Origin of the sequence: uncultured Ilumatobacter sp. (genome assembly GCF_963980585.1) — a bacterium.
In the GTDB taxonomy this organism is placed as follows: domain Bacteria; phylum Actinomycetota; class Acidimicrobiia; order Acidimicrobiales; family Ilumatobacteraceae; genus Ilumatobacter_A.
Genome location: NZ_CAXCAM010000016.1, coordinates 1 through 55,836 on the forward strand (window position 1 = coordinate 1; position 55,836 = coordinate 55,836).

Consider the following 55,836-nt stretch of genomic DNA (forward strand, 5'->3'; position numbering starts at 1 on the left):
AACGCATCATCCGGATTTTGCCGGTGGTGCGCTTTTTTCGTTTTCACCCCAAATCACCCCAACCAACACGAATGGGTGTGGGCGGACGTAGCATGTTCGGCCATGCCTGGTGACCGATCCTCAAGTTCTTCGCGCCGCAACGACGACGGTCGCCGCGACGGCAAGCCCGGTTCTGGGGGTTCTTCCGGTGGTTCGCGGAGCGGCGGCAGCCGTGATGACCGCGGCGCAAATGATCGCGGTGCAAATCGCTCCGACCGACGTGGCGGCAAGGGCTCCGGTCGCGACGATCGGTTCAAACAGGATCGCCCGCAGTTGACCGAGGCCGACCGCCGGTCGATGGACGTGAAGCGTCGACGTGGCCCCAAGCCAGAAGTCGACCCTGCGGTGGCGAAGGAACAAGAACGCGCCAAGATCGAGGCACGTACGACCGAGCAGTGGATCGATCAGGGCTCGGTTCGTGGTGCAGCCAAAGCGGCAACACAGCGGGCGGGCTCTCCCGACCGAGCGTCGCGTGACGCGCCCGAACTCGACCCCGAAATTGCCGCGCAGCTCAACGACGCGCTGGGTGCCCAACGTGGTGCCAGGTTGTCCGAACGACTGGCACAGGCGAGCGAAGCACTCGATCGCGAGCGTTTCGACGAAGCCAAACGGATCGCGACCTCCATCGCCAAAGAGGCGCCCGGCGTCGCTGCTGCGCACGAAGTCGCCGGCCTGGCGAATTACCGCCTCGGCAGGTACAAGCAGGCGGCCGCTTCGCTGGAGATTGCGCACGACCTGCACGAGAACCAAGAGATCTTGCCGCCGCTCGCAGACTGCTACCGGGCGCTTGAGCGCTGGTCGGCAGTCGAGCGCGTGTGGTTGCTCATCCGTGAATCATCACCGCGCCACGACATTCTGGCCGAGGGCCGGATCGTCGCCGCTGGCGCACTTGCGGACCGTGGCGACCTCCCGGCTGCAATCGAGACGATGATGCCAGCGACAAAGAACACCAAGTCGGTCAAGGAGCACCATCTCCGCCAGTGGTACGTGCTGGCCGACTTCTACGACCGACTGAACGACCCGATCAAGGCGCGCCGCTGGTTTGCGACAATTGCTGAAATTGACCCCGATTACGTCGACGTGCAGACCCGCTTGCGCCATATCGGGCGCTGACGATCAGGGCCGCGCAGTACGATGCACTTCTGATGGGGAGTCTGCAATTCCGAGCTGGAACTGTCGCGGTGGTGTCGAATTCGAAGGGTCGCGTCCTGGCATTTCAGCGCACCGATTTTCCCGGCCAATGGCAATTGCCCCAGGGCGGCATCGACGTTGGTGAGTCGCCGGTCGAGGGTGCCTGGCGAGAGTTGGAAGAGGAAACGGGGCTCGGCCCCACAGACGTCCGCCTCGTCGACGAATATCCCGACTGGACGGTGTACGAGTGGCCTGATGGCGTCAAACGAGGGGCACGTTTAGGGCAGGCGCAACGGTGGTTCTTTTTTGAGGCTCGCAACGACGAGGTTGAGCCGACCCCTGACGGTGACGAGTTCGACGACTGGAAGTGGGTGAAGGTGCCGTGGCTGGTCGACCAGGTGGTCGAGTTCCGCAAGCCTTCGTACCAGCGCGTGCTCGGTGCACGTTCATGACCGACCTGTTCGCAGCGGCTGCCGAGGAGACTCGCCGTGCTCGAGCGCCGCTAGCGGCCCGGCTTCGGCCCAAATCGATTGACGATGTCGTCGGCCAGGAGCACCTGGTCGGCCCGGGTCGTCCGCTGCGTTGCCTGGTCGAAAGCGACCGCTTGAGCTCAGCGCTGTTGTGGGGTCCGCCGGGCACGGGTAAGACCACGCTTGCTCTGGCCGTTGCGGGCTCGACAGCGCGTGCCTTCGAGCAACTCTCCGCCGTAACCGCCGGCGTGAAGGATGTGCGTGAAACCATCGAGCGTGCTCGCCAACGTTTGGGAGAACGTGGCCAAGGCACCATCTTGTTTCTCGATGAGATTCATCGTTTCTCGAAGGCCCAGCAGGACGCTCTCCTGCCGGCGGTGGAGGACGGCACCCTCACCTTGATTGGCGCAACGACCGAGAACCCGTTCTTCGAGGTCAACGCTCCGCTGCGCAGTCGTTCGACGCTTTTTCGCCTCGAACCGCTCGATCGTCCAGCTATCGAGCAGCTCGTGGCGCGAGGTCTCGAAGCCGAGGCGACGACGGCTGACGCCGATGCCCTCGAGCTACTCGTCGATCGGGCAGGCGGAGACGGTCGCCAGGTGTTGACCTCGCTCGACGTTGCATGTGCGTTGTCGGATTACACCCATGTCGTGCTCGCTCACGTCGAAGCAGCACTCGGGACCAGCGCGTTGCGCTACGGACGTGATGACCACTACGACGTCGTGAGCGCCTTCATCAAGTCGATGCGGGGGAGCGACCCCGATGCTGCGGTGTATTGGCTCGCGCGCATGCTCGAAGCAGGCGAGGACGCCCGATTCATCGCTCGGCGCATGGTGATTTTCGCCAGCGAAGACGTGGGGCTGGCCGACAGCCGAGGGCTGGATGTGGCAGTGGCAGCAGCCCACGCGCTCGAGCACGTCGGGTTGCCCGAAGCGCAGCTCAACTTGGCTCAGGCGGCGATCTACCTGGCCGCCGCCCCGAAGAGTAACCGAGCGGCGCTCGCGATTTGGAATGCACGTGCGGCTGTTCGCGACGGGGCGACAGGTGAAGTGCCTCCCCATCTTCGTGATAGCCACTATCAGGGTGCAGCAGCGCTGGGCCACGGAGTCGGGTACGAGTATCCTCACGACAGTCCAACTGGCTGGGTCGATCAGGAATACCTGCCCGAAGCCCAGCGCGGGCAGCGCTGGTACGAACCGAGCCAGCACGGCGAGGAACAAGAGATAGAGCAGCGAATGGCCACACGTACAACTGAGCAGTCTCCACATGGAGCATCAACATGAGCGCGGGCGACCTGGTGGTGGTGATCGCGGCGTTTGTCCTCATCTGCGGGTTCACGGCATTGATCGTCGTCCTGCTGCGGGTCCATGACACACTGCGCGATTTGCGTGAAGACGTCGTCGACCTGCGCGCCGAGACCACACCGCTCCTCCTCGAGATGCGGAGCACCACCGATGCGGCACGGTTGACCGTCGATGAGGCACGCAACGACCTTGAGCGGTTTGACAAGGTGCTCGGTTCCGCCGAAGCGATCGGCGATGCCGTCGGTAGCCGAGTGGCCCGCACGGCGTTCTCGTCGCCGGCGATCAAGGCTGCAGGGCTGGCCAAGGGAACGTCTCGAGCCTGGAGCCGTTTGCGCGGCAAGCCAATTGAGCGGTCGCTCATCGGACCGGACCCCAGCACAGCAGGAAACGTGATCGATGTGCGCAATCGCGGCGAACAGGCCCCAGAACGACGGAGACGACGAGCATGATGAAGCGAGTGACGTGGTTCGTCGGTGGCGTGGCCGCCGGCGTGGCCGGTGCCGGCTACGCGAAAACGAAGGTCAAGGAAGCAGCCTCGAATGTCGCACCCGCACAGGTGGCGAAGTCAGCGGTGACCAAGGCCAGAGCAAAGACACGCGACATCGCTGACGCGGTTCGTGAAGGGCGAGCGGTGATGAACCAGCATGAAGACGAACTCCATGCAAAACGCGAAGGCCGGCTCGAATCGCTCGAAGATCACGTGGAGCCCGGCGACAAGGTCTTCGTCGACGGTCAACCCGTCGACAGTGGCCGAGTCATCGTGATGCGTCAACGAGGCCGCTGAGCGCTGTGACGGTGATCGACACGGCAATCGACCTTGATGCCGTCGCGCGGGCGCTGCGCACGCGGCTCCGCCACGATCAGGTCAGGGATTCGCCGACATTGCGCAACCTCTACCGTCACGACGCGTCGAACATGACTGGTAGCGCCGGCATCGTCTGCTTTGCCGAGTCGACCGAAGACGTGCAGGCGTGCGTCCAGGTGGCAGCTGACATGGGGGTTCCGTTCATGGCCCGCGGGTCCGGAACCGGGCTCGCTGGCGGGGCGGTGCCGCCTCCAGACGCCATTGTCATCTCGACCACGAAGATGAACAAGATTCTTTCGGTCGACGAAGTAAATCGCATTGCTTGGGTCGAGCCCGGCGTGCTCAACCTCGATTTATCCAAACAGATCGCCCATCTCGGCGTGCACTTCGCGCCTGATCCGAGCAGCCAGCAGACCTGTTCGATCGGTGGCAACGTCGCCAACAATTCAGGTGGGCCGCACTGTCTTGCCGACGGTGTCACCAACGCACACATCCACGGCATGGAAGTCGTGCTGCCCGACGGGTCGATCAGCGTTCTCGGTGGCGAAGAGCCTGAGCCCGACGGACTGGATCTGCGCGGCGTCTTCGTCGGCAGCGAGGGCATGTTCGGCGTCGCAACGAAGATCTGCGTCCGGTTGATGCAGAACCCGCCAGACGTGGCAACGATGCTGATGGACTTCGGGTCGGTCGCCGAGGGGGCCAACCTGGTCAGCGACATCATTGCGTCGGGCATCGTGCCCGCTGCGGTCGAGATGATGGACCAGCTGTGTTTGATCGCGGTCGAGGAGTTCATCCACGCTGGGCTGCCTGTTGATCAGGCTGCCGCACTACTGATCGAAGTCGTTGGACCGCCTGCAGGGGTTGCGGCGGACGTGGAGCGCATCTTCGAGCTTGCGTCCGCACGAGGCGTCGGCACGATTCGAGTGGCCGCAGATGACGAGGAACGGGCGCTGCTGTGGAAAGGGCGGAAGTCGGCGTTCGGCGCCATCGCGAACATCATGCCCAACTACTACCTGCACGACACCGTGGTGCCGCGTCACAAGCTCGCAGAGGTGCTGGACCAAATCTACGAGATTGTCGAACGCCACGACTTGCGGGTGTTGAACGTGTTCCACGCCGGTGATGGCAACCTCCATCCGTTGATTCTGTTTGACGGTTCAGTCGAAGGAGTGTCCGAACGTGTTCACGCCGCGGGCAGGGAAATCGTGAAGGCATCCGTCGATGCAGGCGGCGTGCTGAGCGGCGAACACGGCATTGGGCTTGAGAAGAGGGACCTCATGCCGCTGATGTTCTCCGAGACCGATCTCAGTGCGCAAGCCGATCTGCGTCGAGCGTTCGACCCGCAACTGATTTCGAACCCCGACAAGGTCTTGCCGAACCCTGCCACATGTGGCGAAATCCACAGTGCCCCGGAAGGCGCATGGATCTAACACTCGAGGACTTCGCGGCAGCAGTCGGCTCCACCGGTCCGGTTGCAATTGCCGGGCTCGGGACACGGTCGCGCCCGCTGTCGGATGTCCGAGTCGTCCACGCTCCAATCGGCATCGAGTGGATCGAGCCCGCCGAGATGACGATTCGCTGCGGGGCAGGGACCCCAGTCGACGAGGTCGACGCGGCCCTCGCCGAACATGGACAGCAGGTCGCCGTGCACTCAGGGGGGACCGTCGGGGGCGCGCTGGCCGTCGGCCAGAGCGGGATTCGCCGGTTGGCTTACGGAGCGATGCGCGACGCGTTGCTGCAGGCCAACTACGTCAACGCTGCCGGCAAGCTCGTCAAAGCCGGCGGACCGACCGTGAAGAACGTCAGCGGATTCGATCTCTGTCGATTGTTGGTTGGGTCCCACGGAACGCTTGGGTTCATCGGTGACGTCATTCTTCGCACACGGCCGAAGGCGTCCTTCGAGCAATGGTTCACGTCCGATCGCGATCCGTGGGAACTGTTGACCGGACTGTTCCGCCCGACGTCAGTGCTGTGGGACGGAGCGACGACCTGGGTTCTGCTCGAAGGTGATGATCGCGACGTGGCGGAGATGGCCGAACGGTTTTTACTGACGGCCGTTTCGAGCGGCCCGGAGCTCCCGACGGGCGGCCGTTGGTCGATGGCGCCATCGGAATTGGTATCGCTGCGGGTGGCCTCGCCAGGTTCGTTCGTCGCCGAGATCGGTGTCGGCGTGGTCCACCACACGCGCCCCCGGCCGGAGCGATCGCCTGATCCCGTTCAGGCCGATCTGCACGCACGGATCAAGCAGGAGTTCGATCCAACCGGTCGCCTGAACCCTGGTATCGACGCGCTGTCGGTCCGTTGAGTCGAATCCGACGTGCTGCGCCCGTTCGTCGATCGCCCGGTCGCTGATCTCGACGCCGCCGGGCTGGTGGCGTCCCAGGCGGCTGCGCATTGGGGACTCGATGAGCCCATCTTGCTGCGCGCCAGCATGAATGCGATCTACCGGTCTGGCGACGTCGTGCTCCGCGTCAGCGCGCCGAGTGCACCAGCAGTTGCATCGATCGAACTCGCCGAGATGCTGCTCGATCGTGGGTTGGCTGTCACCCGTCCAATGCGTGCTGATGTCGTCGAGTCGAACGGGCTGAGCGCAACAGCGTGGGAGTATGTACCGAAGTCGAATGCTGCGATCGATTGGCAGTCCGTCGGGAAGTTGGTGCGGCGCACCCACGACATTGCTGTCGCTGACTTGCCTGCCAGGTATCCACTCCCACGCCCGATCGACTTCCCCTGGTGGGACTTCGCTGCGCTGCTCGACGATGTCGGTGCGGTACTCGACGAGTCGGCGCGAGCGGGGATCGTCGCAGCGATTCATCGTTGGCCGCATTGGACCGATGACGCTGGTTCGGTTGTCTGCCATGGCGACGTTCACCCAGGCAACGTGATCATGGCCGAGCGGGGACCCGTGCTGATCGACTGGGACCTCCTCTGCTGGGCGCCGCCTGGCTGGGATCACGCGCCGATGATGACCTGGCAGACACGGTGGGGTGGTGAAGCGTCCTGGTATGCCGGTTTCGCCGCCGGCTACGGGCGATCAATGGCCGGTGATCAGTCCGCCGAGGCCTTTGCAGAACTCCGCCTGGTTGCGGCGACCTTGATGCGACTGAAAGCAGCGATACGCAATGAGGCCGCCATGCCAGAGGCGCAGCGCCGGCTGGCGCACTGGCGCGGAGAATCCGACGCACCGATGTGGCAAGCCCAGTAGCGCCCGGTTGACTTGTCCACCATGTCAAGCGGCAGCACATCTGACCTGCGTGTGGCGGAATCACCGACGGGAGCGGGCCGCGGCGTGTTTGCCCGTCGGGTCATCACAGCCGGTGAGGAGATCGAACGGTGCCCCATGCTCATCGTCGATGGCGAGCGGGCCGAGGCGCTGTCGCTGGGAGCCGACGGATATGTGTTCGGCTGGGGAACTGAATCCACCGCGCTGGCATTGGGTTATGGATCGCTCTACAACCACAGCTACGCCCCGAACGCCGAGACCCTCGAAACTCAACATGAGCTGGTGATCACGGCATTGCGGACCATTCGCGAGGGTGATGAGATCTTCATCAACTACATGGGGACTGCTCAAGAAGGCGTCTGGTTCGACCTGCTCTAGAGCCTGAGGGCCAAGAGTTGGCGCATGGTTGTCAATCGGGCCGCACAGTCGCCCAGCCATGTTCGAAATCCCGTTCAGGGTGCACTGCGCTGAGCGGACCCTCGCTGTCGCGCCGATAGCCCAGGCCGTTGCCGGCCTTCGCGTATCCGATGAACCGTAAGAGATCGTCGGGCCAGTCAGCGACGATTGCTGGCGGGCATTCAAGAAATTGGTTGCTTGATTGCGTCAGCCAACTCGCCGCGTGCTGCAACGAGAGTCCAAGACGCCATCCGTCGCTCGTATTGGCCCCGCCGCCGTGATACAGCCTGCCCGTGTACAGCAAGAGTGACCCGGCCGCCATCTCGGCAGGGACGGCGGCATCAGCGTCGCGCGGCTCTGGGTTGCCGTCGCGATGACTGCCAGGAAAGATCCGGGTGGCACCGTTCGATGCGGTGAATTCGCTGATCGCCCACATTCCGTTCAACTCGATTTCGTTCGGAAAATCGACCATGTTGTACTTCCACTGGTCGCGGTGCAGCCGTTGGGCCGTCTCACCGGGCTCGATCTGGATGAACTCTGATGCAGAGAATCTCCATCCAGTCGTTGGCCCGAGTACGTGGCTCCCGCGCACATCACCGCCGGGTGCATCGCGATCGAGCGGAAGGTCGCCGAGCGGGGGAGCGGCGCTCCGGTCCGACGCGTGGCGTGCCCTTCGAAGGCACTGGCACCGATCGAGCCGGCACTGTCGAATGCGACCAACTCGCGCCGGTCAGCCTAAGCGGTCTCGTTTTGGATGGCATCCTCGACGACGCAGCATCCGGCCTGGTCGATTGCTGCGGTGATCGTGTGCAGCGTGGTCGGGTTGTCGTTCCACCGGACTCGAGGAATGGCCATGACTCCCAACGTAGACAGCGAGTCAGCCAGGTTGGCAGGTGGGGCAGTGGTAGCTCGTCCGGTTCTGGATGGCGAGCAGTTGGATCTCGGTACCGCATCGCAGGCAGTGGTCCCGTTTGTATGCGTAGGTGGCTTCGCCGCGTTTGATGCGGACGCCATTCGGAATGTCGAGTTCCGACCGTTCGACGGTGACGATGCGACCGTCCTTGACTCCCTTGCGCAGCATCGCCGTGATCGTGACCCAGAGCGCCTCCAGCTCGGCGATATCCAAATTGATGCCCGGCTGGAGTGGGTGGATGCCGCAGACGAAGAGTGCCTCGGCGCGATACACGTTGCCGACCCCAGCGACCACTGATTGATCCATGAGGAGATCGCCGATGCCGCGTTTGGACCGTGAGATCTTGTCGAACATCTTCTGTTTGCTCTGGCGCGGTTTGATGGGGTCGGGTCCGAGGCGACCCAGGATCTCGGTTCGCACCGACGGGTCGTCGATGGAACAAGCGGTGGGGCCCGCCAAGTCGATCGTTGCTGAGTCGGCGACAAGACGCATTCGGACGGCGCCGCGTGGTTCTGGACGATCGTCGCCGGTGTGCACTTTGAACTTGCCGAACAGCCCGAGGTGGACATGGCCAACTTCGCCGGTCGACCAGTGGTAAAAGAGATGCTTGCCGTGGGGCTCAATCTTGTCGAGAACGGCACCATCGACACGCTCGGCGTCACCAGCAAAACGTCCTTGCGGACTGGTGACGCGCACGGTTCGACCAGTGAGAAGCTTTCCGTGGTCCCTGGCAATCTTGTGAATGGTGTGTCCTTCTGGCACGAGGGCAGCGTACGGGTGGACCGGTCCGCGTACGCTGTTGTCGTGCTCGATGGCGTGTTGAACCTTGATCCCGGCAAGTTGTCGACGTGTGTCTCATGCGGGCTCTGCCTGCCGCACTGTCCAACATTTAGAGTGTCGGGTGAGGAGGCGTATTCGCCGCGAGGGCGCATCGACGCGATGCGCGCGGTTGAGTCCGGCGAACTTCCGATCGACAAGACCTTCGTGGACTTCATGGAGACATGCGTGCAGTGCCGAGGGTGTGAGCCGGCCTGTCCGAGCGGTGTGCAGTTCGGCGACTTGATGGAGGGCACGAGGTCAGCGCTGGCGTCGTCGAAGCGAATCACTCCGTGGTGGCAACGCATGGGATTTCAAGTGTTGCCGCGACATCGGCTGCTGCTTGCTGGGTCGTCGCTCCTCGCTGTTGCGCAGCGGCTGCGGCTCGTGCCCAAACGGCTGGGTCTCGCAACGTTGCCCATTCGGAGGCCAGCCCGCTTGGCGGCCACCGGGAGCGACGTGTGGCTGTTCACCGGTTGTGTGATGGATGCCTGGCAACGTCAGACGCATGTCAATACGGCGAAGCTCATCACTGCAGTCGGGGAGAGCTATGCGATTCCATCTGCCGGGGGTGGATGTTGCGGGGCGCTCCACGTGCACGCCGGACTTGAGGACGAGACGCGCCGGTTGGCAGCCGACGTGATGGCCTCCATGCCAGGCGATGCTCCGATCGTCGTCAATTCGGCGGGTTGCGGGGCGGCGATGAAGGACTACGGGCACCTCATCGGGACCCCGGATGCGGTGGCTTTCAGCATGCGGGTGCTCGACGTGAACGAGTACCTGGCCGAGCGCGTCGATCGTCTTCCATCGATGGCGAGTCCTCGACCGACAGTGATCGTGCAAGACCCGTGCCACTTGCGTCACGTGCAACGCGTGGTTGATCCGGTCCGCACCCTGTTGGGGCATGTGGCGTCGGTCGTCGAACTCGATGACGATGGATTGTGCTGCGGTGCAGGTGGGGCATACTCAGCGTTGCAGCCCGACCTCGCCGGCCAGATTCGGGAACGCAAGGTTGCTTCGATCGCCCGCGCTACCAGCCGCAGTGATGCCTCGCTGGTTGCGAGCGCCAACCCCGGCTGCTCGATGCACTTGAGCGCAGTGCTCGGCGACGACCTGGAGGTTCGTCACCCCGTCGACATCGTGGCCGACGCGCTGGGACTCTGAGGTGGCGAACTATGGCGATCTCGTACACCGGCTGACGGCGATTGGCGCCGACATCGATGAGATCGCCTTCGACGCGCTGCGTGAAGCCGTGGCTGACGGCGAGATGCAACGGCCCGTCGACGACAAGAAGCTGATGCAGGCACGTCGCGCGATCGAAAAGGCTGCAGGGATTCTGCGTCAACTCGACGGTGACGACTCAGACAACTGGTGACCGGAGAGCGACAACTGGTCGGATCGCTTTGTGGCTACGTGACGTAGGAGTTGATGTCGCCGATGAGGCGGATGATGTCGCCGTATCCGTGTCGCGTGAAGTGGAACGCGATCCGCTCGAGGTCGAGCTTGTCGTCGTCGCGCACTTCGATCTTGTACGGCTCGGCCCGGTGAATCGTGCCGTCGACGACGAGGTGGCCGTACCGCTCGTTGAGATCGGCAAGCTGGGCGTTCGTTGGCGCACGCTGCATGCGCATCACCATGTGGTCACCGACGAAGCGGATCGAGTCGTAGTTCGCGTAAAACTCGTCGATGATCCGACACGCCTCATCGCAGGAGTCGGTGATTGTGTACAGCGCCGTATCGCCGGCGGACACCAATCCACGGCGAACGAGCTGCTGCATGAGGCCGTCGACGGCCTCCCAGTAGGGGTCGCCCGGCTCATCGAGCAACACGATTGGAACGGGGATGCCTTTGCCGGTCTGCGTGAGCGTGAGCAACTCGAACGTCTCGTCAAGCGTGCCGACTCCGCCGGGCAGGCAGACGAAGCCTTGTGATTCTTTGATGAGCATGAGCTTGCGGGTGAAGAAGTACTTCATCGACACGTGCTTGTCGTCGTCGGCGATGATCGAGTTCGCGCCGGATTCGAAGGGAAGCCGGATCGAGACGCCGATTGAGTTCTCGACACCCGCGCCTTCCATGCCTGCCTGCATAATTCCTGGGCCCGCCCCTGTGACGGTCATCCAGCCTCGGTCAGCCAACGCTGCGGCCAGGTTCCGGGCTTGCGCGTAGAGCGGATCATCGGGCTTGATCCGAGCCGAACCGAAGATCGAGACCTTGCGCTCGTTCTTGTAGGGCTTGAACATCTCGTAGGCATCGCGCATCTCCGCGAGCGCAGCGGTGGCAATTTTCAGGTCAAGCATGTCAGGCTCGTCAGTGATGAGACCGAGTGCTTCGGAAACCAACTCTGTCGCGAGTCGAACCGATCCGGAAACTCCGAGTTCTTCGACGATGACCCGGGCGCGAGCCGCGGCAGATTCAGATACACCTGATGCCATGAACAACGGATCCTACGGCTCGAAGAAGCTGGGTGCAGTCCTCGGCTTGCTGGCGACCGCTGTGGGCCTGGCCGCCGCCGAGTTGGTCGTCGGCCTCGTTCAGGGGTCCTCGTCACCGGTGGTGCCCGTCGGTCAGGAATTCATCGACTGGACGCCGAAGTGGTTGAAGAACTGGGCGATCGAGCAGTTCGGAACCAGCGACAAGGCCGTTCTCGTATCGGGCGCGCTGATCGTGGTGCTCGGACTCGGCGTGGTCGTCGGCATCTTGATGATGCGTGGGGAGCGGGCGGGTGCGTTTGCGCTGACCGGAGCCATCGGGGTTGTCGGCGCCTGGGCCGTGCTGATTCGGCCTGACCCGACGATTGCCAAGCTCTTGCCGACCATTGTCGGCACAGGTGTCTCGATCGCTGTGCTCTGGTGGCTCGGCCCGAAACCCCAGGTGTTGGAGGAAGACGGTCATCGCGTGATGATGGGCGTCGACCGGCGCCAGTTCCTCACCGGAGCGGTCACCGTTGGGTCTGCAGCTGCCGTCACGGGCGGCGTCGGACGAGTACTGCAGCAACGCTTCGAGGTGAACGAGGAGCGCGCAAACCTGGCGATTCCTGACGTGGACAACGCGGCCCAAGCCGTCCCCGGCGATTTCGAGTTGGGGGTCGAAGGCATCGAATCCTTTGTCGTGCCCAATGACAACTTCTATCGGATTGATACAGCGCTCGTGGTGCCACAGGTCCGAGTCGACACGTGGAAGCTGCAGATCAGCGGTCTTGTGGACAACCCCATCGAGCTGACATTTGATGACCTGCTCGCTCGTCCGCAGATCGAGCGCCACATCACGCTGTCATGTGTGTCGAATCCAGTCGGTGGTGATCTGGTCGGTAATGCGCTCTGGCAGGGCGTGTTACTCAAAGACATCCTCGACGAGGCCGGTGTGCAGCCTGATGCCGAACAAGTGGTCAGTCGCTCGATCGACGGTTGGACCTGCGGGAGTCCCCTCGAATCAATCATGGACGGCCGCGACGCCATGTTGGCGATTGCCATGAACGGCGAGCCGCTCCCGGCGCAGCACGGTTACCCCGTCCGGATTGTTGTACCCGGCTTGTTTGGCTACGTGTCAGCGACCAAGTGGGTGACGGACATCCGCCTGACCCGCTGGGACGAGTTCGATGCCTACTGGATCCCGCGCGGCTGGTCGAAGCTCGGACCGGTCAAGACCATGGCGCGGATCGACACGCCCCGCAGCGGTTCGAAAAGGACTGGCGAGGTCGCGATCGGCGGTGTCGCGTGGGCAGTGCACCGCGGTGTATCGAAGGTGCAGATCCGCGTCGACGAAGGCGAGTGGCGCGACGCCGAGATGGCCTCGGTGCCCTCGAATGACACCTGGGTGCAGTGGGTGTATCGCTTGAACGATGTCGAGCCGCGCAAGCACACGATCGAAGCGCGGGCCTTCGACGGGATGGGTGAACCGCAGCCGTCAGAGCCGGCAGCCGTCGCCCCGAACGGCGCCCAGGGCTATCACCGCATCTCGCTGACCATCGACGGCTGAGCGAACGCAGCCTCGAAATCAGCTGCGGAGTTCGGCGGCCTTGTCTTCGAGGGCTTCGATCAACTCATCGAATGCACCGATGAAGCTCGCAACGCCCTCGCGCTCGAGTTGATCGGCGACGTCGTCCATGTCGACGCCCACTGAGGGGAGTGCCGCCCAGACTGCTGCAGACTCGTCCACGTCAGCATCGACGCGACGAGCGACGGTGCCGTGATCGGCAAACGCTTCGAGGGTCGGCTCGGGCAGTGTGTTGACGGTGTCGGGGCCGATGAGTTCGTCGACGTAGAGCACGTCGGAATAGGCAGGGTTCTTGGCGCCGGTCGAAGCCCACAGCGGACGCTGGACGTGGGCGCCACGTGCTGCCAGCGCTTCCCAACGGGGACCGCTAAACCGCTCGGCGAACAACTTGTAGGCAAGCTTGCCCTGAGCAACCGCAGCCTGACCGCGCAGCGCAAGGGCGGCGTCGGATCCGTTTGCCTCAAGACGCTTGTCGACCTCGACGTCGACACGGCTGATAAAGAAGCTCGCAACACTGGCAACTTGTGACAGGTCGGCGTCGGGATCTTTGGCAAAGCGCTCGAGCCCGGTGAGGTACGCGTCGATTACTTCGGCATAGCGCGGCAGGCTGAAGATCAACGTGACGTTGATCGAACGGCCTTCGGCAATCATCTGCTCGATAGGAGCGATGCCCTCGGCTGTACCCGGGATCTTGACCATCAGGTTGCGGCGCTGGATTCGTTCGTGCAACTCACGGGCAGCAGCCTCCGTGCCCGGGCCATCGTGGGCGAGGCTCGGTGCCACTTCGACACTGACGAAGCCATCGGTGCCGTTCGACTGGTCGTAGACCTTCGAGAACACGTCGCAAGCGCCGTGAATGTCACGGATAACGAGCGACCAGTAGTCGTCAACGATCGACCCGCCGTCGGCAGCGATCTCGTTGAACTGCTCGTCGTAGTCCGCCGAACCCTGAATTGCCTTCTGGAAGATCGACGGATTCGAGGTCAGTCCACGGACACCGCTGTCGCGCACTTCCACGAGCTTGCCGGATGTGATGTAGTCACGCTTCAAGTTGTCCAGCCAAGGGCTCTGGCCCTGCTGGACGAAGAGATCCTGCAAACGGTCACTCATGTCGTTGCTCCAGTTTGATCGTTGGTTCGAGTTCAGTTCGCCAGCGTTGTGGCCTGGGCCACCACGTTGTCGACATTGATGCCAAGCTTGTCGAGCACGAGGCCACCCGGGGCGCTGGCTCCGAATCGGTCGATGCCGATCGAGGCATCGGCGTACTTGGCCCATCCGAACGTGACGCCGGCCTCGACGGAGAGCACCGGAACGCCCGTGGGGAACACGCCAGCCTTGAAGTCGTCGCTCTGCTCGTCGAAGCGGTCCCAGCTCGGCATGGAGACAACCTGTGCTGCGATGCCTGTTGCTGCGAGTTGCTCGGCTGCCTGGGTGCACAGTGCCACCTCGCTACCGGTTGCGGCCAGGACGACTTGGGGCGTGTCGGCGGGATACACGACAGCCGCGCCCGTGCAGACGGCTTCGCCGTCGGTGGTGACTGTGATGTTCTGACGGCTGAGGACGATGACGGTGGGTCCATCGTGCAGGACCGCGTCTGCCCAGGCCTGAATGGTCTCGTTGGCGTCGGCTGGCCGAATCACATGCAGGCCAGGGATGGCTCGGAGCGAGGCCAGTTGCTCGACAGGTTGATGGGTCGGGCCGTCTTCGCCGACGCCGACCGAGTCGTGCGTGAACACGAAGCAGACCTTGGCGCCAGTGAGAGCAGCCAAACGGATCGGCGGCCGCATGTAGTCCGCGAACACGAAGAACGTTGCGGTGACCGGGAGAACACCACCATGTGCTGACATGCCGACGGCTGCAGCACCCATCGCGTGCTCGCGCACGCCGAAGTGCAGGTAGCGGCCGGCTTCGTTGTCGGTGGCGAAGGGTGTGGATCCGCCGAGCGCGACGCCATTGCTGCCCTTGAGGTCCGCTGATCCGCTCATCAGCCCGGGGAGGAGTGCGAAGGTGGCGTCGAGCGCCTTCTGAATGGCCTTTCGGGTGGCCACCGAATCGCCTTGCTCGTACACCGGGAGGTCGGCGTTCCAGCCGTCGAGTCCGCTTTGGGCCCAGGCGGCCTGCCAGTCGGGTGACTCGGTTGCCGTTTTCGCTGCCGCTTGCCAAGCAGCGTTGGACGCTGCGCCGCGTCCACCGACATGTGAGCGATATGCGCCAACGAGTTCAGGCGGGGCCCAGAACGCCTCGTCTGGGATCCCCATGACCGCCTTCGTTCGGGTGACGTCTTCGGGGGTGAACGGGTTGCCGTGGGCGTGATTCGTATCGACGTGATCCGGTGAGGGATAGCCGATGTGCGTCCGCAACATGATCAGGGTTGGTTGCGCCGTGTCTTTTGCAGCGTTGAGTACTGCCTCAAGTGCATCGACATCGTTGCTGATGTCGCCGACTTCTTGGACATCCCACCCATACGACCGGAACCTGGCGGCGGTGTCCTCGTTGACGGTGAGGTCGGTTGGGCCATCGATGGTGATCTTGTTGTCGTCGAAGATGCAGACGAGGTGTCCCAAGCCGAGATGGCCTGCCCACGAGGCGGCCTCGTGGCTGACGCCTTCCATGAGGCAGCCGTCGCCGGCGACCACAAATGTGTGGTGGTTCACTGCGTCGGCTCCGAATCGGGCGCGCAGGTTGGCCTCGGCGATGGCCATGCCGACGGCATTGGCGAAGCCTTGGCCAAGCGGACCGGTGGTGACCTCGACGCCGGCGGTGTGGCCGACTTCAGGATGACCAGGTGTGAGCGAGCCCCACTGGCGGAACTGTTTGAGGTCCTCGAGTTCGAGGCCGTAGCCACTGAGAAACAGCATCGAATACTGGAGGATCGAGACATGGCCACCGGACAGAACGAACCGGTCGCGATCGGTCCAGTGCGGGTCCGCTGGGTCGTGCTTCATCACCCTGCTGTACAGAGTGTGAGCAAGCGGCGCGAGAGCCATCCCGGTGCCTTGGTGGCCGCTGTTTGCGGCGAGCGGGCCATCCATCGACATACCTCTCACCAGAGAGATGGCGGCGGCGTCTTGTTCAGCAGTCAGCGACACGCGTCCGAGGGTAGTTGAGGCCGGCCCCGAACCGAACAACCGTCAGTCCGCGACGGGTGGAAGCAGCGTAAACGGAACGAGGTGCCACGGGTTCTTGTCCACCCGGCAGTGGGCAAAGATCTGCTTGTAACTGTCGAAGTCGAGCTCACCCTTGACCAGCCGATAGGTGAACTTGCCCGGTTCAACGGTGAACGGGCTGACATTGCGCGCGAGCTGCTCGCTGTCCTCCTCCACGCCGTTGCGGAAGATCACTTCGAAGACACCGTTGCCGGAGGCTCCCTCAGGACAGAAGATCAAGGCCACCAGGTGGGGGTCGATCGTGACGGGCGCGGGAGATGGAGCGGCCTGGCTGAACATCACGCCGGTCATGTCGATGCGGGTCGACGGGCCTGGGGCCTGACGCATCTCGAAGTTCTCGACGAACAGTGCGGAAACGATCTGCATGACGATGGATCGTACCGAGCAAGAATCTCAGCTGAGGATTGCGACCAGGAACTCAGACGTCGCGTCATAGGGGCGGCCATCCCAAGAGCTGAGGCGGACGTCAACGGTCAATCCGACTGCGTTGACATCCTCAAAGAACTCGTCGAAGGGATAGTCGCGCCCGGCTCCGAATCCGATGACCAGGCGACCCTCTGGCCGCAGGCTGTGGCGCAGGTTCGTCAGCACCGCCCGGCGAGTGCTCGGGGCAAGGAATGTCACGACGTTGCCTGCCGAGACGATGACATCGAAGCCATCCCCGGCGACGTCCGGTGCCAGGCTCAGTTCAGCGAGATCCGCGACGATCCAGGTTGGGCCCGGGTGATCAGCATTCGCGGCAACGATCAACACCGGATCGACATCGACGCCGACCACGGTGTGACCGAGCGAGTGGAGAAATGCTCCGACGCGACCTGGGCCGCATCCAGCGTCGAGGACTCGAGCGGCGCGGGGCGCCAGTGCATCGATCAACCGTGCCTCGCCGGCGAGGTCGCGGCCTTCGGCTTCCATCGTGCGAAATCGTTCGACGTATCGGTGCGAGTGAGTGGGGTCTTCCCGCACGATCTCGGTCCACTTGCTTGGCTCAACCTGCGGCTCAGTCACGGTCAGGCTCCCAACGTGAAACGGACGCGGCGATTGCGTTTGCCCTTATTTTCGATTTTCCCGATCTTGAACGGAGGACTCTCGGCGGTATTCGAGAGATGCGTGCCGCCGCAGGCTTGGCGGTCAAGACCGGCGACATCGATGAGTCGGAGGCGGCCGTCGTCGGTGGGCGGGGGAGCAACGGACAGCGAGCGCACCAACCCGTTGGTTGCCGCTGCCTCGGCGGCGTCGACGTAGACCGCGTCAACTGCGTGACTGCGTTCGATCACGTCGTTGACAGGGGCCTCGAGCGCCCGAAGGCGATCGTTGTCGATCTGGCTCAGATCGAAATCCATGCGCCCAGTGCCATCGCCGTTGATCTGGGCCCCGGTGACGAGGGAGCCTTCGAACTCTTGGTACACGAAGGCATTCAGGACGTGGCTCATCGTATGAAGCGAGGCAACACGATGGCGGTGATCGGTATCGATCCGCACCTCGACGTCACCGTCGATGAGCGCTGACTCATCGTCCAGCATGTGCCACCACGTGTCGCCGTCCACCTCGATGCGGGCCACGGTGACCGGCCCATCTGACGTCACCAATGTCCCGATGTCGCTGACCTGACCACCGCCACCCGGATGAAACGCGGAGCGCGAAAGAGCAACGGCGCCAGGTCGCGCATCGACGACTGACGCGTCGTGCGCAGTGAGGTCCGGGTGCTCGTGACACAGGTAGATCGCCATGAGAACGAGCGTAGGTCCGCACGTCCGACGCGCTACATCCAGCGCCGAGGGATTCTGAGCACGATGCGATACGAGCCGGTCGTGTCGACGGGTCCGAACGAATGTGAGTCCTCCGTACGAATGTCTCGATTGTCCGATTCGACGATCATCGACCCGCCATCGGTGGCACTGACCCGCTTCACCATCCAGAACCCCGGTCGATCCGGATGTTCGAAGGTCCGGATCTGACCGACGCGCACTCGACCAAAGGTGACGCCGATCAGACCCTGGCCATCGACGATTGTTGGTTCCATCGATCGATCACGGCTCAGAAATCGGCGAGGCAGGAGTCGGCGCGGGGCACGTCGAAGGGGATCCAGCTGTTGGGGTTCGAAGGACATGAGAATTGTGGTGCTGAATTGTGGTGCTGATCGGTGCCCGATCGCGTTCGATGAGTGTATGTTTCGAGGGATTGTCCGGGGGCCCACCAGACGTGCGCCCCATCCGAATCTCAAGGAGATATCTATGTTCGCCAAGCTTTTCGCCAACGCCACTGTTGCCCACGCACACTGCGACCTCTACTGCGGCGTCTATGACCCCGCACAGGCCAAGATCGAGGCGCTCTCGGTCCTCAAGACCGCCAAGAAGTACGCAGAGTCTGACGACGAGGTCTTCCGCGCCCGCTGTATCTCGATCAAGGAAGCTCGCGCCGAGGAGACCAAGCATCACCTGATGGTGCTCTGGGCAGACTTCTTCGCTCCTGACCATTTCGCAGCGCACCCCAACTTGCACCAGCTCTTCTGGGATGCCATCCATCAGGCCGGCGAGGCAAAGAAGACCATGGATCCCGCGGCTGGCGAGAAGCTCGTGTCGCTGATCGACGAAATCGCGGTCATCTTCTGGAGCACCGAGAAGTCCAAGGCAATGGGTGTCTACCCGCCGGCCTGATCCCATGCCGAAAGCGGCGAGATAGCGTTCGCAACGCATGTCGAGCCAGATCATCAACGAGCGCGTCACCGACGCAAGCAGTGGTGATCGATCGACGCGCGACCAAATTCTTGATGCGTCGCTGATCTGCTTTGCCCACGCGGGCTACAGCGGCACGTCATTGAACGACATTGCCGCCGAAGTCGGCATCCGGCGACCCAGCCTGTTGCACCACTTCCTGTCGAAGGAAGCGCTGTACGGCGAGGTGTTCGAGCGGCTGCTCAGCGACTGGTTTGCTCGGCTGGTCGGGGCGATTGACGCCCCGGCCTCCGGGTGGCTGAAGGTCGAGGGTGTGTTGCGGGCCGGATTCGGCTTCTTCGCCGACAATCCGAACTATGTGATCCTGATGCGCCGTGAGGCCATCGATGGTGGGGCACACCTGGGTATTGACCTCGCTGCCGTGTTGAGGCCGATGTTCGACCAGGCCGCTGACTATTTTCGACGCGAGATGGACGCTGGCACGTTTCGCGAACAGAACGCCGAGCAGTTGCTGCTCACCGGCTACGGCGCACTCCTCAGTTACTTTTCCGATGCTCCGTTCCTCGAGGGGCTGCTCGACGAGAATCCGCTGTCAGCAGCGGCGCTCGAACGCCGGAGCGCACACATCATCGAATTCTTTCGCGCTGCACTCGTGCCGTCCTGAACTCCGGAGGCCTGGAAAGTAGATTGGCGGGCTGATGGGCCATGACACGACCAATTCCACGACGCTCTCCGAACGAGACAGCAAGGCGCTGCTCGCCGACTACAGCGTGCCCATTGCCGGTGAACGTTTCGCCGGCACACCAGCTGCAGCGGTCGAGGCGGCGAATGAGCTTGGCTACCCGGTGGTGGCAAAGCTGAACGGCGATGCCATTGCGCATAAGACGGAACGCGGCCTGGTCAAGCTCCGGCTCGGCGATGCTGCAGCCGTCGAGCAAGCGGCGACCGACCTGCTGGCGGCTGCCCATCCGGACGACGGTGAGGTCGACGTCCTCATTGCGCCAATGATCAGCGGCAATCGTGAGTTGATCGCCGGCATTGTTCGGGATCCGCAATTCGGACCCACCGTGATGCTCGGCGTCGGCGGCATTCTTGCCGAGGCGGTCGCTGATGTGGTGTTCCGTCCGGCACCGGTTGACGCGATCACGGCCCTCGAGATGATCGACGACTTGGCAACACAGAAGCTGCTCGGCGAATTCCGTGGCGAGGCGGCGGTCGATCGCTCCCAACTGGTCGAGGTCCTGACCGGCCTCGGTCGCCTGGCTGCAGAACGCAGCGACGTCGCGAGCGTCGACATCAACCCACTCATCGTCGAGGCCAGCGGGCGCGTGGTGGCCGTTGACGGCCTGGTCGAGCTCGCGGCGGTGGCCACGGATCGCGCTGTGCTGCGTGCCCGGCCCAGCGACGAGCAATTTCAGGCATTGTTCGAACCTCGAGGCGTTGTGGTGTCCGGAGCGTCCACACACCCCGGCAAGTTCGGATTCGTTTCGCTTCACAACATCTTGGCGAGCGGGTTCGCTGGTGCGGTGTTCGGAACGAACCTCAAGGGCGAGGAGGTGCTCGGCATTCAGACCGTTGCCGACATCGCCGAAATTCCCGATGGCGCTGCCGACCTCGTTTTCGTGTGCACTCCGGCGGCCGGCAATCCCGATCTGTTGCGAGCCTGCGCAGCGAAAGGCATCCGAGCCGCATTTCTCACATCCGCCGGCTACGGCGAGGCCGACGAGGCCGGTCAGCGGGCCGAGGACGAGTTGGTGGCCCTCGCCGACGAACTGGGCATCTTGCTGGCAGGCCCGAACGGACAGGGCGTGGTCAGCACGCCCGTCGATCTCTGCGCCCAGATCGTTGCGCCTAATCCGCCGGCCGGGGGCATTGGCGTTGCGAGTCAGAGCGGCAACTTCGTCTCGACGTTCTTGAACATGTCGCGTGCGTCGGGGGTTGGAATCAGCCGTGCGATCTCAGCCGGCAATGCCGCAGCGGTCAGCGTTGCCGACTATCTCGACTGGTATGCCGACGACGATGCCACCAACGTGGGGCTTGCGTACATCGAAGGGATCACCGATGGACAGGGTCTGATCAACCGCCTGGCTGGAGCGGCCGATCGTAAACCGCTCGTCTTGGTCAAGGGTGGAGCGACCGAAGGCGGTGCGCAGGCGGCAGCGAGTCATACCGGAGCGTTGGCAGCCAACGACAAGATTTTCGATGGCGCCTGCCGCTCGGTCGGTATTTCGCGGGCACCGAGTGTCTCGGCGGCGTTCGACGCTGCTGCCACATTTGCGACCCAGCCGCTTCCCGCTGGGCCCAATGTCATGGTGCTCACCACGGTCGGTGGGTGGGGCGTGGTCACCGCTGATGCCATCACGAGCGCCGACGACTTGGTGCTGATGGACATCCCGTCGGATCTGGAAGCATCGATCGACGAACTCCTGCCGCCGCGGTGGAGTAAGAACAACCCAATCGACTGTGCCGGCGGGGAAACGCGCGACACCGTGCCTGACGTCATGGCGCTGTGTGCCGCGCACCCCGAGGTGCACTCGATCATCTATCTCGGCCTTGGTATCCAGTCGAACCAGGCGCGAATGATGCGTGAAGGACGTTTCTTTCCCGATCACGGGTTGGAACGAATTGTGGGCTACCACGAACGACAGGACGCTCGATTTGCCGAAGCGGCCCATGAGCTCAGCGTGTCGACGGGCAAGCCGATCCTGACGTGCACCGAACTTGCCGTCGCCGACCCCGACAATGCTGGGCCGGCGGCGGTGCGGGCGACTGGCCGACTCTGCTACTCGAGCGGCGGGCAAGCGGTTGCCGCACTGAGCCATCTCGTACGACGACAGATGTATCGGTCTGCGCGAGGTCTGTGAATCAGCCGGTGAGTCGACCTGAAGATCGAGTGCAGCGAGGGGACCGCCAACAGCGCCGGGGTCGCCCGCGGCGCAGCGCTGGGCCGCTCCTCGTCCTTGGCGCGTTCGCAGTCATCCCGGCAATCGCGCTCTTTGCGTTGTTCAGCTGGGCTGACGGATCGATCGAGGAGAACGAGCCAGCGCCGCCGCCGCCGAGCACCGTCGTGGCCCCACCCGCGTTCGCTGACCCGTTGAGTACGTCGATGCTGTCGATGCGGCGTGTACCAGCAGTGCTCTCGCGGCAGCTCAACGTGTCTGACTTCCAGCAGGAGCTGACACCATTTCTCGGCACGCTCAATGACCGGTCATGCGCAGCGGCCTCGGTCGATGGCATCCTGGTCGGTGCCAAAAACCTCGACCTGCCCGTCATTCCGGCCAGTAATGAGAAGCTCGTGGTCGCAGCAGTCGCACTCGATGTCGTCGGTCCCGAAACCGTGTTGACGACCTCGGTCGTCAGCGCCACGGCGCCGGTCGACGGCGTGATCGGCGGCGACCTGACGCTGGTTGGCGGCGGCGATCCACTGCTGTCGTCGGATTGGTATCCGACGTCGAACCTCGAGCGGTATGCAGTGCTTTCGCCGACGTCGCTCGACACGCTGGCAGACCGAGTACGTGATGCCGGCATCACGGCGATCACCGGCAACGTCGTTGGCGATGGCTCCCGGTACGACGACGAATTCTTTGCGCCGGGATGGGGCGACGGTGTGGCCGGGCTTGAGGCGGGCCCCTATGACGCTTTGATGGCAAACGACAGCCGAGTGCTCGGCGAACAGCAACGTGCGAACGACCCAAACACCGGCGCGGCCCGAGAATTCATCCGGCTGCTGAACGAACGCGGCATCACCGTTGCAGGTTCGGCTGCAAGTGGTATCGCTCCGACCGGGGGGAACGTCATCGCCACAATCGACTCCGCGCCCGTTTCAGATGTCGTCGGAGAAATGCTGGCCAACAGTGACAACAACACCGCCGAACTCCTGATGAAGGAGATCGGACTTGTCGGTGAAGGAATCGGCTCGCGCGAAGCCGGCGCTCGCGTCATGACCGCCAAGCTGGTGGAGTGGGGGATCGACACCACCTCGGTCGTGCTGTCCGATGGGTCCGGTCTCAGCCTCGACAACCGAATCACCTGCTCCGCCTTGCTGTCCGTCATGCAACGGTTCACTCCCGACAGTGCCTTCGGATCTGGTTTGCCGATTGCCGGCCAGACCGGAACTCTGACCGGCATCTTCACCGATCATCCGCTGGCCGGTCGCCTCACGGGGAAGACAGGCACGCTCAACAATCCGCCCTTCAATGCCGACCCGCCGGCGGTGAAGGCGCTGTCGGGATACGTCGCCGTCGACGGCGGGACTGCTGTCGAATATGTCTTGGTGCTCAACGGGCCGACGATCTCGGACCAGAGCGAGTACCGGCCGGTGTGGACTGCGCTCGCCGATGTACTGAACACGTATCCGGCCGGAGCGACCCCTGCCGAACTCGGACCGCGTTGATGGGGTGTCATGACTTCACCGCCTCAGCCGGGTAGACAACCACTGTGAACATGCGGGTCGACGTGGTCGCATCGCCGGTCAGGTACCGGAAGATGCCGCTCTTCCTGCTGTGCGCTCTTGCGTTGCTGCCGGCGATTGGTTTGCTCAGCGTCCACTGGTGGCTCCGCGACGAGGCGGACAGATACGACGACACTCGCTCTGCAGTCGAGTCGCTATCCGCAGATGATGACGATCGACCCGCAGCTTCTCGCCGCGACACCGAGCGAGCCAAGCGAGCTGCGATCTTGTCGACGTCACTCTTCGACTACCGCCGTTTGCCGGACGCGGTTGCCGGATCGGCGAGCATCAATCGCCTTGAGGTTCAAGTCGCGAGGGCGTTGCCCGTGATCGACGGCCGGTCGTGTGCTGCAGTTTCGGTCGACGGTATTGCAGTCGGTGCGGTGAACGAGACGGCCTCCGTCATCCCTGCGAGTACCGTCAAGTTGATCGTTGCAGCGGTGGCGCTCGAGGTGCTCGGACCCGACTTCACCTACGCGACATCCGTACGCATCCCTGCTGTCGTCGAGGGCGTTGTCGACGGCGACGTCTACCTCGTTGGCGGCGGTGACCCGCTGTTGACGTCTGATGACTACCCGATTGATGACGACACGCTGCCGGCCTTCGCGACGACGTCACTCGACGTCCTCGCCGACGCTCTCGTCGCAGCAGGCGTCGAGCGCATCAATGGCTCCGTCATCGGCGATGGGACGCGCTACGACGACGAGTTCGTGATCGATAGTTGGGGCGACGGGGTCGCGTTCAACGATGCCGGCCCGTATGACGCACTACTCGTGAATGACGCTCGAGTCAGAGGCCGCAGCGGAGTGCAAGACGACCCCAACGTCGGTGCAGCGCGCGAGTTTGCCCGATTGCTGGGTGATCGCGGGATCAGGGTGGCCGACGGGTGGGGAAGCGGCCCAGCCTCAACGCAGACCACCGTGGTTGGCACCGTTGAGTCGCAACCACTGGGAGAGATTGTTCGCGAGATGCTGACGAACAGCGACAACAACACTGCAGAGTTATTGGTGAAGGAACTGGGCTTCGCCGAGACTGGAGAGGGCACACGATTCGCAGGACTTGTCGTGATCGACCGGGTGCTCCGCCAATGGGGTGTGCCCCTCAATGGTGTTCGCTTGCTCGATGGTTCGGGTCTCACGCCGACGACGCAGATGACCTGCCAAGCGCTCCTCGACGTTCTGCAACGATCACGTGGCACGGTGCTGCAGACCAGTCTGCCGATCGCCGGACAAACGGGGACGCTTCGCGACGAGTTCATCGACAGCGGTGTTGAAGGCCGGCTGTTCGCGAAGACCGGAACACTTGGCAACCCGCCCAGCGATGAGCCGCCGCTCGCGTCGAAAGCACTCGCTGGCTACGTGTCCGGCGGAAATGGCGCCGCCATCGAGTTCGTGGTGATCCTCAATGCAGACGAGATCACCGAAGAGGACTATCGCTCGATCTGGGCGACGTTCGGACAACGTTTTGCGACCTTCCCTGACGCGCCGCCGACCAAGGATCTCCAGCCCCGCTGAGCACGTTCCTCGGCGTCGGCCTACAGTGCCGCGATGGCCGTGATGCCGATGTTCCCGCTCGGAATGGTGCTCCTGCCCGGAGGCGTTCTGCCGTTGCACGTGTTCGAACCTCGGTATCGGCAGATGATCATCGATTGCTTGCAGGAAGACGGTCATCCGGAATTCGGACAGGCCCTGATCACTCACGGCGCCGACGCGGGCGGAGGCGACGAGCGGGCGATGGTGGGAACTGTTGCCCAAATGATTCAAGTCGAGGCACTCGATGAGGAGCGGTATGCCCTTGTCGCCGTTGGCACGCGCCGCATCCGCATTCATGCCTGGTTGCCAGATGCGCCGTATCCGATCGCAGATGTCGACGACTGGCCCGATGACGAACCAGACCCCGAAGGTCTCGCGATCGCTGTTGCAGCCACGCATGCGCGGGTGCAGGCAACGCTCAAGATGGCAGTCGAACTTGGCGATGTCAGCGCTGAAACCATTGAGTCCGAAATCTCTGATGACCCATTGTTCGCGACCTACCACCTCGCCTCCTTGGCTCCCATCGGACCCGCAGATCGCTACCGCCTACTGGCCGCGGCGGGCCCGGCGGAGCGCCTCGATGTCCTCGAAGATGTCCTCGATGATGTCGAGGCCATGCTGAAGTTCCGTCTGATCTGATAGAAACTGATCCGTGCCAGACAGCATCGATGTGACGAAGCCACCTCCGAAGAGCGACGGTGCGTCGCTCGGCGAGGTGGTCGAATTCGTCAAGACCTACGCCAAGCAAGAGACACTCGGCCCGCTGAAGGGCGCCGGTTCATGGCTGGCCTATGGTGCTGCCGGGGCGTTTGCGCTGGGGGTTGGTCTCTTGATGATCCTGCTCGGCGTGTTGCGCTTGGTGCAAGCTGAGATCAGCTGGGCCAACGGCGGAGCGTGGTCGTGGGTCGCCTACGGCATCACCTTGGTCGTCACGATGATCTTGTTGACCCTCACGGTGCTCCGCATCAAAAAGGCGTACCTGAACAAAGAACCCCTCCCGAAGAAGAAGTCCTGAGAGAAGGAGCCGTCACGATGGCCAAGAAGACACCCGACACTCCTGAGTCGATCACCGCTGACGACCTGCGCGACAAACTGCAGGGCCTCCAGGGCGAGGTACAGGGCAAGGTCGACGACAAAAAGACCACCATCGCCAGCGTCGCCGGCGGCGGCGCAATGGTCCTGATGATTCTCTTCTTCCTGCTCGGCAAGCGTTCAGGAAAGAAGAAGAGCGCAATCGTCGAGATCCGCCGCGTCTGATGGCGCTGCTTCCGTACGCCCTCCAGCCAAGTCGGTTGATTCGACGTACCGCGCTCCGCCGAGGGTCGAGTGGCACGTCCATTTTCTGGAGCTCCATTGCGGGGATACTTCTCGGCCAGGGGAGTTACGTTCGATCCCAGGCGATCCGGCGCGGCCTGATCGGAGGGAGCCGCTCGTGGCAGGTGCTCGCCGGTCTCATGATCCTCAAGGAAGCAGCAAGTTCGGCGGGCAAGCAACCCGAGTATCTCGGTAAGCAAAAGGTGGGCATGGGTTCGTTCTTGCGGCTGACGACCGAGAAGCCGATGACCAAGAAGCAGCAAAAGGCCGCAGGTGTCACCAAGGCCAGCATCAAGGCGCAGGCGAGTGCCGACGTTGCTGCTGCGTGGGCAAAAAAGGCTGCGACAAACCCCAAGCGCAAGGTCGTACGCCGCGCCGAAAAGACTGCGACGATGGCAGCGGCCGATCGTCGAGCCGCCGACAAGAGAGCTGGCAGGCGAGCCTCATGACGGTGGCACGGTGAAGGGCGCCTTGTGAAGGTGCTGCTCCGCAATCCGAAGCGAGAAGTCGAGGTCGCCGGTGGCCGGTCGGTCAACCGACTGCTCGATGATCTCGAACTGAGCAGGGAAGCACACTTGATCATTCGCAACGGGACACTTGTACCGGGCGACGCTCGGCTCGACGAGACCGATGTGATCGAGGTTCGTCCGGTGATTTCTGGAGGATGACCGCGCAACCCAGCCGCTGCCGGTCGTGCAAGGCGCCAGCGGTCATCGATCTGCCCCGTCACAACGCAAACTTCTGCGCTGAGCACCTCATTCAGTTGTGTCATCGTCAAATGGCCAAGGCCATCGATGACTACGACATGTTTCGTCCAACTGACCGCTTGCTCGTCGCTGTCAGCGGAGGCAAGGACTCCCTCGCGGTGTGGGAGATGTTGATCGAGGCTGGCTATCAGGCTGACGGTCTGTACATCGGCTTGGGTATCGGCGAGTACTCCGAAGACAGCGGCGGCTACGTCCGGCGGTTCGCCGACGAGCGGGATCTGCACCTGGTCACGATCGACCTTCGGGAAGACTACGGATACGACGTGCCGACGGCAGCCATCGCCACCAAACGGGTGCCCTGCTCCGCGTGCGGACTGTCGAAGCGGAGACTGTTTGACAAAGCTGCCATGGATGGCGGCTACGACGCTGTTGTCACGGGACACAATCTCGATGACGAAGCGGCGGTGTTGTTCGGCAACACCCTGCGTTGGGAAGTCGACTACCTCGCACGCCAGTTCCCTGTCCTTGAAGCGCGCGATGGCTTTCCGAAGAAGTGCAAGCCCCTCGTTCGACTCACCGAACGGGAGATGGCGGCGTATTGCCTCGTTCGTGGTATCGACTACGTCGTCGAAGAATGCCCCATCGCAGCGGGTAATCGGCACCTGGGGTATAAAGAGGCGCTCAACGCCATCGAGAAACAGTCGCCAGGATCGAAGTCAGCCTTTTACCTCAACTTCTTGTCACAGATGTCGCCACTGCTGGAAGGGCAGTCGGCAGCGGCCCAGGGTGAGGTTGACGAATGCAAACGCTGCGGCGCACCGACCACCGGAGATGTCTGCGCGTTCTGCCGTTTGGTCGAGAAGTCGGGTACACATGTGGCGGTGCCCGTCGAGATGGTGCTGAAAACGCGCCGCCGACGACATTGACGACTCACGAGATGGAACACGGAACTGACCGATGACTGGAATCTTCGCCGCTGGCGAAAAGGCGCTGCTGCTCGACAGCAAGAAGCGCCGCTACTTAATCGACCTCGCCGACGACGGTGAGTTTCACAGTCACAACGGCTTCGTCGCGCACAGCCAGATCATCGGGGAACCCGAAGGTCTGTTCGTCAATTCGACGAAAGGCGCGGAATACATCGTCATCCGGCCGACCCTCGAGGACTTCGTCGTCGAAATGCCTCGTGGTGCTCAAGTGATTTATCCGAAGGATCTCGGCCCAATCTGCATGCTCGCTGATATCGGACCCGGAGTCAGGGTGTTCGAAAGTGGCGTTGGATCAGGCGCGTTGTCGATGACCATGCTGCGGTATGGCGCACACATCACGGGCTACGAGCTGCGCGAAGATTTTGCGAATCGGGCAAAGAAGAACGTGGCCAGCTTCCTCGGCGAGGAGGCGCTCGAACGTTACGACGTGCACATCCGTGATGGGTACGAAGGCATCGACGCCGAACACGGGCCGTTCGATCGTGTCATCCTGGATATCCCCGAGCCGTGGCAAGTCATCCCTCATGCGGAAAAGGTGCTCCAGGCCGGCGGAATCTTCCTTGCCTACACGCCCTCGATCACGCAGGCGTCACAGGTTCGTGAAGCCCTGCGCGGCAAGTGGATCGACACCCGCACGATCGAAGTCTTGCATCGTGGCTGGCATATCGAGGGCCAAGCAGTCAGACCTGATCACCGCATGGTCGCCCACACTGGCTTCCTCACCGTCGGTCGGTTTCTCGGTCTGAAAAAGTAGACCCGGCCCGCCGCCCGACGTGTCGAGCAACGGTGGGGAAGTCAGATCAGGGTTCGATGTAAATGCACTCGCCGGGGCACTCTTCGGCGCTCTCGACCACAGCATCAAGTTGGCTGTCCGGGAACTCGGCGAGGCCTTCGGCGCCTTCCGGGTTGCCTTTCGCCTTGGCGAAGATCTTGTCGCCTTCGACGACGTAAGCAAGACCATCGTCGAGCAGCGTGAAGACGTCGGGTGCGATTTCTTCGCAGAGTCCGTCGCCGGTACAGAGATCCTGATCGATCCAGACCTTCATGTCAGTGTGGCTCCCTCTTCGTCGGAGATTGGTTCTGAGCTGGCGCTCGGAGGTTGAGGTGCACGCTGATGTGCGCCCCGGTTGATGCCACGAAGTTTACACGGTGAACATCGTGTCAACGTGTTGCCTGCGCCAATGCTGGCGAGGTCACGCGGTGTACATTCGGTCCATGGCAGACACCGACGGTCTCGACGCAGACCTCGCTGCGCAAGTGGCGACGCTGAACGATGAAATCGCGCATCTTCGAGGGCGTCTTGCAGATGCGCCACGGCGTGTTCGCTCGCTCGAAGAACGCTTGCTTGAGACAAAGGGACAGTTGGCCCAGGCAGTAAGCCAGAACGAGAAGCTGTCGTACACGCTGCGGGAAGCGCGCGAGCACATCTCGACACTGCGCGAGGAAGTCGACAAGTTGTCGCAACCTCCGTCAGCGTACGGCGTCGTCGTCGGCAAGAACGACGACGAAACGGTCGATGTGCTCACCAGCGGCCGCAAGATGCGCGTGGCGTTACATCCCGATATCGACCACGAACTGCTCAACCGCGGCGCCGAAGTCGTGCTCAACGAGAGCTTCAACGTGGTGATGGCCCGGCAGTCTGAGATCAGTGGCGAGGTGGTCACCGCCAAGGACGTGATGGACGATGGCATTCGTGTGCTGGTGGTCGGGCGCGCCGACGAAGAGCGGGTCTGTGAACTCTCTGACGTCTTGCGCGGCACGCTGATCCGCAGCGGTGACCACCTGCGCCTCGACCCGCGTTCAAATCTGCTGTTGGAGAAGTTGCCGCGGCCAGAAGTCGAGGACCTTCTGCTCGAGGAGGTTCCAGACATCTCCTACACCGACATTGGTGGTCTCGACGATCAGATTGAGCAGATCGCGGATGCGGTCGAGCTGCCCTTCCTCCATCACGACCTGTTTGCTGAACACCAGTTACCGGCTCCGAAGGGGATCCTGCTGTACGGCCCACCTGGTTGCGGCAAGACACTGATTGCCAAAGCGGTGGCCAACAGCCTCGCCAAGAAGGTCGCTGACAAGGTTGGCGAGGGCAAGGGCCGGTCGTACTTCATCAATATCAAGGGCCCCGAATTGCTCAACAAGTATGTGGGCGAAACCGAGCGACAGATTCGCCTCGTCTTCCAGAGAGCACGTGAGAAAAGCGACGAGGGCTGGCCCGTCATCGTGTTTTTCGATGAGATGGATTCGATGTTCCGCACACGTGGCACAGGAATCAGCTCCGACATGGAGTCGACGATCGTCCCCCAGCTACTGGCTGAGATCGACGGCGTTGAAGGCCTGAAGAACGTCATCGTGATCGGCGCGACGAACCGTGAGGACCTGATCGACCCGGCCATTCTCCGCCCGGGTCGTCTCGACGTGAAGATCAAGATCGAGCGACCGAACGAGGTCGGGGCCCGATCAATCTTCGCCCAGTATCTCACCAACGAGATTCCGCTCGATCAGTCCGAGTCGATCGACACGATGCTCGACGCGACGGTCGCCGAGATGTACCAGGATGACGAGGCCAACCAGTTTCTTGAGGTCACCTACCAAAACGGTGACAAAGAGATCATGTTTTACAAGGACTTCGCGTCCGGGGCCATGATCGAGAACATCGTGCGCCGCGCGAAGAAGCTCGCCATCAAGCGAGTCATCGATGGCGGCGCCAAAGGTGTGTGCACTCAAGACCTGCTCGACTCAATCAAGCAGGAGTACAAGGAACATCAGGACTTGCCGAACACAACCAATCCTGACGACTGGGCCAAGATCTCGGGCAAGAAAGGCGAACGCATCGTGTTCATCCGCACGCTCGTTACCGAAGATGCTGAGGATGACCTTGCCGGCGGTCGTGCCATCGAACGAGTGGCGACCGGCCAGTATCTCTAAGCGGCGTCGCGCTCGAGCGAGCGCATCGCCCACGCTCCGAGGATCGGGCCGGGAGCGAGGAGGGCGAACGCCCAGCCCCAGCCAGCAGCGTCACGGATGAGAGGGACGAGGAAGATCGTGAAGACGGTCAGCGTGAAGCCAGCTGCGAGCTGCACCGTCAGAGCAGTTCCGACGTAGCGAGGGTCAACCGACTCGGTGACGATGGCGCTGAATTGAGCGCTGTCCGCCACGACCCAGAAGCCCCATATCAGGCCGGCGACCACAACAATGGGTGCCGGAGCGTCGACCAGAAACCCCGTGAAGACTGCGGCGCCTGCGGACCACCGCAGTGCCTGGCCGGCCGCGGACGCTCGGCTGCGACGGTCGCTGAGCACGCCTGCAACCACCGATCCAGCCGCACCGATGGCGATGACGCCGAACGCCGCGAGGCTGGCGCTGCGACTTGTGCTGAACACGTCCCCGTAGAACGCGGCGATCCACGCCCACATCGCGTACAACTCCCACATGTGTCCGAAGTAGCCGGCACTCGCCAAGCGAAACGATCGATTCCGAAGGATCACCCCGAACTGGGACGGATCAAAGGGTGCCGCTGCCATGGAATCCGGACCAGCGACGCAGACTCGTTCGGCGATCAACCCCCCGAGCAACGTGAGACCCGATGCCATGATGAGTGTTGCTTGCCAATCGAGCCCGCCGAGCGCATTGATCAAGTGGGGGAGCGCTGAACCGACGGTGAGCGCCCCGATCATCACCCCGAGCGCCAGGCCGCGTCCTGTTCGGAACCATGCGGCCATTGCTTTGATCGCCGGCGGGTAGACGGCCGCAAGAAAAGCCCCAGTGATGAACCGTGCAGCGACAGCCAGGGAGAACCCATCGGCCGCTACCACCAGCAGGTTTGCGAACGCTGCGCCGACCGCGCCGATTGCGAACAGGCGAAGGGGAGCGATGCGGTCGGCCAAGTTGGTGAGGGCCGTCACCAATGCGCCTGCCACGAAGCCCAGCTGGACCACGATCGTCAGCCAACTCGCCTGTCCATCTGACAGTGACCATTCAACGCGCAGCTGACTCAGTACCGCTGCGGTCGAGAACCATGTGGACATCGCGAGCACCAAGGCAACGGCGAGCACGACGAGCTCGCGATGTCGTGGCGCCAAGGCGCGCGAAGTGAGGCCCACAACAATTCGAACAATTTCCACGGCACGCCCATTCCGACTCACCCAGATGTTCGCGGGATCGTCATGGGTACCGTCTGGGCATGGCAGCGAAGCGAATCAAGCACGACATTGTGATCTTTGGAGCAACAAGCTTCGTCGGGCAGATCCTCTGCAAGTACATGGTCGACCGGCATGGTGTTGATGGCGAGAGCATCAACTGGGCCATCGCCGGCCGGAATGCGCAAAAACTCGAGGCCGTCGTCGAGTCGACGGGCGCAGATGTGCCGCGCATCGTGGCCGACGCTGGCGATGCTGATGCAATCGCCGCCCTCTGCGCTTCGACGAAGCTGGTGGTGTCCACCGTGGGGCCCTACGCGCTGTATGGATCGAAGCTCGTTGCAGCAGTGGCCGAAGCAGGGATCGACTACTGCGACCTCACTGGCGAGCCACAGTGGATGCAGCGCATGATCGACCGATACCAGGACCGTGCGACTGAGACCGGAGCCAGAATCGTGCACGCGTGCGGTTTTGACTCGATCCCCTCCGACCTCGGTGTCTGGTACACGCAGCAGGAAGCGATCGATCAGCTCGGTGAGCCCTGCGTGTCGATCTCGATGGGGGTCAAGGCAATGAAGGGGGGAGCGAGCGGTGGCACGGTGGCCTCGATGATGAACATGATGGAAGAGGTTTCGGCCGATCCGAGCCTGCGCCACGTCCTCGGCAACCCCTACGCCATCGCTCCGAAAGGCGACCGGACAGGGCCCGACCAACCGAACGTGACTCTTCCCCAGTACGACGATGGTCTTGACTCCTGGTTGGCCCCATTCGTCATGGCGGCAACCAATACACGCGTGGTGTTCCGAACCCACGCGCTCCTCGATCATCAATGGGGCGATGACTTCACGTACGGCGAGGCAATGATGATGGGCGAAGGCCTGGGCGGTCGGGCCAAGGCGATGTCACTGAGCGGCGCCATGGGTGGATTGATGGGTGCCGCCGCGGTTGGCCCGATGCGCAAGATGATGGGCCGTTTCCTTCCAGAGCCTGGCGAAGGCCCGTCACCTGACGCACAAGAGCAGGGGTTCTTCGACATCCGCTTTCATGGCACCACGGCATCGGGCGCTGAGATCATGACGAAGGTGACGGGCGACCGCGACCCTGGATATGGCTCGACGTCAAAGATGCTGGGCGAGTCGGCTCTGGCGTTGCTCGACTCGGATGCCCCTGGCGGCTTCTGGACACCGGCCACCGCACTCGGAGACGACCTCATCAGCCGGCTCGTCGAGCATGCTGGGTTGACCTTCGAGGTGCTCTGAGCACCGGTCGTACCGCCCATTCTGACTCGCCTGCTCGGCGGGGTCGGGATAGGTTCAAGGGATGGCTTTGCCCAAGGTGCTCGGGATTGAGACCGAGTACGGAATTTTCGTACGTGGCGGGGACAACAACCCTGTCTCGGCGTCGTCGTTGTTGATCAACGCGTACGTCGCAGCGCAGCGCCAAGCAAGCCGAATCGGATGGGACTTCGAAGACGAGCAACCGACGACCGACGCGCGTGGATTCACCATGGACGAGTCCATTGCGCCGGAGGTCGAAACCACTCTGGTCAACGCGGTACTGACCAACGGCGCCCGGTACTACGTTGACCATGCCCATCCGGAGATCTCCACACCGGAGGTCACCGACGCCCGCGAGGCTGTCGTTTGGGATCGGGCGGCCGACGAGATTGTTCGTGACTCGATGGCCTACGCCCGCGATCTGCTTGACGACAGCGCCGAGATCATCATTCACAAGAACAATTCCGACGGGAAGGGCAACAGTTACGGCTGTCACGAGAACTATCTGGTGGCACGCGAGCTCCCGTTCGGACGACTCACCAGCCAAATCACGCCGCACTTTGTCACCCGCCAGATCTTCACCGGGGCTGGCAAGGTCGGCTGCGAGCTGCCGGGTCGACCCAATGACGACATCGGCTACCAGATCAGCCAGCGAGCCGATTTCTTCGAAGAGGAGGTCGGTCTCGAGACCACGCTCAAACGCCCCATCGTGAACACCCGCGACGAACCGCACGCTGATCCGTTGAAGTATCGACGACTGCATGTCATCGTCGGTGACGCCAACATGAGCGAAGTGGCGACCTACCTCAAGGTGGGGACCACGGCAATCATCCTGTCCATGATCGAGGACGACGAGCTCGGCGACGATTGGACTCTCGGCAATCCCGTGCCAGCGATCCGCCAGGTCAGCCATGATCCATCGCTCCGCCAGACGATCATGTTGCGGAACGGCAACCGCGCAACGGCCCTCGAGGTCCAATGGGGATTGTTCGAGCGGGCGCAGAAATATGTGCAGGCGCGCGGCCTCGCGGCTGTTGGCGCTGACGTCGGTGCTGATGTCATGGAGAAGTGGGAGCACGTGCTCACCGGCCTTGAGCATGACCCTGATTCGGTGGCGCACTGGGTCGACTGGGTTGCCAAGCGTCGCATCGTCGACGGCTACTCCGATCGTTACGACCTGAAACCTGGCGCTCAACGGCTCAAGGCGATCGATTTGCAGTATCACGACATGCGGGCGGACAAGTGCCTGGCGCTGCGCGCTGGCCTCGACACGATCGTCACGGACGCCGAAGCCCGCGCCGCCATGACCGAGCCTCCGGAATCGACCCGCGCGTACTTTCGCGGTCGCTGTCTTGAGAAGTTTCCAGATGACATTGTTGCCGCCAATTGGGACTCCCTGGTCTTCGACATTGGACGTGATCCACTGCGTCGCGTGCCGATGATGGAACCGTTGCGCGGTACGGCAGATCACGTTGGTACGTTGATCGACACGAGCGCCACTGCGCGCGAACTGCTCGACCGACTGGGCCAGTAACGCAACCGGGCCGAGAGTTCGCTCGAGGCAGACACAGGAGAGATCGATGGCTGAACGCATCCAGAAGTCCAAGACGACTCACGAGAAGTCTGAAACCCCCGACACGGCTGCCGATGCAGTCACCGAGACCGGCGAGAAGATCAAAGCTGACATCGACGATCTTCTCGACGAGATCGATGACGTGCTCGAAACGAACGCCGAGGACTTTGTGAAGTCCTACGTGCAGAAGGGCGGTCAGTAACTCGTGGCAATGCCGTTCTTCACTCCCGGTGACGACCCGGGGTCCAGTTTCCCTGAACTGCTCCGCCGCATCGGGCTGACCTCGCATTCGACGATGACCGCCTCGTCGGTGCCAGGCCACGAACTGTCGGTGCCGCATGCCACGACGTGCGTCGCACTCAAGTTTGCCGACGGTGTCGTGATGGCCGGGGATCGCCGAGCGACGTCTGGCAATCTGATCTCGCATCGGGCGATGGAGAAGGTCGTTCAGGCCGATCGTCACAGCGCTGTGGCCATCGCGGGCGCCGCTGGGCCGGCGATGGAGATGGTCAAGATGTTTCAGCTCCAACTCGAGCATTACGAGAAGGTCGAGGGCAATGCGCTCAGCCTCGAGGGCAAGGCGAATCAGCTCTCGTCCATGGTCCGGAGCAACTTGCCTGCGGCGATGCAGGGGATGGTCGTCGTCCCGATCTTCGCCGGCTTCGACCTTCGTCGCGGTGCTGGTCGGTTGTGGGACTTCGATGCCACCGGCGGACGCTACGAAGAGCGCGATTTCGTGTCGACGGGCTCCGGCAGCCTGCACGCCAGCACGGTGATGAAGGTCGGGTATCAACCCGAACTCAGTCGTGATGACGCGCTCCAACTTGCCTGTCGTTCGCTCTGGGAAGCAGCTGATGCCGATAGCGCCACGGGAGGCCCTGACGTGGTTCGCGGGATCTATCCGGTCGTTGCTGCCATTGATGTCGACGGGTGGGAACGCATCGACGACGACGAATTGGTCACACGTTTCGACAGCATTCGCGAGGAGGCGAGTCACCGATGAGCCAGCCGTTCTACGTCGCACCAGAACAGATGATGAAGGACCGCGCTGATTATGCGCGCAAGGGCATCGCCCGCGGGCGGGCACTCGTTGCATTGCGGTACACCGAAGGATTGGTCATTGTTGCCGAGAACGGGTCAGACACTCTGCGCAAAGTCAGTGAGATCTACGACCGCATCGCCTTCGCTGGTGTCGGCAAATACAACGAGTTCGACCAACTGCGCGTTGCCGGTGTCCGCGCAGCAGATCTCAAGGGGTTTCAGTACTCGCGCGATGATGTCGACGCGCGAAGCTTGGCCAACAGCTATGCACAGATGCTCGGCAATATTTTCACCCACGAGATGAAGCCGATGGAAGTCGAGATACTTGTCGCCGAAGTCGGCTTGGTTGAAGCCGGCGACCAGATGTTCCACCTGCTCTACGACGGAACCGTCGTCGATGCCCGCGACTACGCGGCAATCGGAGGTGATGCTGAGGCGGTGCGCGAACGACTCGCGGAGACGTGGACAGCGGGGCTCGACCGCTCCGCTGCGGTCCGTGTCGGCCTCAACGCCCTGAGTGGACCCGACCGTGACATCGCAGCGGCAGAACTTGAAGTCGCTGAGTTGTCTCGTGGCAATGGTCGTCGATGCTTCAGTCGAATCGACGCAACGACGCTCGCCGACATCCTCGCCTGACACCTGCTACCGCCGTCTGTGTCGGGATTTTGCGGACCGGTCCGCAAAAACGGCATGGCAGTATCAAGATGCCACAACGTCGGCGATGTCAACTTGCGCCTGCTTTCATGCCCGCATGTCAGAAACAAAACGCCAGAAGCTGCTCGGCGCCGCAAGGGCCACCTCAAACCCCAGCTTTTCCGGACGCCGTATCGAATCAATCTGCACCGAAGCCATCTTCCACTTAAGGAACTCACGCCGAGCTCAACTCGCCGCACAGCGAGTCAAACAAAGAGAAGTATGCCGCTCTCGCAGAGGTCGCTTTCAGCGCTGGACCAACTTGTCAATTGAAGAGCCCCAACGCAGAAATCAGACCCCTTTCGACCTGCCAACGCGCGCAGCCGTCGGCGACCTCAAAGCTGCAGCCCAGCCTGTTACACGTCTGCGGCGAGATAGCTCCCGGCTACAATTGATATGAAAGACAAGACCGGTATGAGGCACAAAATAAAAATAGATCAGGGACAGGCGCGTGCCGCCGTCGCAGGCGCCTGCCTAGTAGTTGTCGCAGCGTGCTCGGGGAGCGACGCGTCCCAAGTCGGCGCAAACACCTCCGTCTCCGACGTAGCCGATAGCCAAGCGGTTGATACCGAAATCGTCACGAAAATCGAAGAACCTGCAGAAGCAGAAACGCTCTCATCAAAATCGCAGACGGAGAGCCCAGAACCGAAATACGAGACCGCGGGCTCACAAGCGCTCTTTGACCAAAGTGTGGTGCGAACCTTCGAGATCAACCTGTCTGCTGAGTCCCTCGCCAAACTCGATGCCGATCCAGCAGCCGAAGAGTACGTCGAGGGAAGCCTGACCTTTGACGGCGAGACAATCGAGCGGATCGGCGTTCGATACAAAGGGTCGATCGGGGCGTTTCTGGGCTGCACCGAAGGGCCCAACCCATTCGAGCCATCGGGGGCAAAGACATGCTCAAAACTGTCGATCAAACTGAAGATCAACTGGGATGGCGCCGACACTGAGTTCTACGGGCAACGCAAAGTCCAACTCCATTCGATGAACAACGATCCGACCCTCATGCGCGAAAGATTGGGCTACCTAATGTTCGCTGAGGCTGGTGTCCCTTCACCGCGAGCGACTCACGCTCGAGTGGTGATCAACGATGAGTTCGTCGGCCTGTTTGCGCTCATAGAGCAAATCGACGGACAGTTCGCACGCGATCGCTTCAGTGACGGAAATGGGAACCTGTACAAAGAGGTCTGGCCATTCGACGCAGACGGCGAAGTTCAGTCGATAGAGGTTCTGATCGACGGCTTAAAGACGAACGAGAAGGACGATCCGTCAACAGACTTGACCCGGTCTCTGGCCAGCGAAATACTCGACTCCGGCGCGACAACAGATGCTGCGGCCGCGCGTCGGGTGCTCGGCGAGCGCACCGAAATGGACTCATTCGTTGCCTACGCAGTGGTCGATCGAGCGATCAATCACGACGATGGGCCGTTCCACTGGTACTGCAGCTCGACGTGCGAGGCCCACAACTACTACTTGTACGAAGAACCTGCGGCAGACGTTCTCCACATCATTCCCTGGGATCTGGACAATGCAATGCAGAACTGGACGCCGGACGACGCCAACCCGATCGCTCAGTTCACGAAGATTGCCGATGAATTCGGAGAGATAAGTAATGACTGCCAGCCGTTTCAGTTCGGCGGCCTGGCTCCCCCCCAGCGTTCTGCCGCGTGCGATCCACTAACCGCTGCGTGGTCGCTGCTCGACGAAGAGTTCGACCGGATTAATGCCGAATTCCGGTCAGGACCTTTTGCCATCGAAAACGTGTCCGAACTGCTGGAATCATGGCGGACACAAATTGCACCGCATGTCGCCGTAGCCGCCGATGCCGACCCGCAAGCACTGACCGTTGATGTCTGGAACGCGTCACTCGACCAACTACTCGCCGACATTGCCGCCGAACCCTCCCGTCAGGAGTCCTAAATGTCCACAGGCGCACTGGTGGCCGCAGATCTGATCGCCGTATCGATTCTTGCGTTCGCTCTGTACTTCCCGCGACATCGCCGGCGAGACATGATCGTCGCAATCCTCTGCATCAACATCGGCGTGCTCGCAGTGGCGACAACACTGGCTCAATCCACCGTGTCAGCCGGCCTCGGATTGGGGTTGTTCGGGGTCTTGTCGATTATTCGGCTGCGGTCCCAGGAACTCGATCAAGAGGAGGTCGCCTACTACTTCTCGGCTCTAGCGCTAGGACTTCTCGGAGGCATTCAGGTCGAACCGGCATGGGTGACCCCCGTGCTGATGGCAGCGTTGCTAGCAGCGTTGTTTGTTGGCGATCACCCCCGTCTCTTTTCGAGGACACGAACGCAAACTGTGACCCTTGGGGCGGCGTACACATCTGAAGTCCAGCTAACGGAACGACTAGAAGAAATGCTGGGTTGTCGAGTCAGGCGACTCAAGGTCCGGCAGATCAATCTCGTGAACGACACAACCGTGGTGGACGTTCGCTACGAACTCGTCGGTGACGGCCCGCCCCCCAGAGCGCAGCGCACCGGATGAGCGAATTCGACCGTGGCTTCGCCGCAATGGTCGCAGAGATGCCTTGCGTTCAACTCGGCGAGGTCAACGAGGCAGCAGCATTGCAGACGAGAATTGACCGAAAGTACGTGGTCGCTCTCGATTTGCTTGACAGATTGGACTTTGACGAGCACGTCATGGTGCTCGAAATCGACACCCGCCGCCATTTCCGCTACGCAACGACCTATTACGACACTAAAGAACGCGATCTTTATCTCGACACCGCCTACCGCCGCCCGACTCGCTTCAAAGTGCGAATTAGATCGTACGTTGATTCGGGTCTGACGCTGCTGGAGGTCAAACGCAAGGATGGTCGCAGTAAGACCGTGAAAAGTCGACACCCGGTCGCGACCGGTGAAGAACTTTCTTGTCTGACCCCGTCGATGCGAGCTTTCGTGAATGCCGAAGTCGACACCGGGCTGACCGACCGACTTTGCATCGCAGCAACGACGCGGTTCAATCGCACGACGGCCGTCGACACTGTCGTCGGAGCTCGCTACACCATTGACCGCGATGTCCGTGCCGACACACCCGACGGTCACATCGCCTCGCTGACAGAGGCAGCAGTCGTCGAGACCAAGTCCAGCGGAGTGCCTACTCCACTCGATCGGTTTCTGTGGTCGCAAAATATACGACCAGCTAGCTTCAGTAAATATTGCACGGCAATGGCAATTCTGGAACCGTCACTGCCTGCGAACCACTGGCATCGCACCCTCAATCGATACTTTGGCAGGCATGAACAATCGGCGTCGCACGAAGAAACATCCGGTTGACGCCGCCATCAGCTTTTAGACACCGTAGAGAGGACGGGCGTCACCTGCCACACGCCGCGAAGCCGACGAGGCGTGTGATGCCGCAGGGTTGGGCTCCGACGGCAACCTCCTCGAGATGCTCGAGATGGAGTTGATCTTTGAGTAGCGGCTTTACTGTTCGCAGGCGTGTCGTCGCAGCCAGAACAGAAAGCAGACGTTCTTGCTCGGAAGACTAGAGCATGCGTTTACAGCGACGTCCAGTACCGAATCGGACCTCGAACGAAGCGTCAAGCCATCGACGCTTGCCGGCTCGTTCTTGGCTGAGGTGCACAACGGGCGTGCCTGCGGCCAAGATGTGGCCATGACGTCAAGACTGATCACCGGGTCGACGATCTCGGCGCTAGCTCTCGCAGCATGTGGAGGCAGCGAACGATCAGTCGCCCGGGGTTTTTGCGGACCGGTCCGCAAAAACCCCGACACAAACCTGGATATCCCGGTCCGAGGGGTGGATTGGGCAGCGTCTACGGTCGGAGCATGACCTACGCACCGGCGGACCGGCCGTTCTATGACGCTGACAGCCACATCATGGAGCTGCCGAACTTCTTGATCGACTACGCAGACGCCGCGCTGCGCGACAAGATCCGTCCGGTCAGCTACCAGGCGTCGCTGGTGACGGACGAGGAGGTGGACGCGATTGTCGCCAACGGGTCGAAGCACAGCCCGGCGCACGTCGAAGCACAGGTGGCACTTGGTGATCAGCTGATTGCAGAGTCGAAGGAGATCCAAGCGCTCGGGGCCTTCGACAGTGATGACCGGTCGGTCGCGATGGACATGCTCGGCTTCAAGAAACAGTTGGTTTTCGCCACCCACAGCGTGGTCACGCCGTTCTCGATGAGCAGCAAGCTCGGTGACGATCTTCGCTATGGCGCGACGCGTGCGCACAACCGTGCGATGAGCGATTTTGTTGCCAACGATGCTCGGCTGATGGGGGTTGGCGTCGTGCCGCTCAACAACCCTGAACTCGCCGTCGCTGAACTCGAGTTCGCGCTTGAGGCGGGGATGGAAGCAATTTGGGTGCCGCACTACGCGCCCGGCGACATGTCACCTGGTCACGTCGACCTGTACCCCTTTTGGGAGCGTCTGGCCGATTCGGAAACGCCGTTCGTCCTGCACGTCGGCGGCGCACCATTGCAGCTCGACCCGAAGTGGACTCACACCGGTCGACCTCCGGTTCGTGACTGGATGGGTGGTGGAGAGAATGTGCGGAGCAAGGACATGGCCGTGATGCACCAGGGGCCCGAGACGTTCCTGTCGGTCTTGGTGATGGACGGCATTTTCGAGCGCTTTCCAAAGCTCCGCGGTGCCAGCGTTGAACTCGGCGCGGGGTGGGTGCCAGCGATGATCCAGCGGCTCGATTGGGTCGTTCGATCATGGAGCAAGGTCGATCAGTATCTCGCCGAACTGAAGAGGGTGCCGTCAGAGACGTTGCGGGAGCAGATGGCCTTCACGCCGTTCGTGTTCGAAGACGTCGGAGCGCTGATCGATGCGTCGGCCGACGACCTGTATCTGTTCTCCAGCGACTACCCGCACGTCGAGGGTGGGAAGGATCCGATCGGACGCTTTGAAAAGTCGCTTGGCGATCGGCCGCCGGCGACACGTGACAACTTTTACGCTGAGAACTTCCTGCGACTGTTTCCGAACGCTCGTACACACTGAACACGGCTGGGTTAGGTTTCCGGAATGAGGTGGAACTAGTGGAGCGCAGGATCTACGGCCTCGAGAACGAATACGGGATCACCTGCACGCTCCGAGGGCAGCGGCGGCTGAGCCCCGACGAGGTCGCTCGCTATCTGTTCCGGCGCGTCGTGTCGTGGGGACGAAGCTCCAATGTGTTTCTGCAGAATGGTGCTCGCCTCTATCTCGATGTTGGCTCGCACCCCGAATACGCAACGCCCGAGTGCGATTCGCTGTACGAGTGTGTTGTCCATGACAAGGCGGGGGAGCGCATCCTCGAACAGCTCGTCGAATCAGCAGAGCAGCGCCTCGCCGAGGAATCCATCCGCGGCACGATCTATCTGTTCAAGAACAACACTGACTCAGCGGGCAACTCGTACGGGTGTCACGAGAACTACTGCACCAGCCGCGACGACGACCTCGGCAAATATGCCGAGGTGCTGATCCCGTTTTTCGTCAGTCGGCAGATTTACACGGGCGCCGGCAAGGTGCTCCAGACGGCGCGGGGTGCCACCTATTCGATCGCACAGCGTGCAGAACACATCTGGGAGGGCGTGTCGTCGGCGACCACGAGGAGCCGCCCGATCATCAACACCCGCGATGAGCCGCACGCTGATGCCGAGAAGTACCGACGACTGCATGTCATTGTCGGCGACTCGAATATGAGCGAGTACACCACGTTTCTCAAGATCGGCGCCGCAGCGTGCATGCTCCGCATGCTCGAGGATCCGAACGTCGTGCTGCGCGACATGACCCTTGAGAATCCGATTCGAGCCATTCGAGAGATCAGCCACGACATCACCTGCCGCCGAACGGTGCGACTGGCCAACGGTCGCGAGGTCAGCGCCCTCGACATTCAACGCGAGTACCTCGATCGTGCCCTGCGGTACGCCGACGGCCCGGGCTTCCCGCCGCTTGAACAGAAGGCACTCGAGATGTGGGAGCACTGCATCACCACGATCGAGGACGATCCGCTCAAGCTCGACCGTGAAGTCGATTGGGTCATCAAGTACAACCTGATCGAGAAGTTCCGCGAACGCCACGACCTGCCGCTCGGCCACGCCCGGGTGCAACTCCTCGATCTCCAGTATCACGACGTGACCCGGAGCCGCAGCCCGTTCTACAAGATGCAGGACCGAGGTCTGGTCGAACGGCTGTGCACCGATGCGGACATCAACACGGCGATCGACGTTCCACCGCAGACAACCCGAGCGCGATTGCGCGGCGAATTCGTGAAGCGCGCCAAGGAACGCAAGCGCGACTACACCGTCGATTGGGTCCACCTGAAGCTCAATGACCAGGCCCAACGCACCGTCTTGTGCAAGGACCCGTTCAAGAGTCGAGACGAGCGGGTCGAGCAGCTCATCGAGTCGCTCTGACGTCAATCGTTCCGATGTGGCGGATACGGTTGGACGCTCGTGACGATTCAAGACGACGGTTCGCCGCTCCCGCACCCGGAGGGACCGAGAAGCGATGGATCATCTGATCCCAGAGCGAATGAATCGGACCTTGTCGTCGGCGCATCGCAGCACGCGGACAGCGACGGTGAGGTTCCGCTCAACGAGCCGACGTCCAAGCGGCCATCAGGTGCGCGTGCGTTCTTCGACTGGGTTGTGGTCATCGCCGTCGCCTTGCTTGTCGCCTTCGTCGTCCGTGGCTTTGTCCTCGCCCATTTCGTCGTCGAAGGCCAGTCGATGGCGACGACGCTCGACACGGGCGACCGCGTCTTTGTCAACAAGTTGTCGTATCGGCTGCACGACCCAAACCGTGGCGACGTTGTCGTACTGCACCAGATCACCGGGACTTCCGAGCGCGACTTGATCAAGCGAGTCGTCGGGCTGCCGGGCGAGACCATTGAGATGACCGGGTGTGTCGTGCGGATCACCGAGCCAGGCAGCGATGCTCCACAGATTCTCGACGAGCCGTACCTGGATGAGGCTGATCGGGCTCCTGGCACTTGTGGTCCAGATGTCACGTCGCAAGTGGTCCCCGACGACCATGTCTTCGTGATGGGCGACAATCGTGGCGGAAGCCAGGACAGTCGAGCCCTTGGGCCCATCAACGAAGACGACCTGGTTGGCCGCGCGTTTGTCGTGTTCTGGCCTCGCGACAACTGGCAATGGTTGTGAAGACGCCTTCGCCGTCCGACGCCTGACGGAGCCGTTCAGGGTTTCAGGGCAGCTGTCCGCCAACCTCATGGCGGAAGACATCCATCATGATGTCGGTGTGGTCGCTGTACACAGCGTCGAGGCCCATGCGAAACGCCGTCTGCAGCTGATAGTCGTACTGCATGTCCCAGCCGAACGCGACCAACTCGAAACGGTGGAAGAGCGCCGCGAGTCCGCCGTTCCAATCCATCCGGTGCAGGTTGATGCCGTCGATGCCGTGATGGGCGAGTGAGGCGGCGCGGCGTTCAGGGCCCTCGCGCAAACGATCCAGCCGGGTGGAGTTCAGAATGCGTACGTTGGGAAGTAATGGGCGGTAGCGCAGACAACGCTCGAAGTCGGGTTCGCACAGCCAGGTCCGGTTGAGCATGTCGGGATCGTGCGCCTGGATGACCTCGACGATCACCTCTGCTGCCTCGGGATCCTTGACATCGAGTGACAGCTCATAACCGACGCCACAGGTCGTGAGGAGCTCAGCGAGTGTCGGAATGTGCTCCGGAAGGTCCCCTCGAGCGACTTCGCTGATCGGGCGGCGGCGCATACCGCGCTTGACCACGCCATCGTGATCGAGGACCGCAACGCTGTCGGAGGTGAGCCAGACATCGCTCTCGAGGCCAGAAGCACCGAGCCGCAGGGCCAACGCAAATGCCTCGATCGTGTTGTCCGGTGCATGGGCCCGCGCGCCGCGGTGCGCGAAGGTGATCGGGGGGTCAAGGCGGGAGGGGAGACGCTGTTGCACTGCCCAGATGATGGCAGCCCCGTAGACTCGATGACGTGTTCAATCTCCAGGGCAGTGAGATCATCGTCATCCTGCTCCTCGCCCTCGTCGTCCTCGGTCCCGAAAAGCTGCCTGATGCCATTCGGAAGTTCAGCCAAACCTATGGCGAGCTCAAGAAGATGGGCAACGGGTTTCAGAGCGAACTGAAGTCCGCCCTCGACGAGCCGATGCGCGAGATGCGCGAGACCGCTGACCTCGTCAAGAAGGCCGCAGATCCGGCGCGCGTGGTCGAAGATTCCGAGAACGAAGCGCGCCTGCGGTCAGAGGCGGACGCCGCGATGCTCGCAGCGACTCCAGATATTCCGGTGAGTGACGAAGCGTTGGCCATCTCCGACCCGGCCGGCGTCGACGAAATCACGCCGGTCAACGGCACGAAGATCAACCAAATCGCTGCATCAATGGCCCGTGGCCCGGTGGAACATGTGCCGCACGGCGAGGTACAGCCGGACCCGGCGTCGGCGCCGTTGACGTCACTGACCGCGCCGCCTGTCGGCGCTGCAGACTCCTTCGCCCCGCCCGCACCGACCGATGAGCCTGTCGATGCACCGCCACCGGAGACGACGTGACCGCGGACGAACAGGTGGCGGAGCCAGCTGAAGACACGCAAACCCTCACAGAACATCTCGGTGAGCTCCGGACCCGGATCATTCGTTCGGCGCTGGCCGTGCTGATCGGAATGGTCGTCATCATCGCGCTCTACGATCAGGTGCTCGAGTTCCTCAAGCAGCCATACGTTGATCTGTGCACGAGCAAGGCCGAGGACTTCTGCGACCCGAACCTGTTCATCACTTCCCCAACGGAGGGGCTCTCCACGCGGATTCGGGTGGGAATGTACGGGGGCATCATTGTGGCGCTGCCGGTCATTCTGTGGCAGATCTGGCGGTTTGTCGTGCCGGCACTGCACGCCAAGGAAAAGAAGTACGCCATTCCGTTCGTCGTGTCCTCGCTCGTGTTGTTTGCAGCCGGCGGCACGCTTGCCTACATCACGGTCGGCCGAGCCCTCGACTTCCTCATCGGCTGGGCTGGCGAAGATGTTGGAGAACTCTTCACGGTCAGCAGCTACATCAGTTTGATCGGACTGATGATCTTTGCCTTTGGAGTTGGCTTTCTCCTTCCGGTCCTTTTCGTCTTTCTCCAATTGGTCAACGTGGTCACCCCGCGGACGCTGCTGAAAAGCTGGCGGTACGCCACGATTGGAGTTTTTGTGCTCGCCGCGGTGATCACACCGTCGGGCGATCCGGTCACCTTGATGATGCTGGCGCTGCCGATGCTGTTCCTGTACTTCGTGGCGATCTTTGTCGGGTTCCTCGTGTTGCGTAAGCGACCCGAAGCAGCCTGAGGACCACCGCATGCGCGCTGATCGAGATGAGCTGACTTCTCGCTACTCGTTCCCGATCGACCGGTTCCAGCGCGAGGCGTTCGACGCGCTTGACGATGGCAAGCACGTCGTCGTTGCAGCACCGACCGGCAGCGGCAAGACGGTTGTTGCCGAGTACGGCATCGATGCGACCATCCGTGATGGCAAACGCGCCTTCTACACGGCGCCGGTCAAGGCACTGTCGAACCAGAAGTATCGAGACCTCATCGCTCTCCACGGCGAAGACAAGGTTGGTCTCCTGACGGGTGATAACTCGATCAACGGGGACGCGCCGATTGTCGTCATGACCACCGAAGTGCTGCGGAACATGATCTATGGACGGTCACGAACGCTCGACGATCTCGGTCTCGTCGTGTTGGATGAAGTGCACTTTCTTCAGGACGCGTTTCGGGGGCCGGTTTGGGAAGAGGTGATGATCCACTTACCGCACCATGTGCGATTGGTGTGTCTCTCGGCGACGGTGAGCAACGTCGCTGAACTCGCCGAGTGGATCAGCACCGTACGCGGTGCGACCGAAGCCATCACCGAGTTGCGTCGCCCGGTTGAACTGGCCAACCAATACCTCGCGAAGGACCGGACCGAGGGCCGGCTGCATTTGCTCCCGACATTCGTTGGGGGAGCGGTCAACCGGGACGCGGTGCGGCTTGACGAGTCGGCGATTCGGCACGCGCCCAGGGCGAGCGCCGGGCAGAGCCGCAAAGAGGCGAATCGCACGGGCAACGCCAAAGGAGCGCACCGTCGCAAGTTGGTCCCGCCTGGACGTGTCGAGACGCTGGAGTTGCTCGATGACCGCCAGATGTTGCCGGCGATTTTCTTCATTTTCAGCCGCAATCAGTGCGATGAAGCCGCGAAATCATGCGTTGACGCAGGGGTACGCCTGACAACCGAGGCCGAGCAAGCTGCGATCCGCGTCATCATCGACGAGCGACTGGGCGCCCTCGATCCTGCTGACCTTGCGGTGTTGGGTTACGACCAGTTTGTTCGACAGCTCGAAGCGGGAGTTGCAGCGCACCACGCCGGAATGGTTCCGCCGATGAAAGAGGTTGTCGAGGCCTGCTTTATCGAAGGTCTCGTCAAGGCGGTATTCGCCACCGAAACTCTCGCTGTTGGCATCAACATGCCGGCACGCAGCGTTGTGATCGAGAAGCTCACCAAGTTCACCGGTGAACACCACGAACAGCTCACGCCGGGGGAGTACACCCAGCTCACGGGAAGGGCTGGGCGACGTGGCATCGATGACCGTGGGAGCGCTGTGGTGCTCTGGTCGCCGTGGGTGCGATTCGATGAGGTTGCCAAGCTTGCAGGCAGCTCGCAGTTCCACCTTCGATCAGCGTTCCGGCCGACCTACAACATGGCTGCCAATCTGATTCGTACGTACGAGAGCGAGCGAGCACACGATCTTCTCAATCTCTCGTTTGCCCAGTACCAGGCCGATCGAGACATTGTGAAGATGCAGGCGCGGCTCGAGCGCCGCCGGCACGCTCTGGCCGAACTCCAAGCAGAGGCGAAGAGTCCGTTGGGCGACATCGAGGAATATCGCACGCTGCGCAACGCCGAGCGGGAGGCGCGCCGATTCGGTCGTGATGAACGTGTTGAAGAGATCGAAGCTGCCTTGAGACGGCTGGCACCTGGGACGGTCATCTATCTGATGAAGGGCAAGCACCGTGGTCCCGTCGTGGTGATGACCAGTGCGAGTCGCAAGGATGGAGCCCGGTTGCGTGTTGTCAACAAGGGCGGCGATTCCTTGCAAGCCACCGTCGAAGACTTCGATGCGGCTCCCGCTGTACTCGGTTCGGTCAAGATGCCACCGAATTTCGCTCCGAATCGCAAGGACTTTCGCCAGGAGCTCGCCTATCGGCTTCGCAAGACAAGCCTCGCCCAGCCACAGAACCCCTCGAATCGTCGAGGGCGTCGCGACACCGCCAATGCCGATTTGCATCCGGTCGCCCGCGACCCGGACCTGAAGCAACGGATGCAGGCTGCCGGACAAGCTGCCCGCGTCGCCCGGGAGGTCGCGGAGATCGAGGGACGCGTCCACGGCAAGACACAGACACTTGCACGCGATTTCGATCGGATCCTCGGCGTACTCGAAGCCTACGGATACGCCGATGTCGCTGACTGGGACCTGACGCCTGACGGCGAGATGTTGGCGCGCATCTTCCACGAGTCTGACCTTTTCGTCGCTGAAGTCGTCCGGGCCGGTCTACTCGACGGTCTCGGCGCGGCGGATCTCGCTGCCCTTGTCTCGACGCTGGTGTACGAACATCGCAGTTCTGAACCGCCGCCGCGGCCGTGGTTCAGTAACGACGAGATCCGCGGCCGCTGGCAGCGAATTGCTGCGATCAGTGAGGACCTGGCAGCGCACGAACGTTCTGCGGGTGTCAATGAGCACCGCGGCCCCGACCCGACCTTTGCCGCAATCGCCTACGCCTGGGTGGCAGGCGAAGGATTCGCCGAGGTGGTCGACGCCGATGAGCTGACCGGTGGGGACTTCGTTCGAACAACCCGCCAGCTCATCGACCTGCTTCGCCAGCTCGCGATTGTTGCCCCGTCGCGGGCGACTCGGCGCGCTGCAGGTCAAGCTGCCGAGGCTGCGTTCCGCGGCGTTGTGTCCGACAGCGCTGCGCCGACCGCGCCGCAAACCGAACCGGCATGACCATCGAGAAGGGTCAGCCGTGGGGAACCACGGTCGACCGACCTGACAATCTTCGGTATCTCGCCGATGATGCGGCAATCGCCACTGCGCTCCGGGACGGCTCCGGTCATCCGGTCGCGGTGACTGGTGGTGACCTGCACCGAACCGTCGGCGGTCGCGACCCCGTTGGTCGAGAGCAGGTCCTCAAACTGCCGATCGATCTGCTGCGCGTCACGCTCGACGATGGCGAACCCCAACACGCCTGTGCGCACGTACTGATCCAATGGCCTGCGGCCAGAGGTGGGTGGTGGCGCGGACCGGTGGTGATGATCATGAACGCCGAATTCGTCGGCGACTGGCACGTGGTTGCGCGTGGCCATCCAAACGACGGCCGCGCTGAGAGTTGTGCTTGGGATACTGACTTCGGACTGAGACAGCGTTGGGAAGCCCGGCGACGTCTTCCAGGAAATCAGCATGTTCCTCACCCTCAGATCGAGACTCGGTCGTTTCGTGAGCGAACGTGGGAGTTTGATCAGACAATGCAGGTCCGCATTGACGGCGCTCGGGCGGCGTCAGCGAGACGGGTCGAGATCATCGTCGAGCCGGACGCTGCGACGATCTACGCCTGACGGCGACCGAGCGACCAGCGGGTGCGCGGCAACATCGCTTCCATCTCGGCGTCCATGGCGGCATCGGCCTCGCCGTTCACAGCAGCGGCGCGGGCCCTGCTCGCATGCGCTGCGTAGCGCCGCGCGCCCAGGGCAGCGGTCGCTCCGTGCAAGACGACCGAGAACGTGACGGTGAGGGAGATGACGCCCACGAGCTGGTCGGCTTGTTCCGAGCGCTCCTCGAGTTCTTCCAGCAACAAGATGGCGAAGACGATTGAAGCGAGTCCGCGCGGCCCGAACCAGCCGATGAACAACTTCGCCATGGGGTCGCAACCTGAGCGAAACAGCGCAATGAAGACCGGCACGATTCGAACCACGGTGAGGCTGGCGATCGCCGCGAGGAACACCGACGGACCGAAGTCACCGAGTGCGTCGCCGACAAAGAGATTGCCAAACACGAAGAACGTGACGGCCCCGAGGAGCTCGGCGGCGTCCTCGGTGAACTCAGCGAGGTGTTCGGCGTCTTCTGGGCCTTCCATGTCGTCATTGGTGCGGTTTCGAGCAAAGCCTCCGCTGCCGAACGCAAGGCCTGCCACGAAGGCGGCGATGAACCCGTTGCCGCTCCACGCCGTCGCAAGGGTGAACGCCATGATCGGCAAACCAAACGTGGCGATCTGCTCGTATCTGCCGTCCGACCAGCCCGCGTGGCGAGTCGTCCGCAGCACGGTGATCCCCAGCAGCCCAAGCACGAGACCGATTGCCGTGCCGATGCCGATTTGCTGGGTCACGAAGCCGACCCACGATCCGGACGACTGTTGCATGTCAACGACAATGCTGGTTGCGACAGCGACGACGGGAACGACGAGGCCGTCGTTCAGGCCAGACTCGACGTTCAGCGCAAGCCGGTCCCGGGCTGGCACGTCGGGATTCGACACGACGGCACTGCCGAGTGCGGCATCGGTGGGCGCCAGGATCGCAGCAAGCAGGAGCGCCTGGGCGACGGGCCATCCGGGGAAGATGACGAGGTTGAGGCCCATGCCGAGCAGCACGGTGAGGGGAAGACCGATACCGAGGAGGCGGGCCGGCAGTTCCAGCGACTGGCCAAGTCGGGGGAGCGAGAGGCGCGTTGCATCGCTGAACAGGATGACGGCGAGTGTCAATTCGGCGAGGAGCGCGATTGCGTCAAGTTCGGGAGCGACTCCGACGATGCCGCTGGCCGAGAGCAGAGCGCCGGCAGCAACGAACACCATGGGCATGGTGATGGGTGAGGCGTCGAGTCGCCGCGAGACCGCTGTGAAGGCGAGCAGGACGATCGCGATGATCGCGATTTCTGCTGGCTCCATGCCCGGACCGTACAACCTCGGGTGAATCCCTGTCTGAGGCCCTGGTCGGTCGTAGAGTACTGCTCCGTGGCCGTCTACGTCCCAGAGTCATTTTCGCCAGGCGAGTCCGACATCCTCCGTCGTTACTTCACCAACCTTGATGGGCCGGTGTTCGCGCTCGTCAACTTGCCCGAGGTCGTGAAGGGCGCGTTGTTTGCCCGCTATAGCCGGAGCCCGAAATCATTGCGCCGACTGTTCCTCGATGAGTTTGTCGGCGACCTCGACATCTCGGGCGACCTGTCCGTCGATGCCACTGTCGGGCTCGACCGAGCCGAGGAGCTGTACGAGCGGGTCTTCTTCGACTATGGCGACGATTCAGTCGCACAGCTTGGTGGAGTACACCTTGCCTGCGAGCAGGCGTCGAACATTCTCACCAAGGTGCTCGAGTGGGGTCGCTTGATGAGCTACCTCGAACAGAGCACCCGCTACATCGCGTATGACTCACGGCTCGGCGGCCGCTACCGGTACTACCGCGATCCGGCTGTTTTGGCGGGGCCGCTCGGCACTCGTTATGTCGGCGACCTCGACCGCATCTTCGACGCCTACAGCCAATGCGCTGAACTCGTCACTGAGCATGTACGCAATTCAGTCGATCGTGGTGACAGCAGCGAGTTTGTCTACCGCACGGCGACCAAGGCCAAGGCGCTCGACGCCGTGCGTGGCATCTTGCCTGCAGCAGCAACATCGAACGTCGGAATCTACGGTACGGGCCAAGCCTTCGAGGCGCTTCTGCTCCGGATGCGAGCCAGTGCGCTGCCGGAGGCGCGTGACTATGCCGATCTGATGCTGCACGAACTGCGCAAGGTGATCCCGAGTTTCCTTCGACGGGTCGATCTCCCGGACCGCGGTGGCCGCTGGAGCGAATACCTGGCGTCGACCCGCACCGACACGTCGGCGATTGTCAACGACCTCTTCGGTACGTCCCCGGTTGAGGTTGCTCCTGAGGTTGAACTTGTCGACTTTGACCCTGATGCTGAGGACAAGATCCTCGCCGCCATCTGTTACTCCCACTCGTCACTCCCTGAGCACCAACTCATCGAGAAGGTCCGTCAACTCGGCATCGATGAGAAGGTTTCGCTGATGCGTGCCTATGTCGGAGAACGCGACAACCGTCGGCATAAGCCAGGTCGAGCGTTCGAGCGCAGCTTCTACCGATTCGATGTGCTCAGCGACTACGGAGCGTTCCGCGACATGCAGCGCCATCGCATGCTCACCATTGAATGGCAGCGGCTCACTCCCAACCACGGCTACACGCGGCCTGAATTGGTTGACGAAGCTGGCGTTGGTGACCAGTTCGACGAAGCGATGCATCGCTCTGCCGGGCTGTATGACGCATTGAACCCGGAGTTCTCCGAGCAGGCGCCCTATGCCGTTTCAATGGCCTATCGCATGCGTTACAACATGCAATTCAACGCCCGCGAGGCAATGCACATGCTCGAATTGCGGTCGTCGCCGCAAGGCCACCCGTCGTATCGCCGCGTGGCACTCGAGATGCACCGCCTGATCGGTGAGCAAGCCGGTCATCACGCAATTGCAGCCACCATGAATCACATGACGAATGAGGCCCCCGAGTTGGAGCGGCTCGAGGCGGAGCGTCGTGCTGAGGCCCGTCGAGACGCTGCGGAGACCTGAAAGATGTACTTGTGACCGGTGTCACAAGTTTGGTAGCCGACCTCATGTCATCAGCAAGCGTATGCTCCGCCCGCAACGGTCCTCGCAAGAGCGAGGGTCATCAGAACGAGATCGAACGGCGACAACGGCAACATGGCTGAAGACGAGATCAACGAAGCAGAAGTCGAAGAGGTTGAAGAAGAAGCTGAGGACGTCGATGTCGACGTCGACGCCGACGACCTGGACGACGATGACGACGGCGCGGTGCCTGCTGACGACGACGATGACGATGTCGTCGACGACGACGACGAGGCAGAAAAAGACGCGCCGAAGACGAAGCGTAAAGCTGCCGATGATGATGACGACGATGACGACGAGCTACTTGACGACGACGTCGAAGAGGATCTCGACAAGATTCTGAAAGATCGTCTCGTGGCAGCGGACGACGAAGAGGAAGAAGCGGACGAGCCAGAGCCCAAGGGCGAAGGTGATGAACGCCTCCAGCCGAAGCAGCAGAACGAGCAGCTCTGCAGCTCTTGTTTCCTTCTCGTCAAGTCGTCTGCCCCGAACTGCCCCGTCGGCGACGACGACTGCCCGATCTTTTCCTGAGCGCTGGGCTCGATGGCATCGTCAGCTCCAACGCCCGCTGAGCGGGCGATTGCCGCGGCGTTCTACGCCCCGATCGGCCTCGGAGCGCAACTGGTCGACAACTTCCCAGGGACGGTCAACAAGGCGCGCCAGCAGATTGTTTTTGCGCGGTTTATCGGGAAGATGGCCGTTGATCAGGGCGCCAGCGAGCTGCGCCGACGACTCGCGCCGCCTGCCGCCGGCTCAGAGTCGGAACGCCAACACGTACCCGAGCCGGACGACGGACCGGGCGACGCGCATGACGAAGCCGCAGACGAACACACACCCGAACCGGTTCCGGGCCCTGCCGAATTGGCGCTGCCCGACTATGACCAACTGCCGGCTTCGCACATCGTGAGCAAGCTGTCCGGACTGACCCCGAACGAACTCGATGCCCTTGAGGCATATGAGATGGCACATCGACACCGGCGCACCGTGTTGGGCAAAATTCTCCAATTGAAAGCGGTCTGACGTGCTCGACCCCACGGTGCGCCGAGCAGCGAGCGATGACGCCGATGACATCGATCAGATCGGACTGCTCGAACGTGAGGCTCGCGCTGCCCTGATCGGCCAGCGCGGTGGCGAACGCTGGCTGATCGAACATCCAGAAGTTGGCGCAGCGTGGACAGAACGCTGCCTGACCGCCGACGTGTGGGTCGCACACATTGAGCGGGTCGTCGTGGGCTACCTCGTTGCAGTGCTCGGGCCAGACCACATTGTGCGTGTTGATCAGGTGTGGGTGACACCCGAGGCTCGGGAACTTGGCTTTGGCGATGGAATGCTCGCTGCAGCCATTGCCGGAGCAGTCGAGCGCGGTGCTGAAGCGGTCGAGGGGCAAGCGCTCCCGGGGGATCGCCACACCAAGAACCTCTACGAGCGTGCCGGAATCGTCGCTCGCTTGATCACCACGTATAAACGACTCTGAATCAGCGGCCCTGCCAGTTCGGCGGACGCTTTTCGATGAACGCGGTCAACCCTTCCTTGAGGTCCTCTGACGACATCACCTTGCGCATTGCATCGTTGGTCATCTTCTTCAGCGTTGCATCGTCTTCGTAGGCGGCTGCCAGTACGACCTGGCGGCTCTCCCAAACCGCCATTGGGGCAGACTGGCTGATCTGTTCGGCAAGCTTGGTCGCTTCAGCCAGAGCCTCGCCGGGCGCTGCGAGTCGTGACACGAGTCCGAGACTGAATGCCCGTTCCGCCGGAATGGGCTCACCGGTCAGAATGGCCTCCATAGCCGCGGCCTGGCCGATGGCGCGGGGGAGTCGAAAGAGACCACCAGCTCCGGCGATGAGGTTGCGCTTGACCTCTGCGAGCCCAAAAGCAGATTGAGTGCTCGCGACGACGAGGTCTGCGGCGAGCACGATTTCACACCCGCCGGCAGTCGCAAGACCATCGACGGCAACGATGACTGGTTTGCGGCGTTCGCGGTAGACGAAACCGGCGAAGCCGCCCCGTTCAGTGTTCAGCCGCGCAGCATCACCGGAGTTGATGGCTTTCAGGTCTGCGCCCGCGCAGAAGACTGGACGGGACTGCCCCTCGGTGTTGGCCTGGATAATGCCCACCCACACAGCATCGTCAGCTTCAAGCCGGTCAATGGCGGCTTCAAGTCCCTCGGCGACGTCGCCGTTGACGGCGTTTCGAGCCTCGGGGCGGTTCAGTGTGATGACCGCGATGCGGCCGTTGGCTTCGTAGGTGACGATGTCAGACATGGCCAAACACCGTACGCGGCCCGAGCCGCTGAGAGCCAGCTGGCGGGCGTCAGCTGTCGGCGGCGTCCGATGACTCTGAGTCGGGTGCGCTCTCTGCGGCTGGTGCATCTGAAGCATCTGAAGCTTCTGCCGAGATTGCGTCGGTAGACGGAGTCTCTGCGTCGTTGGCAGAGTTGTCTGTCACTTCGGCCGCGGTTGCGTCGGACTCGGCAGAAGCGGCAGCGTCTTGCTCGGCCTGCGCTGCTGCTTCCGCCGCCGCTGTTGCTGCGGCCTCTTCAGCGGCAGCTGCTGCGGCCTGCTCGGCTTCCTGCTTGGCCTTCATGACCGTGGCGATGTCACGCATGCCCTTGGGCCGATCCTTGGGAGGGCGTGAGCCACGATCGTTGCGGCTGTCGCGGCCGCCCCTGTCGTCACGTCCGCCGCCCTGTCGCTTGTCGCCGCCTTCGCGCTTGTCGCTCGGACGCTTTTCGTCACGGGCCTTCTTCTGATCTTTGCGGCTCGTGGGACGGAGCGGCTTGGGGCGCTTCGCATCCTTTGGTACCTCGACGCCGATCAGCGATGCGATCTGGGGGAGGAGCGGGCCGAGGCGCAGCACCGTCTTTTTCAGGTCATCAGTGATTGTGGTCGGTGGAACGGTCGGCATGACGAGCGCCCGGACCGGCGAGAACGCCGCTGCTTCGAGCACGGCCGACCAGCGGTCGCCTGAATCCTCTGGAAGCAGCGAGGCCGTCGCTGCCTCTCCGAGTCGCTTGGCGAGCTGGGGCGGGAACATGACGCCGGCCTTCGGCGGCTGCGACGAGAGACGGAGCGCTCGGATCACGCGGCCGACAGTCAGCGCAGCGTCGACGTCTTCGAGCCAGTGCGCCATCTCTTCGGTCTGCTTGGTGACCAGAGAGGCCTTGAGTTCTTCGGCGATTGCCCTGGTCGACTCGTCACGAGCGACCATCGAGTCATCACTTGCTGCCACGACACTGCGCAGATCGCGCAGATCGAGGTGTTGCATCTGGCGCTGAGCCGCCTCGGCTCGGTCGAGCCAGTCGGCAACACGCAACTTGGGAAGCATCTCCTCGGCCATCTTGGTGATGCTCGCCTCGGGCATCTCCGGCTTGCCGTCGGCCTTGAGCTTGGCGTTCTCTTCTTTGACGCGGTTGCGCACGGCAGACATGCCCTGGAGCGCGAGCTCGGCAATGGGGCGCTGCTCTTCGGGCACGGCTGCAAGCACCTCTTGAGTGCGAGCTTTGCCGGGGCGGAGACGCTTCGGCTTGGGCCGCTGCGGAACCTCGGGTGGAGCTTCGAAAT

At 62.4% G+C, this 55,836-nt stretch carries 59 protein-coding genes (1 of these 59 only partly in view); 44 read left to right on the forward strand and 15 right to left on the reverse strand.

The annotated features are described in order from the left end of the window. Positions 1–102: 102 nt before the first annotated feature. The 9 genes from ACH2DW_RS07010 to ACH2DW_RS07050 are packed head-to-tail and all read left to right on the forward strand — an operon-like array spanning position 103 to position 7,350. Entirely contained in the window at positions 103–1,152 is a 1,050-nt protein-coding gene (locus ACH2DW_RS07010) for a tetratricopeptide repeat protein (RefSeq protein WP_394929015.1), read from the forward strand. Positions 1,153–1,184: 32 nt separating this feature from the next. Beyond that, on the forward strand, positions 1,185–1,622 hold the full coding sequence (locus ACH2DW_RS07015) for an NUDIX domain-containing protein (protein ID WP_394929016.1): 438 nt from the start codon (positions 1,185–1,187) through the stop codon (positions 1,620–1,622). Further along, positions 1,619–2,923 carry a replication-associated recombination protein A gene (locus ACH2DW_RS07020; RefSeq protein ID WP_394929017.1) on the forward strand — a complete coding sequence of 435 codons (1,305 nt, stop codon included), beginning with the start codon at positions 1,619–1,621 and terminating at the stop codon, positions 2,921–2,923. Before ACH2DW_RS07015 ends, ACH2DW_RS07020 begins: the two co-directional genes overlap by 4 nt. After that, the gene (locus tag ACH2DW_RS07025) at positions 2,920–3,393 is read left to right on the forward strand and encodes a hypothetical protein (protein WP_394929018.1); all 474 of its coding nucleotides are present in this window, start codon (positions 2,920–2,922) and stop codon (positions 3,391–3,393) included. Before ACH2DW_RS07020 ends, ACH2DW_RS07025 begins: the two co-directional genes overlap by 4 nt. After that, positions 3,390–3,728 carry a hypothetical protein gene (locus ACH2DW_RS07030; protein WP_394929019.1) on the forward strand — a complete coding sequence of 113 codons (339 nt, stop codon included), beginning with the start codon at positions 3,390–3,392 and terminating at the stop codon, positions 3,726–3,728. Before ACH2DW_RS07025 ends, ACH2DW_RS07030 begins: the two co-directional genes overlap by 4 nt. An 11-nt stretch (positions 3,729–3,739) precedes the next feature. After that, positions 3,740–5,179 (forward strand): FAD-binding oxidoreductase, encoded by a 1,440-nt coding sequence (locus ACH2DW_RS07035; protein WP_394929020.1) that lies wholly within the window; start codon positions 3,740–3,742, stop codon positions 5,177–5,179. Then, positions 5,170–6,054, forward strand: a complete 885-nt coding sequence (locus ACH2DW_RS07040; RefSeq protein ID WP_394929021.1) for an FAD-binding oxidoreductase — start codon at positions 5,170–5,172, stop codon at positions 6,052–6,054. Before ACH2DW_RS07035 ends, ACH2DW_RS07040 begins: the two co-directional genes overlap by 10 nt. A 12-nt stretch (positions 6,055–6,066) precedes the next feature. Continuing rightward, positions 6,067–6,954, forward strand: a complete 888-nt coding sequence (locus tag ACH2DW_RS07045) for a phosphotransferase enzyme family protein (protein WP_394929022.1) — start codon at positions 6,067–6,069, stop codon at positions 6,952–6,954. A gap of 21 nt (positions 6,955–6,975) precedes the next feature. Then, positions 6,976–7,350, forward strand: a complete 375-nt coding sequence (locus tag ACH2DW_RS07050; RefSeq protein WP_394929023.1) for an SET domain-containing protein-lysine N-methyltransferase — start codon at positions 6,976–6,978, stop codon at positions 7,348–7,350. A gap of 31 nt (positions 7,351–7,381) precedes the next feature. Here the strand turns inward: ACH2DW_RS07050 and ACH2DW_RS07055 are convergent, their stop codons facing one another. Both ACH2DW_RS07055 and ACH2DW_RS07060 read right to left on the reverse strand, forming a co-directional pair. Next, complete coding sequence (locus ACH2DW_RS07055) at positions 7,382–7,960, reverse strand: phytanoyl-CoA dioxygenase family protein (RefSeq protein WP_394929024.1); 579 nt, start codon at positions 7,958–7,960, stop codon at positions 7,382–7,384. 285 nt (positions 7,961–8,245) lie between these two features. Beyond that, positions 8,246–9,043: an Fpg/Nei family DNA glycosylase gene (locus tag ACH2DW_RS07060; RefSeq protein WP_394929025.1), complete on the reverse strand. Its 798-nt coding sequence runs from the start codon at positions 9,041–9,043 to the stop codon at positions 8,246–8,248. A gap of 42 nt (positions 9,044–9,085) precedes the next feature. Between ACH2DW_RS07060 and ACH2DW_RS07065 the strand changes: the two genes are divergently transcribed. Both ACH2DW_RS07065 and ACH2DW_RS07070 read left to right on the forward strand, forming a co-directional pair. After that, a complete protein-coding gene (locus ACH2DW_RS07065) occupies positions 9,086–10,261 on the forward strand; it encodes a (Fe-S)-binding protein (RefSeq protein ID WP_394929026.1) in 1,176 nt (391 codons plus the stop codon). 1 nt (position 10,262) lies between these two features. Next, positions 10,263–10,472: a hypothetical protein gene (locus tag ACH2DW_RS07070; RefSeq protein ID WP_394929027.1), complete on the forward strand. Its 210-nt coding sequence runs from the start codon at positions 10,263–10,265 to the stop codon at positions 10,470–10,472. Between the two features lie 34 nt (positions 10,473–10,506). On the opposite strand, the gene ACH2DW_RS07075 is transcribed toward ACH2DW_RS07070, so the two are convergent. Continuing rightward, positions 10,507–11,529 (reverse strand): TIGR00730 family Rossman fold protein, encoded by a 1,023-nt coding sequence (locus ACH2DW_RS07075; protein WP_394929028.1) that lies wholly within the window; start codon positions 11,527–11,529, stop codon positions 10,507–10,509. On the opposite strand from ACH2DW_RS07075, the gene ACH2DW_RS07080 reads away from it, so the two are divergent. Further along, positions 11,528–13,072, forward strand: a complete 1,545-nt coding sequence (locus ACH2DW_RS07080; RefSeq protein ID WP_394929029.1) for a molybdopterin-dependent oxidoreductase — start codon at positions 11,528–11,530, stop codon at positions 13,070–13,072. The two genes, ACH2DW_RS07075 and ACH2DW_RS07080, sit on opposite strands and share 2 nt — an antisense overlap. 18 nt (positions 13,073–13,090) lie before the next feature. On the opposite strand, the gene tal is transcribed toward ACH2DW_RS07080, so the two are convergent. Genes tal through ACH2DW_RS07110 form a run of 6 tightly spaced genes read right to left on the reverse strand, consistent with a single transcriptional unit; the run spans position 13,091 to position 18,277 of the window. Then, a complete protein-coding gene (gene tal, locus ACH2DW_RS07085; protein ID WP_394929030.1) occupies positions 13,091–14,200 on the reverse strand; it encodes a transaldolase in 1,110 nt (369 codons plus the stop codon). A gap of 32 nt (positions 14,201–14,232) precedes the next feature. Then, positions 14,233–16,179: a transketolase gene (gene tkt / locus ACH2DW_RS07090; RefSeq protein WP_394929031.1), complete on the reverse strand. Its 1,947-nt coding sequence runs from the start codon at positions 16,177–16,179 to the stop codon at positions 14,233–14,235. A gap of 42 nt (positions 16,180–16,221) precedes the next feature. After that, complete coding sequence (locus tag ACH2DW_RS07095) at positions 16,222–16,623, reverse strand: hypothetical protein (RefSeq protein ID WP_394929032.1); 402 nt, start codon at positions 16,621–16,623, stop codon at positions 16,222–16,224. 27 nt (positions 16,624–16,650) lie between these two features. After that, positions 16,651–17,268, reverse strand: a complete 618-nt coding sequence (locus ACH2DW_RS07100; protein ID WP_394929080.1) for a class I SAM-dependent methyltransferase — start codon at positions 17,266–17,268, stop codon at positions 16,651–16,653. Continuing rightward, on the reverse strand, positions 17,265–17,984 hold the full coding sequence (locus ACH2DW_RS07105; RefSeq protein ID WP_394929033.1) for an alanyl-tRNA editing protein: 720 nt from the start codon (positions 17,982–17,984) through the stop codon (positions 17,265–17,267). Before ACH2DW_RS07105 ends, ACH2DW_RS07100 begins: the two co-directional genes overlap by 4 nt. Before the next feature lie 32 nt (positions 17,985–18,016). Continuing rightward, positions 18,017–18,277 (reverse strand): S26 family signal peptidase, encoded by a 261-nt coding sequence (locus ACH2DW_RS07110; RefSeq protein WP_394929034.1) that lies wholly within the window; start codon positions 18,275–18,277, stop codon positions 18,017–18,019. 211 nt (positions 18,278–18,488) lie between these two features. On the opposite strand from ACH2DW_RS07110, the gene sodN reads away from it, so the two are divergent. Genes sodN through ACH2DW_RS07170 form a run of 12 tightly spaced genes read left to right on the forward strand, consistent with a single transcriptional unit; the run spans position 18,489 to position 28,672 of the window. Beyond that, positions 18,489–18,911, forward strand: a complete 423-nt coding sequence (gene sodN, locus ACH2DW_RS07115; RefSeq protein WP_394929035.1) for a superoxide dismutase, Ni — start codon at positions 18,489–18,491, stop codon at positions 18,909–18,911. Between the two features lie 37 nt (positions 18,912–18,948). After that, positions 18,949–19,593: a TetR/AcrR family transcriptional regulator gene (locus ACH2DW_RS07120; protein ID WP_394929036.1), complete on the forward strand. Its 645-nt coding sequence runs from the start codon at positions 18,949–18,951 to the stop codon at positions 19,591–19,593. A gap of 34 nt (positions 19,594–19,627) precedes the next feature. Then, entirely contained in the window at positions 19,628–21,793 is a 2,166-nt protein-coding gene (locus ACH2DW_RS07125; protein WP_394929037.1) for an acetate--CoA ligase family protein, read from the forward strand. Positions 21,794–21,801: 8 nt separating this feature from the next. Further along, positions 21,802–23,322 carry a D-alanyl-D-alanine carboxypeptidase/D-alanyl-D-alanine-endopeptidase gene (gene dacB, locus ACH2DW_RS07130; RefSeq protein ID WP_394929038.1) on the forward strand — a complete coding sequence of 507 codons (1,521 nt, stop codon included), beginning with the start codon at positions 21,802–21,804 and terminating at the stop codon, positions 23,320–23,322. A 50-nt stretch (positions 23,323–23,372) separates the two neighbouring features. Then, positions 23,373–24,893: a D-alanyl-D-alanine carboxypeptidase/D-alanyl-D-alanine-endopeptidase gene (locus tag ACH2DW_RS07135; protein ID WP_394929081.1), complete on the forward strand. Its 1,521-nt coding sequence runs from the start codon at positions 23,373–23,375 to the stop codon at positions 24,891–24,893. 33 nt (positions 24,894–24,926) lie between these two features. Beyond that, on the forward strand, positions 24,927–25,550 hold the full coding sequence (locus ACH2DW_RS07140) for an LON peptidase substrate-binding domain-containing protein (RefSeq protein ID WP_394929039.1): 624 nt from the start codon (positions 24,927–24,929) through the stop codon (positions 25,548–25,550). Positions 25,551–25,563: 13 nt separating this feature from the next. Beyond that, on the forward strand, positions 25,564–25,926 hold the full coding sequence (locus ACH2DW_RS07145) for a hypothetical protein (RefSeq protein ID WP_394929040.1): 363 nt from the start codon (positions 25,564–25,566) through the stop codon (positions 25,924–25,926). Positions 25,927–25,943: 17 nt separating this feature from the next. Next, the gene (locus tag ACH2DW_RS07150) at positions 25,944–26,168 is read left to right on the forward strand and encodes a hypothetical protein (RefSeq protein WP_394929041.1); all 225 of its coding nucleotides are present in this window, start codon (positions 25,944–25,946) and stop codon (positions 26,166–26,168) included. Continuing rightward, positions 26,168–26,674 carry a hypothetical protein gene (locus ACH2DW_RS07155; RefSeq protein ID WP_394929042.1) on the forward strand — a complete coding sequence of 169 codons (507 nt, stop codon included), beginning with the start codon at positions 26,168–26,170 and terminating at the stop codon, positions 26,672–26,674. Before ACH2DW_RS07150 ends, ACH2DW_RS07155 begins: the two co-directional genes overlap by 1 nt. 24 nt (positions 26,675–26,698) lie before the next feature. Then, on the forward strand, positions 26,699–26,893 hold the full coding sequence (locus tag ACH2DW_RS07160) for a MoaD/ThiS family protein (protein ID WP_394929043.1): 195 nt from the start codon (positions 26,699–26,701) through the stop codon (positions 26,891–26,893). Then, a complete protein-coding gene (locus ACH2DW_RS07165) occupies positions 26,890–27,858 on the forward strand; it encodes an ATP-binding protein (protein ID WP_394929044.1) in 969 nt (322 codons plus the stop codon). The genes ACH2DW_RS07160 and ACH2DW_RS07165 overlap by 4 nt, the downstream gene beginning before the upstream one ends. Before the next feature lie 31 nt (positions 27,859–27,889). Beyond that, complete coding sequence (locus tag ACH2DW_RS07170) at positions 27,890–28,672, forward strand: tRNA (adenine-N1)-methyltransferase (RefSeq protein ID WP_394929045.1); 783 nt, start codon at positions 27,890–27,892, stop codon at positions 28,670–28,672. A 46-nt stretch (positions 28,673–28,718) separates the two neighbouring features. On the opposite strand, the gene ACH2DW_RS07175 is transcribed toward ACH2DW_RS07170, so the two are convergent. Continuing rightward, entirely contained in the window at positions 28,719–28,964 is a 246-nt protein-coding gene (locus ACH2DW_RS07175) for a ferredoxin (RefSeq protein ID WP_394929046.1), read from the reverse strand. Positions 28,965–29,133: 169 nt separating this feature from the next. On the opposite strand from ACH2DW_RS07175, the gene arc reads away from it, so the two are divergent. Next, a complete protein-coding gene (gene arc / locus ACH2DW_RS07180) occupies positions 29,134–30,843 on the forward strand; it encodes a proteasome ATPase (protein ID WP_394929047.1) in 1,710 nt (569 codons plus the stop codon). Here arc and ACH2DW_RS07185 read toward each other — a convergent pair. Then, positions 30,840–32,039 carry an MFS transporter gene (locus ACH2DW_RS07185; protein WP_394929048.1) on the reverse strand — a complete coding sequence of 400 codons (1,200 nt, stop codon included), beginning with the start codon at positions 32,037–32,039 and terminating at the stop codon, positions 30,840–30,842. The genes arc and ACH2DW_RS07185 overlap by 4 nt on opposite strands. 59 nt (positions 32,040–32,098) lie before the next feature. On the opposite strand from ACH2DW_RS07185, the gene ACH2DW_RS07190 reads away from it, so the two are divergent. From ACH2DW_RS07190 to lepB, 11 genes are all read left to right on the forward strand, one after another. Continuing rightward, positions 32,099–33,313: a saccharopine dehydrogenase family protein gene (locus ACH2DW_RS07190; RefSeq protein ID WP_394929049.1), complete on the forward strand. Its 1,215-nt coding sequence runs from the start codon at positions 32,099–32,101 to the stop codon at positions 33,311–33,313. A gap of 61 nt (positions 33,314–33,374) precedes the next feature. Continuing rightward, positions 33,375–34,865 (forward strand): depupylase/deamidase Dop, encoded by a 1,491-nt coding sequence (gene dop / locus ACH2DW_RS07195; protein WP_394929050.1) that lies wholly within the window; start codon positions 33,375–33,377, stop codon positions 34,863–34,865. A 46-nt stretch (positions 34,866–34,911) separates the two neighbouring features. Next, complete coding sequence (locus tag ACH2DW_RS07200; protein WP_394929051.1) at positions 34,912–35,106, forward strand: ubiquitin-like protein Pup; 195 nt, start codon at positions 34,912–34,914, stop codon at positions 35,104–35,106. A 9-nt stretch (positions 35,107–35,115) separates the two neighbouring features. Next, the gene (gene prcB / locus ACH2DW_RS07205; protein WP_394929052.1) at positions 35,116–35,907 is read left to right on the forward strand and encodes a proteasome subunit beta; all 792 of its coding nucleotides are present in this window, start codon (positions 35,116–35,118) and stop codon (positions 35,905–35,907) included. Next, positions 35,904–36,581 carry a proteasome subunit alpha gene (gene prcA, locus ACH2DW_RS07210; RefSeq protein WP_394929053.1) on the forward strand — a complete coding sequence of 226 codons (678 nt, stop codon included), beginning with the start codon at positions 35,904–35,906 and terminating at the stop codon, positions 36,579–36,581. The genes prcB and prcA overlap by 4 nt, the downstream gene beginning before the upstream one ends. A gap of 453 nt (positions 36,582–37,034) precedes the next feature. Then, positions 37,035–38,558 (forward strand): CotH kinase family protein, encoded by a 1,524-nt coding sequence (locus ACH2DW_RS07215; RefSeq protein ID WP_394929054.1) that lies wholly within the window; start codon positions 37,035–37,037, stop codon positions 38,556–38,558. Then, complete coding sequence (locus tag ACH2DW_RS07220; protein WP_394929055.1) at positions 38,559–39,137, forward strand: DUF4956 domain-containing protein; 579 nt, start codon at positions 38,559–38,561, stop codon at positions 39,135–39,137. Further along, the gene (locus tag ACH2DW_RS07225) at positions 39,134–39,928 is read left to right on the forward strand and encodes a polyphosphate polymerase domain-containing protein (RefSeq protein ID WP_394929056.1); all 795 of its coding nucleotides are present in this window, start codon (positions 39,134–39,136) and stop codon (positions 39,926–39,928) included. The genes ACH2DW_RS07220 and ACH2DW_RS07225 overlap by 4 nt, the downstream gene beginning before the upstream one ends. A 513-nt stretch (positions 39,929–40,441) precedes the next feature. Continuing rightward, on the forward strand, positions 40,442–41,623 hold the full coding sequence (locus ACH2DW_RS07230) for an amidohydrolase family protein (protein WP_394929057.1): 1,182 nt from the start codon (positions 40,442–40,444) through the stop codon (positions 41,621–41,623). A gap of 38 nt (positions 41,624–41,661) precedes the next feature. Beyond that, positions 41,662–43,020 carry a Pup--protein ligase gene (gene pafA, locus ACH2DW_RS07235; protein WP_394929058.1) on the forward strand — a complete coding sequence of 453 codons (1,359 nt, stop codon included), beginning with the start codon at positions 41,662–41,664 and terminating at the stop codon, positions 43,018–43,020. Between the two features lie 39 nt (positions 43,021–43,059). Next, entirely contained in the window at positions 43,060–43,770 is a 711-nt protein-coding gene (lepB, locus tag ACH2DW_RS07240; RefSeq protein WP_394929059.1) for a signal peptidase I, read from the forward strand. A 43-nt stretch (positions 43,771–43,813) separates the two neighbouring features. On the opposite strand, the gene ACH2DW_RS07245 is transcribed toward lepB, so the two are convergent. Continuing rightward, positions 43,814–44,545 carry a glycerophosphodiester phosphodiesterase gene (locus ACH2DW_RS07245; RefSeq protein WP_394929060.1) on the reverse strand — a complete coding sequence of 244 codons (732 nt, stop codon included), beginning with the start codon at positions 44,543–44,545 and terminating at the stop codon, positions 43,814–43,816. A 35-nt stretch (positions 44,546–44,580) separates the two neighbouring features. Here ACH2DW_RS07245 and ACH2DW_RS07250 point away from each other — a divergent pair, with 35 nt between their 5' ends. Genes ACH2DW_RS07250 through ACH2DW_RS07265 form a run of 4 tightly spaced genes read left to right on the forward strand, consistent with a single transcriptional unit; the run spans position 44,581 to position 49,226 of the window. After that, on the forward strand, positions 44,581–45,150 hold the full coding sequence (locus ACH2DW_RS07250) for a twin-arginine translocase TatA/TatE family subunit (RefSeq protein WP_394929061.1): 570 nt from the start codon (positions 44,581–44,583) through the stop codon (positions 45,148–45,150). Beyond that, positions 45,147–45,923 carry a twin-arginine translocase subunit TatC gene (gene tatC, locus ACH2DW_RS07255; RefSeq protein WP_394929062.1) on the forward strand — a complete coding sequence of 259 codons (777 nt, stop codon included), beginning with the start codon at positions 45,147–45,149 and terminating at the stop codon, positions 45,921–45,923. Before ACH2DW_RS07250 ends, tatC begins: the two co-directional genes overlap by 4 nt. 10 nt (positions 45,924–45,933) lie before the next feature. Continuing rightward, complete coding sequence (locus ACH2DW_RS07260; RefSeq protein WP_394929063.1) at positions 45,934–48,618, forward strand: DEAD/DEAH box helicase; 2,685 nt, start codon at positions 45,934–45,936, stop codon at positions 48,616–48,618. Next, on the forward strand, positions 48,615–49,226 hold the full coding sequence (locus tag ACH2DW_RS07265; RefSeq protein WP_394929064.1) for a hypothetical protein: 612 nt from the start codon (positions 48,615–48,617) through the stop codon (positions 49,224–49,226). The genes ACH2DW_RS07260 and ACH2DW_RS07265 overlap by 4 nt, the downstream gene beginning before the upstream one ends. Here ACH2DW_RS07265 and ACH2DW_RS07270 read toward each other — a convergent pair. Continuing rightward, entirely contained in the window at positions 49,217–50,548 is a 1,332-nt protein-coding gene (locus tag ACH2DW_RS07270; protein WP_394929065.1) for a cation:proton antiporter, read from the reverse strand. The two genes, ACH2DW_RS07265 and ACH2DW_RS07270, sit on opposite strands and share 10 nt — an antisense overlap. A gap of 66 nt (positions 50,549–50,614) precedes the next feature. Here ACH2DW_RS07270 and ACH2DW_RS07275 point away from each other — a divergent pair, with 66 nt between their 5' ends. From ACH2DW_RS07275 to ACH2DW_RS07290, 4 genes are all read left to right on the forward strand, one after another. Next, positions 50,615–52,219, forward strand: coding sequence for an FAD-dependent thymidylate synthase (locus tag ACH2DW_RS07275; RefSeq protein ID WP_394929066.1), 1,605 nt, complete (start codon positions 50,615–50,617; stop codon positions 52,217–52,219). A 132-nt stretch (positions 52,220–52,351) separates the two neighbouring features. Beyond that, entirely contained in the window at positions 52,352–52,807 is a 456-nt protein-coding gene (locus tag ACH2DW_RS07280; protein WP_394929067.1) for a hypothetical protein, read from the forward strand. Positions 52,808–52,819: 12 nt separating this feature from the next. Then, positions 52,820–53,296 (forward strand): hypothetical protein, encoded by a 477-nt coding sequence (locus tag ACH2DW_RS07285; protein WP_394929068.1) that lies wholly within the window; start codon positions 52,820–52,822, stop codon positions 53,294–53,296. Between the two features lies 1 nt (position 53,297). Continuing rightward, positions 53,298–53,750: a GNAT family N-acetyltransferase gene (locus tag ACH2DW_RS07290; protein ID WP_394929069.1), complete on the forward strand. Its 453-nt coding sequence runs from the start codon at positions 53,298–53,300 to the stop codon at positions 53,748–53,750. A gap of 1 nt (position 53,751) precedes the next feature. On the opposite strand, the gene ACH2DW_RS07295 is transcribed toward ACH2DW_RS07290, so the two are convergent. Then, on the reverse strand, positions 53,752–54,537 hold the full coding sequence (locus ACH2DW_RS07295) for an enoyl-CoA hydratase-related protein (protein WP_394929070.1): 786 nt from the start codon (positions 54,535–54,537) through the stop codon (positions 53,752–53,754). 49 nt (positions 54,538–54,586) lie between these two features. Then, positions 54,587–55,836, reverse strand: partial view of a hypothetical protein gene (locus tag ACH2DW_RS07300; RefSeq protein ID WP_394929071.1) — the 3' portion only. It continues 469 nt past the right edge of the window; the window shows 1,250 of its 1,719 coding nt (coding positions 470–1,719); its start codon lies beyond the right edge, outside the window; it ends in the stop codon at positions 54,587–54,589.

Excerpts from the sequence above, each read along its gene's own strand:
- ACH2DW_RS07010 (WP_394929015.1), top strand. The coding sequence starts at position 103 with ATGCCTGGTGACCGATCCTCAAGTTCTTCGCGCCGCAACGACGACGGT.
- ACH2DW_RS07015 (WP_394929016.1), top strand. The coding sequence starts at position 1,185 with ATGGGGAGTCTGCAATTCCGAGCTGGAACTGTCGCGGTGGTGTCGAAT.
- ACH2DW_RS07020 (WP_394929017.1), top strand. The coding sequence starts at position 1,619 with ATGACCGACCTGTTCGCAGCGGCTGCCGAGGAGACTCGCCGTGCTCGA.
- ACH2DW_RS07025 (WP_394929018.1), top strand. The coding sequence starts at position 2,920 with ATGAGCGCGGGCGACCTGGTGGTGGTGATCGCGGCGTTTGTCCTCATC.
- ACH2DW_RS07030 (WP_394929019.1), top strand. The coding sequence starts at position 3,390 with ATGATGAAGCGAGTGACGTGGTTCGTCGGTGGCGTGGCCGCCGGCGTG.
- ACH2DW_RS07040 (WP_394929021.1), top strand. The coding sequence starts at position 5,170 with ATGGATCTAACACTCGAGGACTTCGCGGCAGCAGTCGGCTCCACCGGT.
- ACH2DW_RS07050 (WP_394929023.1), top strand. The coding sequence starts at position 6,976 with ATGTCAAGCGGCAGCACATCTGACCTGCGTGTGGCGGAATCACCGACG.
- ACH2DW_RS07080 (WP_394929029.1), top strand. The coding sequence starts at position 11,528 with ATGAACAACGGATCCTACGGCTCGAAGAAGCTGGGTGCAGTCCTCGGC.
- ACH2DW_RS07075 (WP_394929028.1), bottom strand. The coding sequence starts at position 11,529 with ATGGCATCAGGTGTATCTGAATCTGCCGCGGCTCGCGCCCGGGTCATC.
- tal (WP_394929030.1), bottom strand. The coding sequence starts at position 14,200 with ATGAGTGACCGTTTGCAGGATCTCTTCGTCCAGCAGGGCCAGAGCCCT.
- ACH2DW_RS07095 (WP_394929032.1), bottom strand. The coding sequence starts at position 16,623 with ATGCAGATCGTTTCCGCACTGTTCGTCGAGAACTTCGAGATGCGTCAG.
- ACH2DW_RS07105 (WP_394929033.1), bottom strand. The coding sequence starts at position 17,984 with ATGGCGATCTACCTGTGTCACGAGCACCCGGACCTCACTGCGCACGAC.
- ACH2DW_RS07110 (WP_394929034.1), bottom strand. The coding sequence starts at position 18,277 with ATGGAACCAACAATCGTCGATGGCCAGGGTCTGATCGGCGTCACCTTT.
- sodN (WP_394929035.1), top strand. The coding sequence starts at position 18,489 with ATGTTCGCCAAGCTTTTCGCCAACGCCACTGTTGCCCACGCACACTGC.
- ACH2DW_RS07120 (WP_394929036.1), top strand. The coding sequence starts at position 18,949 with ATGTCGAGCCAGATCATCAACGAGCGCGTCACCGACGCAAGCAGTGGT.
- ACH2DW_RS07125 (WP_394929037.1), top strand. The coding sequence starts at position 19,628 with ATGGGCCATGACACGACCAATTCCACGACGCTCTCCGAACGAGACAGC.
- ACH2DW_RS07135 (WP_394929081.1), top strand. The coding sequence starts at position 23,373 with ATGCGGGTCGACGTGGTCGCATCGCCGGTCAGGTACCGGAAGATGCCG.
- ACH2DW_RS07140 (WP_394929039.1), top strand. The coding sequence starts at position 24,927 with ATGGCCGTGATGCCGATGTTCCCGCTCGGAATGGTGCTCCTGCCCGGA.
- ACH2DW_RS07150 (WP_394929041.1), top strand. The coding sequence starts at position 25,944 with ATGGCCAAGAAGACACCCGACACTCCTGAGTCGATCACCGCTGACGAC.
- ACH2DW_RS07155 (WP_394929042.1), top strand. The coding sequence starts at position 26,168 with ATGGCGCTGCTTCCGTACGCCCTCCAGCCAAGTCGGTTGATTCGACGT.
- ACH2DW_RS07165 (WP_394929044.1), top strand. The coding sequence starts at position 26,890 with ATGACCGCGCAACCCAGCCGCTGCCGGTCGTGCAAGGCGCCAGCGGTC.
- ACH2DW_RS07170 (WP_394929045.1), top strand. The coding sequence starts at position 27,890 with ATGACTGGAATCTTCGCCGCTGGCGAAAAGGCGCTGCTGCTCGACAGC.
- ACH2DW_RS07175 (WP_394929046.1), bottom strand. The coding sequence starts at position 28,964 with ATGAAGGTCTGGATCGATCAGGATCTCTGTACCGGCGACGGACTCTGC.
- arc (WP_394929047.1), top strand. The coding sequence starts at position 29,134 with ATGGCAGACACCGACGGTCTCGACGCAGACCTCGCTGCGCAAGTGGCG.
- ACH2DW_RS07190 (WP_394929049.1), top strand. The coding sequence starts at position 32,099 with ATGGCAGCGAAGCGAATCAAGCACGACATTGTGATCTTTGGAGCAACA.
- dop (WP_394929050.1), top strand. The coding sequence starts at position 33,375 with ATGGCTTTGCCCAAGGTGCTCGGGATTGAGACCGAGTACGGAATTTTC.
- ACH2DW_RS07200 (WP_394929051.1), top strand. The coding sequence starts at position 34,912 with ATGGCTGAACGCATCCAGAAGTCCAAGACGACTCACGAGAAGTCTGAA.
- prcB (WP_394929052.1), top strand. The coding sequence starts at position 35,116 with ATGCCGTTCTTCACTCCCGGTGACGACCCGGGGTCCAGTTTCCCTGAA.
- prcA (WP_394929053.1), top strand. The coding sequence starts at position 35,904 with ATGAGCCAGCCGTTCTACGTCGCACCAGAACAGATGATGAAGGACCGC.
- ACH2DW_RS07215 (WP_394929054.1), top strand. The coding sequence starts at position 37,035 with ATGAAAGACAAGACCGGTATGAGGCACAAAATAAAAATAGATCAGGGA.
- ACH2DW_RS07220 (WP_394929055.1), top strand. The coding sequence starts at position 38,559 with ATGTCCACAGGCGCACTGGTGGCCGCAGATCTGATCGCCGTATCGATT.
- ACH2DW_RS07225 (WP_394929056.1), top strand. The coding sequence starts at position 39,134 with ATGAGCGAATTCGACCGTGGCTTCGCCGCAATGGTCGCAGAGATGCCT.
- ACH2DW_RS07230 (WP_394929057.1), top strand. The coding sequence starts at position 40,442 with ATGACCTACGCACCGGCGGACCGGCCGTTCTATGACGCTGACAGCCAC.
- ACH2DW_RS07260 (WP_394929063.1), top strand. The coding sequence starts at position 45,934 with ATGCGCGCTGATCGAGATGAGCTGACTTCTCGCTACTCGTTCCCGATC.
- ACH2DW_RS07265 (WP_394929064.1), top strand. The coding sequence starts at position 48,615 with ATGACCATCGAGAAGGGTCAGCCGTGGGGAACCACGGTCGACCGACCT.
- ACH2DW_RS07270 (WP_394929065.1), bottom strand. The coding sequence starts at position 50,548 with ATGGAGCCAGCAGAAATCGCGATCATCGCGATCGTCCTGCTCGCCTTC.
- ACH2DW_RS07280 (WP_394929067.1), top strand. The coding sequence starts at position 52,352 with ATGGCTGAAGACGAGATCAACGAAGCAGAAGTCGAAGAGGTTGAAGAA.
- ACH2DW_RS07285 (WP_394929068.1), top strand. The coding sequence starts at position 52,820 with ATGGCATCGTCAGCTCCAACGCCCGCTGAGCGGGCGATTGCCGCGGCG.
- ACH2DW_RS07295 (WP_394929070.1), bottom strand. The coding sequence starts at position 54,537 with ATGTCTGACATCGTCACCTACGAAGCCAACGGCCGCATCGCGGTCATC.